The following is a 57,671-nucleotide window of genomic DNA, read 5'->3' as shown; positions in this document are numbered from 1 at the left end:
ATAGATTGTCTCTTGAACACAAGTTCCGGAGAAAAGTTTTCTTTATCGTAGAATGTGAACTTTGTATACAAAAAGTCAAAGACTTGCTCTACTTCAGGCCTGTCCGCCCGGTCCTGTATCATTGCAATACCGGAAAGCGAAAAAGGCGAGCCTTCTGGCGGAAAAATAATTTTCAAATCTGCACCTTTATTGATTTCCCCCACAGCTTGAAATGTCATTCCCATGCCAATCGCGATCTCGTTTTGAAGCAATAATTTAATAGGGCCCGAACCTGACGCTGTAAATTGCTTAATATTGGGGTAGAGCTTATCAAAATAATCAAAGGCCCGCTCCTCGCCCCACTCATTAACGATATGCTTCAGAAAAAAATAACCCGTCCCGGACGACTTGGGGTCTGGCATAGCTATCAAATCTTTATATATGGGATTGGTTAAATCTTCGTAACTCGCAGGAATCGGCATATTCATTTTATTCAGCAAATTTTCATTTACAATGATGGCGCCCGCGAATCTTTCCCATATTCTATATTTGTTATGTTCTGGATTTAATCCATCCAAATAGTGCCTTGTATCGTAAATCTTCAAATCATTCAATTCATCTTTGATTAGCTCCATGCTTTGAATATCAAAGGCCAATAAAATATCAGCGTCAGTTCTGCTTTTTTCCAATTTAATTTTGGCTGCGCCTTTATTCGTTGTTATGTACTGGATGGTTACATCAATGCCGGGCAATTGTTCCTTCAGCATTTCCCTCAGCTTTTCATTTCGGAACTCTTCCAGCGATGAGTAGATGACGACCCCGTCGTTAACTTTTCCAATACCGACTAATCCTGCTGCGCAGATCATTAACATACATACCAGTACCCATTTCCTTAATCGATTCGCCATTTTGTCCCCTTAACCGTTCTATACGTAGATCCTGCGGTACTTCATATGATCATGTACGATTTCAATACACTTTTCCGTAAAAGCCTTATTCTCAATTCGTTGTCTAGTATGCTTGTCAACTAATTTTACGGTGTAATTCTCCATGTTGACACTGCCGTCTTGCAATACCTTTTCTTCGGTCTCATAATAGAAAGCCGCTTCTTTCGTATGAATGCTCGCCTTATAAGAATCTCCCGGAAAAATAGATTCACTATACGTATACTCTCTTTCACGTTCTCCGCCAAAGCATTTTGGCAGATTCGCATCAGCATCCGTAGCATCAATCTCAATATTAGCCAACTTGCACAGTATGCTCATCAAATCCAAGCCTTGAATCAATTCATCTGACTCTCCAGCCTTTACATTGCAGCCTCTAAACATAAAAGGAACCTTGACTCTCTCTTCGCATAACATATGTTCTCCCGTTGGCACAAGATAACCCTGTCCGTGATCGGATATAAGTGCGACGGTAACCCGCTCCATATCAAAGTTTTGCTCCAAATAGCTGTACAGCATCCCCAAATAACGGTCAATTCTTTGGATTTGCTTGGTATAACGGGTAGTCTTATCGATGCTATAGTCCTGCCTAACACTGGTCTTTCCTTGTAAATGCTGCTGATTATGAGGCTTCTCCTCCATGGTTTCCTTGACTTGCACCGAAATCGTGCTTTGGTAACCGTCTGCAACATCGTGTAAATCAGGCAAACAGGTCCATACAAACTGGTTCGTTCCTTTGAAGGCTTCCAGATGTTCTATCACGTCTTGAATGGCGTCGGGTGTATCCATTCCCCTTAATGATGGCTGATAAACAATGCGATCAAATCCTCTATAATATCCGTACATCGGCGTACTGCGCCAATCACCATCTATCTTCGCAGCAGTGAACCCGGCATCTTTGAAATGCTCCGACAATATTTTATTCTCTTTAGGTAAAGTCGTATTTTTATTTGGATGGAACATGTTATGGCTAGCCGTATATCTTCCGGAATAAAAACTGGCCATGTTCACATACGTCCATTCACCTGACACGTAGACATTGCTGCATAACATGCCTTCTTTAAAGAAACGTTGCGTATTAGGCATCAGTTCGTTTAATCCGTATTGTTCCAAGACGGTTTGCGACAATCCATCCACAAAAATGGTTAGCACTAAATCTTCCTTAGTATTATCTTTTGCCAGACTAATAGGTTCCCCTAAGATTAAGTTTTCATTTTTCATTACTTCCATCATTGAGTTTAATTTAAAATGATACCATCTATTTGGATACTTCAAATCAAAGACATGTCTGTTCTCGCCATTTTTGACTCTAAATTCACCATTTATATGTTTAGTTGCAACAGGCAGCACATATTCTCCAACTTTGGGTTCTTGCTCCATTCCGATCTTGTACATTTCCACTTTATTAAATGATCGGAGCGGCAACATATTTATACCGTCTCTCTCTATTTTCATGCCGTCATACAGACCTATATAATATCCTTCCAACTCTTCTCCTATTAATAGGTCTTCTCCTTGAGAAGGGAAGTTAGCGTAAGAATTCATTGTATCATTTTCAATTTCCATGCTTATTTTTTTGTACACTTCGAGCTGACGTTTCAAATCCTCAATTTCAACACATTCCTCCTTTATTTGTTGTATCATGCTATCTAAAGCTTGTTGTACGGCATTTCTTTGAATATCACCATCTGTCAGACTATTGGCTATATTAAAATGTTGCCATGCCAACTCTCTTTTTTCTTGCGCTAGGTACACCATGGCTACATTGTAATGAAGATCAAAACTAATTGGTCTTTTCGTCAATGCGCTTTTCAAAAGTTGTTCCGCTTTTTCGTATTCTCCTAAGATAAAGTAATAGTTCGCCTTAAGCGAACACATATCGAGATCATAAGGCATCGCAGCTTCGTAAGCAGTGATCAGTTCTTCAGCCTGCTTTACATTTCCTAGTGACAATAATTTTCGTATTTCTTCTTTTCTCTTAGAATATTCCATTTTAATGCCTCTCCTTTATTTGATGAAATGCAACACCATTCTTACTTGAACGGCAATATTGCCAGAGTTATTGTCCAAGTTTTTCTACCATAGTATAATTATCGTTTAATTGCGTTGACATTATGAATGAAAATAATGTAAAAACCAAAAAAAACCCCCGGCTATAAGCCAGGGGTGTGGAGCTAATCGGAATCATATATAATTCGGCTCACGCCGGAATGATTACAATTTGATTACGTTAGCCGCTTGTGGACCGCGAGCGCCTTCCACAATATCGAATTCTACTGCTTGACCTTCCTCCAACGTTTTGAAGCCGTCTGTTTGGATTGCGGAGAAGTGAACGAATACGTCGTTTCCTTCTGCAGTTTCGATAAAGCCATAACCCTTCTCAGCGTTAAACCATTTTACTTTACCTTGCATGTCGATAACATTCCCTTCATATTCAAATGAAAGTGAGCCTTACCTTAGCCCACAGTTTGAATATAACACCGCTTGTAAACGTTGTCAATGATTTTGGGGGATACATTGAAAGGGGTTTCACTAAAACCGGAAAATCATTTTATCTCTTCCTATGAGTTATTAATGTTAACATCATTTCATCACTTTGTAATCACTTTAAACAGCCATGCATACAAAGATTAATCCTACTGCTATAGTGTAGGAATATTAATAGACATCAAAATGCCACATAATTATTTATTGATATCTATTTCGATAACAATAAATGAACTTCAGAGGAAAAATGACTACGATCTAAAACAGACTGTAAATCGTCAAGAACAGTTATATATTTTTCCGAAAAATATTTTACTGCATCAGGATTAACTCCAGAATTATGCATTTTTAATTGAAAAAATCTAAATAAGTCCATAGAATCTGTCCCAAATTGCCATTCTCCTATTATCTCCAGTCCAAACTCCTTGCAAAAATGAGATATTGACTCACGTGTATAAAGATGTGTATGTCCACCTGATAAATGGCGATTAAAACAATCCTGATTGAGCAATTCAAAAAAAACAGCATATGAGAAAAGTGGAAGCGACAAATAAAAATATTTGATGTTCTCGTTTTTTGATATAGTATTGATAATGTCTCTTGGATTAGTCAAATGTTCAAGTACACCAATCATGGAAACGACATCCGATTGACTTTCTCGTAAAATATCAAGAAGTTCGTCTATTTCAATATGAAGAATTGCATTTTCATTTAGAAAATAGTTTGCAATATCTACTTGTTTTTGGGACACTTCATAACCATTTACATTTTTTAAATCAAACTCTTTTTTCAGAGCATATGCAAAATAACCTGATCCTGCACCGATATCTGAGTATGTTAAGTTGGAATAATCTACTTTTCTATTATGTAAGCATTCTAAAAGAAATTCCGCTTTAGGTTTATAGATTTTTTCAATTCTTTTTAAATATTTTTTTTCATCTTCTTCGTTATATACTTCCGAATAATTCGTTATTTCGTCAACATATATACATTTAGCAAATTGTTCGGTATCTTCGTAAGCACCATTAAGATGAGTGCATGTTTGACATAAAAAATAATCGATTCCTTGTTTGCTTATAAACACTTTTTCTTCCAATAACGAATCACAATTTTTACAATGTGTTCTTCTTGGCTGCTGTTTATAGATGTCAGCCATTTTTAAATTGTTCTTTAAGAAAGTATCGTTTTCAGAAAAAAAACTCCTTTTAATATCTGTTATGTCTTTTAGAGATTTGCTATATTTCTTATAGCTCATTCTAATCTTCCCTTTACTTTTTATTTAGTACGTAGTAATCACTGTCAAGTAAACTATAGAATAAAGAGTCATTCCAGCTTCCTTCAGTCCAATGCGTCTCTCGATGACGCCCATCCAATGCAAAACCCAACCTTTCCAAGAAGGACTGTTTTAGATGATCATAGTCATATATTTCACACCATATACGATGTAAACCCATCTCTTTAAATCCGTAAGAAATTATTTGTCTGGCTGCATCATCAGCAAAGTGTTCATCTATATACAAACCATTTTTCCCGATATAAATGGAGAAATCTGCACTACGATTTATCCAATCAATATAACACAAACCACAAGCCCCAAGTAAACTATCTGTTGATAAATCAACTATTGCGAACATTTCCGTATTCTTGTCATTTAAGACTTTATTTTCGTACCAAGCTTTTTGATGATCAGAATTCAGTTCTCTGTATTCTCTAAAATAACGCCTTAATTCAGGGGCATTTCTCCAATTTAGCAGCATTGCTAAGTCACATTGCTCGATAGCTCGAAGGCCAACATATTTACCCTTTATCATATTTCATCTCCAAATCATTTTTAAAAAGGGCATCGCCCTTATCTTTAGAAACTAATAAAACTCCCCCAATCACAGAATTAAGTTCATACGGCATAAAAGCATTCATAGGAGCAGGACGAAGAACTTCAACATCACTAGCACTTATTCGCTCTCCTACACTCATGTTTCTTGCTAATCGAAGACATCTTCGCTGAACTATAACTGTATCTCGTTCATTATCTTCAACCCTTTTTACCCCATCTCCTAAAGCTGCTTCCATTTCCCGACTTCTATCCACCATTTCCCCCCATGTTTTGGGGTTCATTGCGAAAGAGTGATCCGGGCCTGTTCTGGCATTGTCGTCCGTAAAATGTTTCTCAATAATACGCGCTCCTAGTGCTATTGCACCTAAAACCGTGGTATGCCCAGGAGTATGATCTGAAAGACCCAGCAGCATATGAGGAAATCTTTGAGCATACCATTGCAATACTCTTAAATTAACATGTTTCATATTTTCCAGACTTCCGGTATAGTTTGTATTGCATTGAAGCAACGCAATTTGCTGATTGTGTATAAGAACTGCTGCAACTGCTCTTTCCACATCTTCCATTGAGGAAGCCCCCGTTGCCAAAACAACCGGCTTCCTTTTCTTTGCAATGGTTTCAATAAAATCAGTCCAAGTAATATCTCCTGAACCAATCTTGTATGCAGGAATGTATTTATCTAATTGTTCCACTGCATCATAATCATAAGGAGTCGTCATAAAATCAATACCGGCCTTACTTGCAGTAAGTGCCAGTTCTTCATTCCATTCTCTATTACATTCATATTGGCGATATGTTTCGAAAACACTTTTTTCCCATGCTGCCTGGTGGCTAAATTTGGCTGTTAATTGGCGAAAACCAACGTCACTTACGATAGCTTCGGCCTTGTAGTGCTGAAACTTTGCGGCATCTGCACCAGCTTCTTTGGCTAACCATATTAACTCTTTGGCACGGGAAAGATCACCATCATGATTCGCGGCGATATCAGCAATAAAGTATGTGGGTGTATCAATCGCTATTTTTCTTTCATTTATATAAATAAAATGATCATATTTCATATGTAACACTACTTTCCTCGATATTCATTAAACAAATCTTCAATAACATCTTTCAATTCAGGAAGACGATACCCTAGTATTTTCTCAGAGTTTGAAACATCCAGTCCTAGACTATCAGCCCGAGCAAAATTCGAATTCATGTGCAAACTACCGTTTTCCGCACAATCAAGGGAAAAACCAAATTTTCTAGCCATCTGTTCTATAAATGTTTTCTTGCTGCTTACTTCACGGCTTGCAACATTTAATATTCCGATAGTACCCTTCTCGATAAGATCAAACAGTACTTTAGAAAACTGGGAAACACTGATACTTGATGTATAAAAATCGTTGAATAAACAAATTTGTTTTTTCTGTTGCAGTGATTCTATTACCCATTCAACAAAGGTTGGTGAGCCTGTTTTATTACGAAAACCAACTATATTTGTCCGAAGAATTAAATGTCTGGGTGCAGTCAGAGCAAACATTTCTCCAACATATTTTGAACGGGCATACTCATTTACTAAGGTTATAGGATGGTCTTCCGTGTGTTTTTCAGCACCATTTTTTTGATAATAGTGATCTGTTGATACCTGAACGAGATAAGCATTCGTAGTTGCTGCTAATTTAGCTAGAATTGAAACAGGGCGTGCATTAATGCGGTAAGCAAGCCCAGGGTCATTTTCACATTCAGCCAAGTTAACTAGTGCTGCCGCATTAATTATTACATCAGGATATACGTCTAGTACTGCTTTCACCAGATCTTTATCATCCAAAATGTCTAAATTCAAATCCGAATCAGCTCTTGCGACGCCATATATCTCGATATTTCTCAATCTTGATTCTTTTAAAATTGACTGCCCCAGCATTCCCGTTGCGCCTAGTAATAAAACTTTCATAACGCCCCCTAGGTAAATTACTCTCCAAGTTGTTTTTGCTTGACATGACTATTGATTTCCTTTAATTCAGGATAGTCTTCCATCAATTGAATGATCTCTAACCATGAAAAGATATTGTTTGGTTTATATAATTTTTCATAAATCGATTCTATTAATTGGTAATCTTCACGTGTGTCAAGCGTCCATCGGTACGCAGAATAATCTTTTTCCAACGAATAATTGACCAACTTAAATTGATCTGAATGCAAATATATATACGGAGTCACATGCTCTCTATGGATATCATTATACGCGCCTTTATAGGCTTTTTCCAAAGAAGACATTGTAAAAACCTCAGTATCTAAACCTCTAGGAAAAGTTTCAATAATTTTATTACTTACATAATCAGCGTCTAATTCAAAGAAGTAGTTTATTATATTCTCTGTAATTTCTGGGTCAATTAAGGGGCAATCTGAAGTTACTCTAACAACAATGTCAGCATTAAATTTCTTTGCTGCTTCGTAATATCTGGAAAGTACATGTTCTGTACTCCCCCTATACACAGGTACATTATACTTATTGCATTCACATATAATGACATCATCTTCAGGATTTTGAGTGGTAGCAATAACAATCTTATTTATTGAGTTCACGGCTTTTAGCCTTAAAATGACGTGCCCTAAAACTGAGTGGTCTATTAATGGTTTCATTACTTTTCCAGGCAATCTGCTGGATCCCATTCTAGCTTGTACTATAGCAACAACTTTTGGCATGTAACATCCTGTCCTTTGCACAAGATATTTCTTTTTCTAAAGTAATATTGTGTTACTATTTTAGTTCTACACTCCAAGCATGTTCACTTGGATCCATTCTTCCGTACGACGTATACCATCTTCCAGAGAGACAAGAGGCTCCCATTGTAGTAAAGCATTAGCTTTCTCGTTGTTACAAAGTAGTTTTTGTATTTCACTTTGCGGATGGATATGAGTTACATGATTAATTCGCGAAGCATCACCAACAACAAGCAAGGCTAAGTCATTAATCGAAATATCACGGCCGAGCCCTGCATTAATGATATGTCCATTAACCCGTTCACTATATCCTGCTTCTGTTACAAAGCGTGCGCAATCTTCAACATACAATAAGTCTCTAGTTTGTGTACCTGTGCCATATATATTTAGGTCCTTACCACCGAGTTTGTTTTTAATAAAGATTGCTACAACACCGCCTTCACCACCTGTCTTTTGGAATGGGCCATATGTATTAAACGGTCTTATCACAACGACAGGTAGCCCATATGCATAGTAATAGGATAGAACCATATTCTCTGCCGAGATCTTGGAGCCTGCGTATGGAGAAGCTGGTTTTATAGGATGCTGTTCCGTTATTCCACTTTCGTCCGTGCAAGCATCATATACCATGCACGTGCTCATGAACAGCACTTTTGTTTTATATTTTCTGCATTGCTCTAGCACATAAAATGTTCCTACTGTATCGTTATAAAAGGTCGTTCTTGGATCATCAATGGAATCTTGGACGTTGATAGATGCCCCCAAATGGTAACAAATATCAAAACGATGTTGTTTAAACATCTCTCCCAATAGCTGCTCATCCATTATTGAGCCTTTTGTAAAACTCATAAAACATTCATTATTTTGAAACTCATCTAAGTTGCTCTCTCTCCCATTCGATAAGTCATCCAACACCCAAACATGGTGCCCGTCCTCAAGGAGCTTTTTGGTAACCCACCGGCCTATAAAGCCTGCCCCACCTGTTACTAAGATGTTCATGAATATTCCCCTTCCTTTTAAGTTAGTTCCAACAGGCTATCAATCAATCCAGCTTGGAGCAATAAATTCTCAAGTTGTTCATAATTAACTGGTGTAACGTCATGAGAACTGTAACTTCGAACTTTGGCTCGTCTCGCTCCTTCATATTGATGAGGTTTCATAAAAGCGTTAGGTATGATGAACATATCTTCCGTTTCCAAAGCGTGCTTTGCTTCCTCGACAGTCATTAGTTCCTCATACATCTTTTCTCCAGGGCGTAAGCCTATTTCTTCTATTTTTATGCAATCAGTAGATACGTTAATTTTAGCTGCCTCATGCTTAATTATATAATCGGCAAGATCATACAGACGGATAACCGGCATTTTGAGAACAAAGATCTCTCCACCATTCGATAACAACATCGCTTTCATAGTCAATTCTGTTGCCTGCTTAATTGTCATCATGAAGCGACTCATGTCTTTGCAGGTAAGCGTAATTTTTTGGTTGTCAAAAATCTGTTTTTTAAATAGAGGTATAACAGAGCCACGAGATCCCATTACATTTCCAAACCGTACTGCAGCAAATGTAGTTTTTTTTGTCCCTGCTTGATATTGTGCAGCTGAAATCAGTCGTTCTGCCATCAGTTTAGATGCACCATAAGTATTGGTAGGTGCAATTGCTTTGTCTGTACTTGTGAAAATAACCTTTGAAACTCCGCATTCCAAAGATGCCTGAATCACATTTTGCGTTCCAATAATGTTAGTCTGCACCGCTTCAAAGGGGTTATATTCGCATGCAGGAACATGCTTCATTGCTGCAACATGGAATACATAGTCGATGTCTTCCATGGCTCGAACGACACGTTGATAATCCCTTACATCTCCGATAAGATAACGAATATTGCTATATTCGCTATATTTCTGTTGTAAGTTGAATTGTTTATATTCATCTCTGCTAAAAATACGAATTACAGCCGGATTGCAGGACAACAGATGATTTAAAAGACCTGTGCCTATAGTTCCCGTTCCGCCGATAATCAAGATTTTTTTGCCGTTAAAAAAATTATGCATACGATTTCTCTGCTCCATTCGCAATCTTGTCTACACGTCTAATCGCTTCTTCCATACATTTTTCTGCAAACGGAATAAATTTCGAAATGTTTTGTGTAAATGATCCTAAATGCTGAACAATTAATTTTGATTTTTTATATTCATTTGTCTCATTAACAATGTCGGGCACATAACGCATATATTGCGATAAAGGTGTTTCCAAAGCAAATGAGATATATGACTTGAAGCTACCGCTGTTAGTCACTTGGCCCCATTGTTTATTTACTTTCATTAATAATTTACTGCACTTTTCTTTTTGATTGGGATTTAAATGTTCAAGCTCAGAGATGACTTTAATGATACTGCTTGTCTTTTTATTTAACATCTTGAGCGTCTGCAGTTCACTTTGCAATTTTGCTCCAACTTTGCTGATAGTTTGTTCACTATAAGCAGGAATCCCTTCAATAAGTTGTTTAAACCAATCTTTCTCTCGAGCAGGTAAAATCATTAAATCCTCTTTGCATTCTTTCATTGGTCGGAAAACAGTGTGCTTAATAGCCGCACCCTTGCTCGATGTATTAATAAACTCGATATCTGTATATATTGACATCAACAGCTCTAAATCTCTTAAAGTTACCAGCATTTTATCTGTCGTACGGTTCTTCCCGCCATGAACATTTTCTATCCATTCATGGGCGGCTTCAATCGTATTCTTCTTTGCTTCCTCTGTAATATGTTTAACGCCTTCCGAATAATACTCATCATTAGGATAAGACAGGTCTTGACCCGCCAAATAAATCTTCTTACAGCCTATGAAAGCTGCGAATTGAATGCAAGTTCCTGTGACTGATCCGGTTGAAATAAAAGAAGGCTCTCCTTCGCTGTTTGAGAATAGATATGGAGTTATTTCATCAAGGTTTAGTCTTGTAGATAATCTCCATTCATGGTTTTGCTCAACTATTCCATGATGAATCGTCGTTGCGAATAACAACGGGATCTGGGTTGTATCTACATTTTGAAATACCTTTAAGTTGGGTTCTCCTCCATCCATTGAAATGACAAGGTGAGGTTCAATATTATGATGCAGTAGAGCTTGCACACTTGATCCTGCCGCTATGATTAGAACCTTAGAGCTAATCTCCCTTAAGTATCCAATATCATCTTTTAACGAGGGACCCGATCCAACAATGATGGCAGGTATATCACTGCAAGCTTTTTCAAGTGACACTATTGATTTAGATGTTAACACTTTATCGATATTGTAGATAATATTTTGAAACCATGCTTTTTCAAAATAATATTGCGTTATATAGTTAGCACGATATTGTAATAAGATTTGTTTCGATATGGTATGAAGCTTGCTAATAGTTTCACCGTATAATTGCTTATAGATGGGAATAGTCACTTCTTCGAACTTATCTGTCACTAAACTTGAAATGGCTTCAAGAAGTAGCGTCAATACATAATCCTCTTCTCCAACTGCCAATGTTATGACGCTGGGATGGTTTAATATATCTGTCAAATCACGAAGCTTTAACGCTAAATGCAGCAGTTGGATATCCGGCTCATAAATGTAATATTTCTTCGTTGGATATTTTTTCAGCAGATGCTGCAAATGATATCCTAGTCCAAATCCAACAATCAGTACATGGCCAGATTCTTCTATTCTATTTTCAATAGACTTAAGCCAACCTTCAGCTTCCCTGTTCGGATGGTATAAACTATGTAAAGCGACAACCCTTTCATTTTTATGAATTTCAACATTTGGACTGCCGTCGCGAGCTGTAATATTACGATATATGCCACCATCTACCGTATTCGCTTCAAGTAATGCAGCTACTTGAGGAAAGTGTTTGCTTAAGACTTTTGTATTTGACAATAGATAATCCAATATCGCTCACTCCTTAAACAACGTCATTAATCCAAGCTTCCAGAATAGGAACAAGCTCGTATTGGAGAAGGTCCGATACGCCAACGTAATTGCTCCAACTTAGTTGTTCATGGAATTTCTCCACAAATGCTTCTATGTTTTTATACAAGTGCTCAAGTGAATCTCTCTCCATGCTCACCTCATTCATTCCGTCACTTATTGCATAAGCGAACTCCAAAGCGCTAACAGTCCAATGTAAGGAATCAATAAGGGGTGTTATCAATGTTTTCATATCATCGACTTCTTCGGCGTACAATCTCTCAACAATTGCCGGGATTTCATGAATAACTCGTGGTAAATAAGCTTTCAAATCATCAAGTGTAATTGTAAAACACTCGGCTTTCGTTTGTGTAACTATCTTTATTTCATTAATATTTTTATAATTCTCCAATATGATTGATTCATAACCGTTATAATATCTTTCTTCACCGATTTCAACATAATAAATTAGACGGTCGGCCTGTAAGATAGGCATCGTTCTTGACATCCAAAAATCATTGACTTCTTCTGCGGAATGAAACTCTCTTTCTTCCCAAGCGCCATCAATACAAATTTTCAAAAAAATCACACCCTTGTGTTTATAACTACTATGCTTTATATCGGTCATTCCCCTTAATAATTAAATAGGTACCCTATTAGTTCCTTAGCTCTTTTTAAATAGAAAAAAACCTCGTTTAAAATAAACGAGGTTTTTAAGCAAAAAAGAATTAGCCCAACAATTTCAGTACGCTTTGCGGCGCGGAGTTCGCTTGTGCCAACATAGCCGTACCTGCTTGAACCAAGATTTGGTTGCGCGTGAAATCTGTCATTTCTTTAGCCATATCAGCGTTGCGGATACGGGACTCGGAAGCGGACAAGTTTTCAGCTGTAACACCCAAGTTATTGATCGTATGTTCCAGGCGGTTTTGTACTGCACCAAAATCTGCGCGTTGAGCAGATACTTTGTTAAGAGCGCTGGAAATTTTAGCAAGAGCGGTAGCTGCTGCAGCTTGAGACGAAATCGACAAACCGCTAATTCCCAAAGCGCCTGCTCCCATCGCAGCCAATTTCGCAGTAAGAACGTTAGCTTTATCCACACCGATTTGGAATTTAATGCTGCCGGCTGCGCTCAGCAATTTCGTGCCGTTGAAGTTTGTCGAAGTGGCGATGTTGTTGATTTCTTTAATCAATGAATTTACTTCTTTTTGCGTATTCGCACGGTCTTTATCATCATAAGTACCCGTAGCGGATTGGTTAGCCAACGTGTTCAAACGTTGCAGCATGGAGTGTACTTCTGTCAAAGCACCCTCAGCCGTTTGAATCAGGGAGATACCATCTTGCGCGTTGCGCATTGCTTGGTTCATACCGCCGATTTGGAAACGCATTTTTTCAGAGATAGCAAGACCTGCTGCATCGTCTGCCGCACGGTTGATGCGGAAACCGGAAGACAATTTTTCCATTGTCTTACTCATTGCTGTGTTGTTCATGCCCAAGTTACGGTGAGCATTGATTGCGCCTACGTTCGTGTTAATAAACATCGACATTCTTAATCATCCTCCATGATATTATTATTGGGCCACATCCTTGCGGCCTATTATATATATCGAATAATGCTCATACATTTTTTATAGCTGGAACATAAAAATATTTATTTTTTTTCATCAAAATAATAAGCAACCTGATCCGTTCTTCCCATACCTTGATAAGCATTCATGATCGTCTTGCTTTGGCGGACGCCTTGAACTTGGGAGGTCAGTTGGCTGAATTGTCTTTCCATGCGATCGATAATGGACTGATAAAGAACCCGCAGCGTGTGACAACGGGCAGCTTCCTGTTCCCTCTCGTCCCCGCTGAGCGCTCCTGTCTCTTCAGACGGCAAGCGACTTTTTAAATCATCCCAGTTCTTCTCGAAAAGCTGATACGCTGCCTCCTGCCACTCCGCACTATCTTTCATCTCAAGCAAATACCGCTGGCACAAGTCAATCATCTCATCATAGATTAAAAGTCTGCTGCGCGAATTAAGCATAATTTTGACCTGCCGTGACTTCTTTGCCAATCGTTTCCCAGGCGTCTTTGATGGATTGAATGACTGTTTTGGCTTCGGCTAGCGGCTGTGCTGATTTCTGAATATTGGCCTGCACTAATTGCTCGATAACATATAAGTACAAATTTTTTAGGTTTTGCGCAACTTCTCCGCCCTCACGTTCGTTCAAGCAAGCAATCAACTCGTAGATGATATCCTGCACTTTCAGAATATGCTGGTGAGCCAACAAAGGATTGCCCTCCGAAAGCGCAGCTTCCGCCTGATTCGTGTACTTTAGCGCCCCGTAATACAGCATCAAGATTAATTTATGAGGGGAAGCCGTTTCATATTTATTTTTTTGGTATGCTTGATAACCGGCGGTCATATTCGTGTACATCTATTCATCCCCTTAGCCCGCTAGCTGCTGCTTTTAGATAAACTGTTGATTTGGCTGGTCATCCAAGATTGTTCGTTTTTTAATTTGCTCAGAGCCACTTCCATCGCTGTAAATTGTCTCTTTAATTGCTGCTCTTTCAACGTCAGGCGATCTTCCATTTTGCTCATTGATTCCGTTATAAAAGAGATTTCAGAATCGTAGCCATTCACGCGAGATTGCAAAATCCCGTTAGCTTTGCTTGTCCAAGTAGGAAGCTCTTCGTTAAGAATGGTTGCGATCCCTTGCTTCTTGTTTCCTGCCGCATCTGTCTCATCCATATTAAACATGGATATTACTTTATCGGGATCCCGTTCCAAGGCTTCTTTGAATTTTTTCTCGTCAAAGACGATTTGCCCCGTCATGTCGGCCCCTTTTTTATCCTTGTCAATTTCAATTCCAAGTTCTGACAACGTGCCCAAGCCTGCAATATTACTTGACATCCAACTGCCCAATTCCATATCCAACTGCCGCAATGTTGAGTCCCCTTGCAGCGTTGTTTTCCGATAAGTCGTCTTGTCATCTTTTGGTTTTTCTTCTGGCTTCGCCATGCCTTCCCGAATGAGCTTACGGACTTCATTAAATGCATCCACGAATCCTTTAACCTTCTCAATGACCTTTTCGGAATCTTGACCCACCGTTATCATTGCTGAAGAAGACTCTTTTTGCAGCTGTAATGTGACACCGTCAATGACGCCTTTAACCTCGTTAGAGGAACTTTTAACGGTCAAGCCATTGACTTTCAATTCTGCATCTTGCGCCGCCTGAACCTCTTGGAAATTGCCGCCGGACACTAGGCCTAGGTCGTTCAAGATGTTGCCACTGCCAGTGATACCGATTCCGGAGGATCCTCCGCCTGTATGGAACTTATTTTCAACGCCCGTTTTCACCGAAGTGAGGACCAAGGTTTTGTTTCCCGGAGATGTCTCTACCAAGGATGCGGAGACTGTTTTGCTGTTTTTATTGATATCGTTTTTAAGGTTCTCCAGCATTTCCCCATACGTCTTCCCTTTCAGCGTAACGTCAACCTTACTCCCATCTGGCTGAGTAAGGGAAATCGTCTCGTTTTCGAGTGCGCTGGAATCGCCCTTTTCACTGAATTCATTTGCTTTAATAACATGCGACTTCGCCAACTTATCTACCGTAACCTGATAGTTGCCGGTTACGGCATTATCGGAACCGACCGCTTTCACGGCTTGCTCATCCGAGCTTTTGGTCGATGTCAGCTTAAAGCTGGCGTTAAACGTTAGATCGGAAGCTTTATCACGCAGCGTAGACAGCTTGGTATTCAAATTCCGAAAATATGACTGAAAACCAGAGAAATCGCTTTTCTTCTGCTCCAGATTGTTATACGGGATTTTCTCCAACATCATTAATTTTTCAATCATCATGCCCGTATCCAGATTAGAAGCGAGACCACCAATACTAAATCCCATCGTTACTACCACCTTCCATTAGATTTTTTCATCCAAAAACATGCCTATGAGCTCTTTCATCTTTACAGACAATTCGATTAGAAACTCTGGAGGCAGGCTTGCTATGACTTCTTTTGTCGCCTTATCAACAACCTCGACATATAACTCTTTCGCATCATCATGATATTTAAAATGAATTTCTTTCCCCGAATTTGCGATTGATTCATTTAGTTCTTCCACTTTTTTCTGTAAATCCTGTTTCTCCTCAGGCCGCAAATGCTCGTAATCAAACTTTTCAGTCCCTTTTTGTAAGGCAACTTTTTCTTCTGGCAACTCTTTTATGAGCACATTCCTTACCGATTGTATCGTCGCACGATGTACTTGCAAGTCTAATCCGTTGGTGTCTGTACGATGAACATTTCCCATCCTAATCCACCTCGTAACATGTACATATTTACTTTTCGTTTGTTCAATCCTCTTAGTCCTTCTTTTTAAACTGCTTTAACATTTTCTCCATCTCTTTATCAGACAGGAGTGTTTGCCCAGCTGTAGCATTCTCCTCAGCAATGCTCTCATGCAGTTCTTTTCGCATAATCTGAACATTTTTTGGAGCGGAAAATCCCAGCTTTACATATTCTCCTTCCACACCGAGAACACGAACCTCAATTTCATCGCCGATCATTACAGTTTCACCGATCTTACGTTTCAGAACGAGCATGCTAATCTCCCCTTCCTTGGATAAAATAACGAACGGGAAGGTTTGAGTCTGTAAGAATATATTGGCACGCTTTCTGTGTTTTTGGCGAAATGAGCACTGGGGCCCGCAAGTTTACGCTAATCGAACCATCAATCATGTTGACAACAAGCATCGTCACGATATCTTCGGGTTGCCCGATTTCCAGAGCCTCGACTGTAACCTTGTCAATTGTAAAGCTGTAGTCCTGAACATGCTCGGCCGGCATTAATATGAAGCTTCTTTCCTCATCTAATGCGTGTAAAATATAAAACACCGAATCTTCATAAGGCATCAGCGCATAAGAAACTATCGACTGAAAGCCGACCATTCCTTTGACAAACTCATAAATTTGATGAGGTTGAGGAAGAAGCTCCCCATAACTTGGGCTATTAATCACCGTTGATGTCACATGTTCATTCGTCGATTTCAATCTCGGACAACACCTTTCGTTTGCACTTCAATTTCTGGTGGATATATCCGCACATCTATAGATACTCCTTGGGAAGGTAAAGCATAAATGCCAACTTCTTTCTGTCCCTTCTGCATGTACCGTTGAAAAGCAATCTGACCGAAGGTAACCTTCTGCTTCGCAATGTTGCCAAGGCTATCGCCTTCTTGGGCATACTGTGCGGTTGCACTCATAGCCGCTTGGCGTGCAGAATCACTTATATCCTGGGCAACCACCGATGGCCGCTGCAGCCCCAGCTCGTTCCACACCGAATCCCAATTCATGTCGATTTCGGCACTACGGTTCTGTATATGTAACTCTGCCGGTTCATAACGAAATGCATAAGACTGGATTTGACGAATAGTATCCGATATCCGCAATCTTCATCATCCTTCCACAGAACCCGCTATCGGATAAAGTCGATGAGCGAGGTCTGCATAATGCGGGCACCAGTCGACAATGCCGCTTGCAATACATTTTCCTGCGTTTTCAATTCAATAATGCCAGCCGGCATATCCGTGTCCGCCACACCTTTGCGCTGTTCTTTCAAACTCACTTTGTCATCTGCCAAACGATTTTCCATCAGTTCAAAGCGATTCATACGCGCGCCAATCTCTGACCATTGTGTATTGATGCGGTCGGCTGAGGCATCAATTCGGTCCAAACTGGAAAGCAATCCTTGAGTGTCGTTATTTTCCAACGATTTAACGATGTCATCCATCGTCTGGAACACGTTGTCATTGCTTTTATCGATCGGCTTCGTCGTATCGATCGCACTGCCGAAAATAAACTCTCCCGTGATGCTCACTGGCACGGTAACCGCAGGACTGACATTCAATTTATATATCCCTTGATCGGTTTGTTCCGTAGCCGATCCATCGTTCGTGTAAGGAGGCGTATCCGTTTTCTGGCCGTTAAACAAATATCGCCCGTTATAAGCACTGTTCCCGATCATCACCAATTGCTCTTTAAGCTGCTTGATTTCAGCGAGAATCGACTTGCGCGCATCGTCAGGAGTGGTTCCGGTCGATGCTTGCTGCGTCAATGTCCGCGCCCGCTTGAGGACATCGCTCGCCTGCTGCATCAATGAGTCCATTGTTTTCAGCATTCCTGTCCCCATCTGAGCGTTCATGGTGAACTCATCATTTCGATTCAATTCGCTGTCATAACGCATTTGGTAACCAATTCCAACCGGATCGTCACCAGGTCTGTGAATTCTTTGACCGGAAGACAGCTTGTTATTCAAGTCGGTCATGTTGCTGTTCATATACCTTAAATTGTGCAGCAGCTGTGTGTTCTGCATGGAACTCGTTACACGCATTTTATAACTCCTCCTTGCTTTTTCTTATTCATAACAATTGTCTATTCTTAACGGCCGACTACGCCCATTTGGTTAATCACTTTGTCCAACATTTCGTCCACGGTCGTCATGTTGCGGGCAGCAGCATTATATGCATGTTGGAATCGGATCATATCCGCCATTTCCTCGTCCAAGGATACACCACTTACTGATTGTCGGCGGAAGATGACTGAATCCACCATATCGTTTTGGACTTTCACATTACGTTCTGCATTGGCTGCACGGGTCCCCATGTCACCCATCATAGCGCGATAGTAGTCGTCAACCGAGCCCGTGGATAACGACGTCATGTCACTTGGATAATTGAACGTTTTATCACGCAAAGAAGCAAGAGCGTGGGCAATAACACTGTTCCCTTTGACCGTTACGTTTTGTCCGTTTACCGTATCGTATCGGCCCGAAGCCGCTATTTTGCTTACATCATTCGTTATTTCCGGATTCACTTGAATATTGGAGATGGAGAAGTTGCCACCATCAGTGGACGTAAAGAACGGAATTCCCGATTTGGCGGGATCTGATAGCGAATATCCCAATGAGTGCAGGCCGTTAAATCCGTTCACTTCAACTTGAGCGGCACTCTTCAAGCGCGCCCCTGCCGGAATGGTTCCTCCTGGCGGAATCGTCATGCCATTCTCCAGCTCGACGGTGCTCTTCGTAACCAGGTTAGATGAGGCAACATATCCCGCAGCCAATTCCACCTGCACGTTGCCTGTAACCATCGTCTGCACCATCGCATTCATCTGATCGCGAACTTTCCCTACTTCCCCCAACGATAAGGCATAACCTTGCAGTTGACCGGCGGTAGCTGCAATATCGGCGGTAATCGGTGTCGCTTCTGCGTTCTCAACCACTGTGACGCCACCTGCCAAAATCGTCATGTCGCCATGCTCGCCTTCTGTCACTTGAACGTCAACTATCGTTGAAAGCTTATCAATGAGAAGATCGCGCTGATCCCGGAAGTCGTTGGCATTATCCCCCGTGCCTTCCACACGCTTGATCATGTCAGTCAGGTTGGCTATGTTGTTGATGATGTCATTCGCTTCATTGACCTTGATGTTAATACTGGAATTGATGTCATTCTCCAGCTTTGTCAACGATTCGTCGATATGCTTCATCATGTTCGTCATGTTCGTGGCCGCGCCAACTACTTCTACACGCGCGCTGAGCAAGGAAGGGTCCCGGTTAAGAACTTCCCAGGAGTTCCAGAACTTATCCATGACGCTGCGCATTCCATTTTCGGTAGGTTCATTGAAAAAGCCTTCAATGGAGCGAATGGTATCATCGACAATGCTCCAGGAGCCTAACGTTTGATTCTCTCTGCGGAATTGGACGTCGAGGAAGCTGTCTCTGATGCGGGTAATGCTGTCATACTGAACGCCGGTCCCGAGCTGTCCCGGCGCCACGCTATTGAACATGCCAGGCATCGATAACGGGCGGGTTGCGGTAGCGTTGACGCGCTGGCGCGTATATCCGTCCGTTGATGCGTTCGCAATATTGTGCCCCAATGTCTGCATCATCGTCGATTGAACAAACAAGGAGCGCTTACTCGTTTCTAGCCCGTGAAAGGTTGATCTCATATTCACTTCGTTCCTTTCTGTATCTATCTAAGCACGTGTATCCAACATGCCAGGTCTGCTGTAGCTCGAGGCTGGTTGTTCAGGACGATGATACAGCATGTCCTGTTCTGAATAATCTATAAAAAGATTCAATTGATACTCTACAAAATGCAATGATTGTTCAATTAACGTTTGGTTATGATCATTCACTTGCTTCAAACGCTGAAGTGTAGCGGCAATCCTCTCTTGCACCGCCATCATCTGAGTACGTTCTTGAGCATCAAATACGAGCTTCATAATCTCGGTCAAGGTGAGCTTCAATTTGGATTTAATTCCTTTACTTTGTAAAAAAGCGTATACAGCTTCTTCCCTTTCTTCTTCCAGAGCGGAAAGGCCTTTCAACCATTTTGACTCTTGATTCGACAGACGAACCAGCTCTTTAATATCATTTTGAATAATGACCTGCGTCTTCGCTTCTCCAATGCTTTCAAGCTGCTGATAGACCGTTTCCATTCGACTCAATACATCTATTAATGCTGATGCACTCACGTTTGGTCCTCCGCTCATTCGACGTCTTTTTTAAACAGGGGAAGTAGTTTTTCCGCAATCTTATCCGATTCTACATGGTACGTGCCAGTAGCTACTGCGTGCTTCAACTCCGCAAGTCGCTCGCTGCGCCCTGTATCCTGTACGCGATTTTGGGCATCCAGCATTTCCTTCGCTTCCGTGGAGATGATCAACTCATCCTTGCGGGAAGGCTTCTGCGAGGCACGGTTCATTGCCTGCTGCTTCTGATAAGTATGTATCGCTCCAAGACGCTGCGTCTCATTAATTTTCATCTCGATTCACCTCATTAAAAATCAAAAAGCCGATAACCATTACTAAGATTATCGGCTTATTGTCAAGATATATTAAGTATTATTTGAAAGAAGTTATACTATCTTTCCCGCTTCGTGTCAATGACTTTATAAGCCCGATTACTGGATGAAGGCTTCTCCACAGTTGCACTCGTCTCTTGTCGCGCTTCATTCATATCTCGGATTAACCTCGTTCTGCATACTTCGCACATGTGACCTTCCCGAATCGGGTTGCCGCATAATTCGCATTCATACGTCAAATTCGGTGCTTGATATACCGAGATGCGGCCTTCCTTAATGAACTGGGTAATCTGCCGCACGCTTACTTCCGTCTCTTCGCTCAGCTCCTGCATCGCGGCTTGACGCTTCTCACGCAAATAAGCAACGCAGCGTTCATATTCCTGTTCGATCTCCTTCAAGCAAGCCGGACAGAGGTCTCTGAACGCCTTCGCAAACAGTCTTCCGCAGCGCGGACAATTGCTCAATTCCATGTCTTTCGCCCCCTTCGATGCTTGCTGCATATGATCTCATCATATCCTATTCATCGACAGTTGACGAGCAGTTTTTTAGATACGTTCACGCTCGAGCCCAAGTATAGCTCGCGAGCGCAATGGGAATGCGAAATTTCTTGTTCCAGACGGTAATCTCCCGCGCGCATGCGCGAATCGTACTGCCTGTCGTATATACGTCGTCCACTAGCAACAAGCGCACCTCGTTAAGCGTCTTCCATCGTTCCACAGGAAGATCTCGCAGGGTGGCAATCAAGTCGTTCCGGGCCTGTTCCTTCATGACAAAAGCGTGCGCGATATTACTCGCCCTCCCGCCACGCGACTGCATGCTCTGCTTCTCGGATTCCTGTACCCGTGCAAGCAGTGGTAGGACCGGAATCTTCCAGGCTCGACCTAACTCTAGCGCCAACTGCTCCGCTTGATTGAACCCGCGTGCGCGCAGACGCGCCTCACTGGTGGGAACATAGGTGATGAGGTCCGGCAGTAGACTATCCCCAGCGTCCAAAAGCAGTCGTGGTCTCCGTACTCTCGAGCGCCTAGTCCACACCGATTCGAACAGCAGACTATACGACGATATCATCATATTCGCCATAACACGCTCATAACGGATGTCCCCTCTGAACTTGTATTCGGCCAGCCACTGCCTCATCTGCTCATCATATTGCACGACGCTGCGATTGGCGGATAACCCGTCCTTCGGAAGCGGATGCCGCATGCAGTCGGTGCAGCGAATGCTGCGTCCGCATGAAGGACAGCCGAGAGCCTGAATCCACGGGATTGTCGCAATGCATTTTAAGCACAGCAATTGCATCAGCCTGCTCGCGCGCGGTTCCATTGTAGTCGTAGAAGACGACGGACCGCTTATTTTGTTGTTACAGACGAAACAAGCGCTCACTCGCGGCTGCAGCAATCTCCCATAGGCCTTCTCCATCCACTCGCCCCATTGCGGCAAGCTAACCAACCTGCTTCCTCCTCTCCTCATCAGGCAGCAAGTAGCCATTTCGCCTTGCGATCCGGTTCATTTCACGAATCTGATACACGGCTTTCCGCTGCGCCTCATTCCATTGGGCCGAACCGAATACGACGCTACCTGCGGGATCATCCTTCGATCGACCTGCCCTGCCTGCCATCTGAACAAGCGACGAGGCATCGAAGAGGCGGTCATGCGCATCCAAAATATAAACGTCGCTCTTCGGCACCGTCACTCCCCGCTCCAAAATGGTCGTCGTCACTAACACGCGAATGTTCCGTTCCCGAAATCGCATCACCTTATCACTTCTCAGTTCATCCACCGCAGAAGTGCCGCCTACAGGGATTCCAGGCAACTGGTTGCTCAATAATCGGACCATCGGTTCAACCTGACGAATCCGGGCGACGAAGATGAACACTTGGGCTCCCCGCTCGACTGAATGCATCAATCGCTTCATCAACGGAGCAGGCAGCGAACGGCGAGTGAGGCACTGTTCGACAGCAGGCATCGTAATGTGAGCTGGCACAGGCAGCGGATGACGGTGGAATCGGACCGGAACCTTGGCATGAGCCATTCTCCCGCGCCTTACGTCCCGCTGCATCGATTCCGGAGGCGTGGCAGACAAATAGACGAACACGCCTCCTGGACGGCATACCCGATTCGCAGCCCGATGGAGCATGGGATCGTTGTGATACGGAAACGCATCGAGTTCATCAATAATGACGAGCTCAAAAGCTTCTGCGAAGCGAAGCAGCTGATGCGTAGTCGCAAGTGTGAGCATGCCTTCGTTCCAACGCTCAGGACTGCCGCCATAAAGGGTGACCACCTTCTGAACGGGAAATGCTTTCTCAATGCGGGGCTTCAACTCCAACACCACATCACGCCGTGGCGTCGCTACAAGCACTCGTCCGCCGTGCAGCAGCGTATCCTCGATCAGTGGAAATATCATTTCTGTCTTCCCCGCCCCTGTCACCGCCCACAGCAAGAACGCTCCTTTCCCCTGTAGTAACTTGTCTCTCCGATTACGCCGCACCTTCTCCCGGAGTGTCTGAATGTACTGCAAGGCCTGTGTACTCGCCGCTTCTTGCGCCGGGGCCAAGCTCCATTTTTTTAGTCTCTCTTCGACAGGCTCTGCTTGCTGACGGCTGTTCGCTTCCTGCTGTAATACGCCTCTAATGAGCAGCGCGCAGGAGCGGCTGCGACCGAGATTCAAGCATTGTGTGCACGTCAGACATCGCTTGGAGCCGCACGATGCGCAGGAAGAAGCATTTAACCCATCTGTACTCCCACATCGACCGCAATAGGCTGCCGTGGATTTATCTTTGAACGGCCACAGTGATGATGTACTCAGCCACCATATCCCTTTCCTCCTCTTTCGCTCATGAGCATCACTTTCCCGACTCCATTGAATGCCGGAACGTACCTCCAACCATCCTTGCAGCCAACCAAATTGAATGAGCACATGTCTCATCGGAACGAGTCGCTCCCACCCTTTGTGACGAAGAAGCTGAACGATTTCCTCGTCCAACAGCAATCGCCCGCACATCATATCTGCAAGTTGCCGCGAATCCGCATACAAAGAAAGAGGAGCGCGCTGCGCCCCTGTTCTTTCCTCTTGTTGCTGTCTGTGCACATCGGTGATGTTGCCTATAGCACGCTCTTCTTCTCCCATATAGATGGCCGCACGTTCGGCAACCAAGTATCCTTGATCTCGATGCTCCTTAACGTACGTGTTCGAGGTAGGCTCGGAATGCGGCGGCTCGACAATTAGCACATCCAGATGTTCTTCCGCCAGCAGCAGCTGCGCACTTTCTTCCAACGTCTCGCGATGCGGTATAAGCAATTCGGCAAAATATTGAGCCCATTTCCGCTTTCCCCATTCATCCATTTCTTCTACGAACAAGAACTGTTCGAGTACCGACAAGCCAACCTGAATCGAGACAGCCTGCTGCAGTATTACAAGCTTCGTTCCATTCGCCTTGCGCCCATCCTCTGACAACCAATAGCTTGCATCCACGCGCCAATCCAGAGTCATACCTGTGTTCCACCCGCACTCCGTTCGCACGGCATAGATTCTTACCTGCATCCTCTTTCTCTCCTTCATTCGCACGGCGCTTTCCTGAAGCATACAGTGGTGATGTCGGCCTGTTCACGTTGTCTGGTCCACGAGATCAAAAAAAGCACACCCCATCCGTTAATCGGAATGGCATGTGCTTCATGCTCAGCGCCTATCGTATTTGTATAAAATTGTATACGATTCCGCCCTTTCTGGCAACCCATTATTACAAAAATCTGCAAAAAGATGTCCTCGATGTATCCGTTCACAAGAATCGTGACTCATAGATACCCTTTGAAAACTAGACAGATGATGTGCAGGTGCGAACAGGACTAGCGATGTCTAAGGCATGCGCAGCATCGCCGAATCCATCGGCGCCACCACCGTCTACATCGCATTGCCAGTCACAAAGGGAACTTTCGTCCAATCTTCTTTTCGACGCGGTTGAACGACAATCAATGTTTCCTCTGCTGCTTGCCGCTGCTGTAAATCCATAAGAACCGTTTCCAGCTCATCCTGACGAATGTATAGCCCCTGCCAGCTGACGCCGTGTCCTTGTGCCGCAAGCGCAGCAATATGGATTGTTGCATCCGTGGAACCACAATCGACAACGGTAAAGTGCAAACGACGCCCTTTCAGCCATGCATACCAACTATACGCCCGCATCAACCATTCCATATGGCGTTCATCATTTTCAGTCACGATAACGACATGCATCCATGGAGCCGGTGCGGCACCACGCAGCAGCTTCTGCCATTTATGCGCCAGATGAACGGCCGCTACCGCCAACCCGTAGCACCCAACAATCCATAATAGCATTGCGATCATGCGGCCACCTCCTTACTACCAAGTGTATGCCGCAAGGGGTGTCAGGGTGACGGACATGCGTCGCCTTTTATAGAGGTCGTTCAAAAAGTCCCCTTTTGATCACGAAGTGCATCAGGACGCAGATTCGACATCGAATCTTGCACTCACCCTCGAAATCCGGTGCTTATGTAGATTTGTCTACATTCCGCTCCTCCTTCTTCGGGTTTATGCAACCTTCTCGGTGCTGAAAAGTTAACTTTTTGAACATGCATTTTAATTTAGAATATGTTACAGCGTAACCCAGCCATTCTTAATGGAGTTAATAACCGCCTGCGTCCGGTCATCAACCTCCATCTTCTGCAAGATGCTGCTGACGTGGTTTTTCACCGTTTTCTCACTGATGAACAAATATTCGCCAATCATCTTATTGCTCTTGCCCTCCGCCATTAAACGGAGCACCTCGGCCTCCCGTCTCGTCAACGGGTTATCTTCCGCGGCAATAAATTTCACGCCCGAATCCCGGCCGGATTGGTTATTTACGATTCCACTGCCATCCAGCAACGTCATGCGTCGCAGCTGTTGAATCAGCTTGCCCGTAACCTTGGGATGTATGTAAGCATACCCGCCAACGACTGATCGTATCGCATTAATGAGCGATTCCGCCTCCATATCCTTCAGCAGGTAACCTGAAGCCCCTTTGCGCAGCGTCTCGAATACATAGCTCTCATCATCATGTATGGATAGGATGATTACCTTCACGTCGGGGAAAATATCACGAAGTCGCTCGGTAGTCACTACCCCGTTCTCCACCGGCATGTTAATATCCATTAACACGACATCCGGTATCTCCTGATTGCAAAATTCGACGACTTGAATGCCGTCACCGCATTCCCCGATAACTTCCAAATCCTCTTCCATATTTAAAATTCGTTTCAGTCCTTCACGAAACAGCTGGTGATCGTCAGCAAGGAGTACTTTAATCTGTGATCTTCCCATATTACGATTCTCCATAGGTTTACTCCTCTCTCTTCTCCACATTCGTCGGAATTTGAATCACGATTCGAGTCCCGCGGTTCTCGGCTGAATGAATGTCCATATGACCTTCGAGCAATTCCACGCGTTCTTTCATGCCTAGCACTCCGAAGTGCATATGCTCTTTTGATTTCGTCTCCAGAGCTTCCACCTTGAATCCAAATCCATTATCTCGAATGACAAGTCGAACCTCGTTCTCGTCATAGGCCAATTCGCACGTCACATGAGATGGATGCCCATGCTTCGCTGCATTCGTGAACGCCTCCTGCACTAGTCGGTAAATGGCGGCTTCCATTTCCGATTTCAGACGCCGTTCCAGTCCTCTAATTTCGAAAGACGTCTTAATTCTGTGCTTCTCTTCGTAATCATGAATGAATTTGCGCAGTGTCGGCACGAGCCCCAAATCATCCAAAGCCATCGGACGCAAGTTGAAAATAACTTTGCGTATTTCCTCCAGACCGAAACGAACCTGAGATTTCAAATCTACTATTTCGTTCTTCACCAGTTCAAAATCCTGCTTCAACAGCATTCTTTCTACAATTTCCGTCCTAAGCACTAGATGCGCCAGAGACTGGGCTGGTCCGTCGTGAATTTCTCTCGCGATGCGCTTCCGCTCTTCTTCTTGGGCCAAAATGATCTTCAAACCGAGCAGCTGCCGATTCTTGGCCGACTCTAAAATACGAGTGACCTGACTCAAATCTCCCGACAAGTATTCGAGGGCGACACTCATCTGAGATCCGATCGTTTCCGCCCGTTCAATTGAACCTTCAACGGATCGCATACGCTTTTGCAGATCATCTCTCCGTGTTTTGAGATAGCCCTCTTTCTCCCGATAAATCATAAGTTCCAACTGCAGCTGGGTCGCCTTCTCATAAGCCTGCTTAATATCGTCTTCCGTATAGCGTACGAAGTCACGGCTGACATCAGTCAAACGCAAACGAGCCAGACGATAGTTTCGTTCCAGCTCGTCCACTTTATCACATATTTCCGCCGTCTGGTCCATCACCTCTTGAAGCTCATTACACATGTTAATGGCTTCATGGCGTGACGAGTCCAAAATCTCATATATTTGATACTTGCTATCTTCCATTACTTTCACTGCATTTTTAATTACGCGGTCAATCACATCGACTTGATTCTCCACTTACATTCCGTCTCCTTGTCGTAAAGGATGAAAGGATATTCACCCTTTATCATAACACATCAACGTATGGTAATGGACTTCGTTTTTTGTTCCCATTTTACAGTTAGGCCTAATTGTTCCGATACGAGCCGCAGCGGGACTAAAGTTCGATTGTTGCGGACAACAGGTGCGACATCCGACGTAAGCCGTTTGCCATTCTGATTAAAAGTTTTCTGATTGACATTCATTTCTAGAAAGCGGTCCCCGCGCAGGATGGTGACCCTTTGGGAGGCTCCGTCCCATTTCGTTTCTCCACCGAACGCATCCAGGATGACGCGGACCGGCACGTATGTCGAGCTATTTAGGACCATAGGAGCAACGTCAAGACTCTTCGTCTCGCCGTTAATCTTCGCCGACTTGCTGTTCACCGTCAGATCCATCGCTGCATTGCTTAGTATCGAAGACGACCCAGCCGGCAGCTGCGCTCTCAAGTTGTCAATCGCGATCATCCCTTGCGGAGCGCGCTCATCCTGCCCATCGGCGAAATTCACGAGATAGAGACGCTTCAGCTTCGCCGGGTAAGCAATGTTCTCGGAAGAAAGGTTGACCTCTAGCGTCTTCCAGCCTTCCCAGTTGATTGATTCCTGCACATTGACATAATGAATTTTCTTGTTCGCATCATGGATTTCCATCCGCAGATTGTTAAAGCTCTTATCGCCGTACACGTCGAGCTTCATGCCGCTCGTACCGCTCGGCAGCTCGATTCCTGTAGAGCCGTTCAATTCCGCATAGGCAAACTTGTTGCCCGTGCCTGACGTCATGTCATACGCGAGCTTCAACGCTTTGTCATTCGCTGAGCGATCGCCGATGCTTCCTTCAACAGCAACCTTTCCAGTCGTCGTCCCACTCGGCAATCCAGAGAAAGAGACTGGATAGTTAACGGCATTAAAGTCTTCAAACAGCTTCTCTGCCCCAACCGTCAGCGGAATCATCGTGCGCAACCCATCATAGCTTGCTATGGCATACCCAATCTTCGTGCCTTCCGGCACTGAATCGACGTGAAGGCTGCCCTCTTGCACCGTACCTTTGAAGCCGCTCATTTCCCATTTCACGGACGAGGCTGGCAACGTGTAATTCCGGCCGTCCTGCAGCGTGATCTTCACAGGAAGCTTAATATTGGAGCCTTCGCTCAATGGAGCAGAAGACGTTGCGATGCGCATTTCAGCGATTTGATCGGCGCCGATTATCTCGACTTCCTCGGTCGCTTTCGCTCCGCCGGATGCTGCCACGACTTGTGTTTTTCCCGATTTATTGGCTACGAACGCATCTCCGTCCCACTTCAGCTTATCATCAGACGCGCTCCACTTTATATCCACGCCGGTAAAATCAACTACCGGGTTGTAGTATTCATCGTAGCCCTTCATGCTGAACGTAGCACGTTGCCCGATAAACAACGTTTTCTCTCCGCGCAGCGTCATGCCCTTCACTTGACCTTTAGGGGCCGTTGTATAGACGCCCAGGCCGTTCACGACGGAGCGGATGTTGTTGCCGCCTTCCTTCGTTTCGTGCGTAAGCTTCGTTTCGGTCTCTCCGAGCGGCCGGTCGGCCATCGTCGTGGAGCCGCCGCCATCCAGATTCACCGCTTTCCATGCGCCCACCTGCAAGAGTGCTTGCTGGAACTCCTTCAGTGTGAGCCCTGAGCTTACGCTATTGGATTCCGCGGTTACAATATAGGCGTAGCGTCCATCCTTGGAATAGCCTACCGCCGTTCTCGCCGTCACCGAGCTGCCGCTAATCCCGCTCGTATCCCGTGTAAAGGCCGATGCCTTCCCATTCTCCACAAGCAGCGTATGACCGCTTATCATCATCTGGAAGGATGACGGGTCGACAGCCTGTCCCGAAGACTGGGAGACAAGACGATAGTCGGACTGAACAGGTGCTCCTACCTGCATATGTTGCCGGATGAACTCAGCTGCCTTTCCATGAGCGCGTAAAATGTACCCATCCTCCGGCACGTCTATCGGAAGCGGCGCCATCTCGGATATTTGCTCTATGACTCCATCGCGGACCAATACCTCCGTAGGTGTCGATGTGGTGTCATTCGGCCGCTTTGTCCCTTTCCAAGCGCTTGTATAAATATACATCGCATTCGTATGGCTATGGACTTTGCCAGGCTCTTTGTCATACTTCATCTTGTTGATGCCAGAGAGTGGAAAGGTCTCGCCGTCGGAAGCAGTGATACTCCCCTCGAAGCGATATTGCCCGATGCTAGGCTTGCCATCCTTCGATACAGCAAACGCGTACATTCCTTGCAGCTCCGCCGGGCTTGTAATAAGGACCCCATTGGAAATGGAGCCTCCCATCGGAACGCGGTCCGAGCCCATCATCCAATAGTCCCCGTTCACCCCTGCGACAGCTCCGGTATCTTTCGTCATTTTCGTCACGGGCTGGCTTGCCGCCGTTTTCCCATTCTGGCCCGTCATAACATCCAGCTTCAAATATTGATTTTGCAAATCCGCTTCAATGACATTGATCAACGTTTTGTATGTCTTGCTGCCGCGCTTGGTCGCATATTGATATTTTACGAGTCTCGCGCCTGAAGTAATAATTTCTTCGCTCAGCTTCTGCAATTGATTGATAGATGCGTTGCTCACTGTCCCACTCGATCCATCTGCATAAACATAAGTTCCCCAACCCGCAAGCGGTTGAATCAGCAGCGCTCCCGACAGCACAACGACTGCCGCTTTCGTTCCCCAACGACCCTTAGGCATCCGTATGGCGGATGCAGGTGACTTCATCATATCCAACTCTCCCATTTCCCAGCTAATAGATGATGACTGATATGTATCGATTCCCCATTTATTCAACTCTTCTAATATATAGACTATTAAAATCGACAAAAAGTTGCGGTTTTGTTACCAATTCGTATATTTCCCGGGTCATAGAATGACAAAAAGCCCCATCCTTGTGTCAGATAGACAACGGATAGGGCTGAAATTAATAGTAAGAGAAATCTACTATATTGCTAAAAAATATTAGAACTCTAAAGTTATATAGTCAATTGTGCTTAAAAGACGTCTCAGCAGAACAGCCGCTTGCGCTCTCGTTGCCGATCCTTTTGGCTGGAACTTATCTTTCGATACACCTTGGATAAGACCAGCTTGTACGGCTTGAGCTACAGTCGGGGCGCCTAGGCTCGTAATTTGCTTGCTATCCTTGAACATGCTCAGCACGGTTGTCGAGGAGTTCGGCAGACGGTGACCGGCAGCTTGGGCAGCGCGCACCATCATGAGCGTAATCTGCTCACGAGTGATGCTATCGTCCGGCTTGAAGGTGCCATCTGGGAATCCGGTTATAATTCCGGCCTTCACAGCCGCTCCAACGTATGTTCCATCCAATGTCGAGCTGTTGATGTCCCGGAATCTCTTTGCCGACTCTTCACTCGGCTCCAATCCAAGTGCTCTTGAAATGGATACTGCAAATTCTTGACGTGTAATCGGCTTGTTTGGCTCGAACTTGGTGCTTCCTCGGCCATCCATAATCATTTTGGCGGTGAGCGCCGTCATATCGGCTTGTGCCCAATGCCCCGGAATATCAATATACACCTTGTTCCCAATCGCAAACACAGCCAGCATGCTCTGCTTCGCACGCACCTCAGCGACAGTGACTACACCGGAACGGGTTAGCTTCGTGGGTACATAGGACAATTGATTATCCTTTGCCTGATACTCCACAATGGCTGTTCTTCCCGCCGTCACAGAATCCGACGTTCTCATTTTAATAACTGCATCCATCTTCACTTCGGTCATACCGTTTAACTGGTTGCCGCCAGTATAACCGAATATCGTAAAGCGATGTCCTTGCACAAGGGCTGTCGATTGGGTACGGCCCAACGTATTTTGAATATTGGTCCCCTGCGACTGGGCAGGCTCTATTTCAATTAATAGCGATGAATTAGCAAGAGAGCCTTTAATGTTCTGCACCACTTGAATGATGCTGTCCCTGCTAATATTGATGCCGTACAAGGTATTCCCGTACTTGATTGCGAACATCACCGGATCTTTACTAATATAAGCCGAGTCGAACGCGCTCAACGGAACCGCCACGCGAGCTGCAGACTCGCTTGAAGGCACTTCGTACATCAACTGCTTATCAGTACCAGATGAGCTCGACAGGAACTGAAACGCCGTCTTCAGCTTGTTCTGGTCCAGTGTGTAGCGATTGACCACTTGACCGCTGCTCGTTCTATCCGAAGACTTCTGCGCCACGTCGTCTAATAACACGATCATGGAATCGATAAATGAAGTGTCCGTTGCCACTTTGACGAAGTTGGCGCCTGCCAACTCTTCCAGGCCGACTGAGACATTCATATTGCTGAACGTTTTAATTTCAACGCCCGATGTCGATTTTATCGGCTTAGAACTCGTATTGTAGGACACAGTCAGCGCGTCTGTCTGCGCTGGTGGATTCAAGAGCTCAATCGTAACCTTAGTGTCTTTTACCGTCACCTGTTTGACGGACAGCAGTTGATTCCCTGCTCGGACATAGAACTGACTGTAAGAGGACGCCTGCATGCTCTCCAGCTTCTTATTAAACGTTAACACGACAGAAGGTGAGCTCCATGTTGCCGACTGTACCACAGGCGTTTCACTGTCGGTGACGTTGCCAGCCTCAGCAAGGTTCACATTGGACGCCAAGTTGCCGTTCAAGTCGCGCAGCGCTGGGTATCCTCTTACATAGGACACGGTAACCGTATCACTCGTAGCCACGGCAGATTGCAATGTCAGCTCTACCCGGTTAGCTTTAATTTCCACCTTTGTTACATATCTAGGCTTATCGTTAACGAGAACTGAAAAATGGTTGTTCAGCGGAACGCTGTTCTTATCCAACGCTTTATTGTATATCAAGGTTAGCTTGTTGCTGATGACATTCGTTTCCGTCAACTCCGGCGGCTTCGTATCGTACGAGTTGCGTACGAATTCGCCTTCAAACGCTCCGATTTTGCTTCCGTTTCTATCCTCTAGCGGGTAGCTGCCCGGAGTGTAGCTTATTTTGACCACTTCACCATTTGATACCGTTCGGTTCATGGTCAGGTACAACACGTTGCCGCTGTTTGATATTTTATCGATACCGACCGAAGAGCCATCATACGTAACGGTAAATTGGCTGCCTGCATAAGAAGATACGTCTTTCAAATTATCAGTGAAGTAAATATACATTTTATCGCTATAGATCGATGCTTCACGGATTTTGGACAGGGACGAATCCACTTTATTTTCCACTACACGACTGCCGAACGAAGGCGCCGCATTGCCATACGTGTCGCGTACCATACGGAATCGTGCGGCATAACTGATTTTGACGTCCTGACCGACAGCGACCCCGCTTACGAGCGAAACGTATACGCTATTGCCCGATACTGAGGCGCTATTCACTTTCCGCTCCCCGTTGTTAACCGTAACCGTAAATTCACTAGACGATGGATTAACACTCGAATCCAGCGACTTGTTATAACGAATCTCAATCAGCGTGTTGCTATACATCTTGACACTTTCAACCGCCGGTGCAGTGCGGTCTGTGGCCGATGTTGAGAACGTCCAGTTAGACGCGCCAGCAAACTCATTGCCGGATGAATCTTTAACGGCCCCTCTGGCAATGTTGACCGTATAAACCATATTGTCCTGCAGTCTGGAAGCGGGTGTAATTCTCAGCTCTCTACCGGATGTAGAAACATTGATTTTTTCACTCGTCGTTTGATTTTGACGGCGAAGCTCCACACCCGTACCTGAATAGGCAATCGGTTTGTTGAATGTGGCAGTCAATGTCTTAGACGTAGATACCCCAGTACTGCCTACGTACGGATCATAAGATGAGATCGTCGGTGCTGATGTGTCTATAGTTTGAGCGCGGAAAGACCATGTATCTTCCTTCATTAAGTTGCCGGCCTGATCGCGGAATGCTCCCTCAGGCACGGTTACGGTATACGTGCGGTTCTGCTCAAAGGTGAGTGTGTTTACGGACTTGATTACTGCCGTGCCCCCGCCTACGATAGCTGACGTTACCGGAATACGCACATCCGGTTTGCCGTCTGACTTAACAAGAATGTCCCCTTTCCCTTGAAAGACAGGCTTATTAAATGTCATTTCTATCTTGGATTGCAACGGTGATACTGCATTTCGCTCAGGCACCCGGCTCTGAATAACAGGTGGTGTCGTATCCGCTCCGCGCTCCGTTTCGAAGTACCAACGGTCTGCCGACGTGAATCCTTCTACCGGAGTCCCTTCGGCATCTTTAAAAGATTCCGGATCAACCGTCACATAATAAGCAGTACCGGCTTCAAGAGACTCGTTCAACTGATAGCTGGCAACTAGACCTGTTGGATCAAGCGTGAAGCTCTTTGCCGGAATTGGGGCTAACACACTGTTATTACTATAACGAATAATACGAATGCTCCCCGTCCCAGCTTGTACCGGTTGCTTAAATGATATTTCCAGCTTTGGATTAACCGAAGCAACTCCCTGTTGGGGTAATACCCGTTCAATGCCAGGTTGCGGCTTTACGGTAAATGACCACTTCATGCCATTATAAAATTCGTTCGTGCCCTCACTGATGAAAAGCAGAGGATCTACCGATACTTCATAAGTGGCGCCTAGCTGCAAGGGCTGCAAGCCCTCTAATTGGTAGGTCTGCAAGTCGGTGGACACCACCTTGCCAATGCCGTTTCCTCCATCTTTATTGAATATTTGCTTGTTGCCCGTTCCTTGCTGCGTTACAGTCACATTTCCATTTACTATCTTTACATTTTGGTTAAATGTAAAACTGACAGCAGGGTTTGCCGAAACACCAGACTGTCCATTTGTCGGTGTCGTCGCGATAATTGCTAGTGCTGTATCATTTGCAGAAGTACTTGCTTCCGCAATGACTGGCCCCCATCCGAACGCTCCCAGGGTGAGAACGATTGCGAGCAGGGCGGAAAGCCATTTTTTCATGAAGAATGCTCCTTTCCTTCCGATAAGACAGTTCTACTCTATTTGTCGGCAAGAAGGGACCGTTTTTTTAGAAGAGATAGTTTAATCGGATAAAAACAAAATAGACCTCTCCTCGCATACTACGAGAAAAGGTCCATCATTACGCTTTATTTTACTCCAGCTTGCTCACGCAGCGAATCTGCTTTATCCGTACGTTCCCAAGGCAAATCAAGATCGTTGCGGCCGAAATGTCCGTATGCTGCCGTCTGCTTGTATATCGGACGACGCAGGTCGAGCATTTTAATGATTCCTGTTGGACGCAGGTCGAAGTTATTTTGAATGAGTTCCACTAATTTGTCTTGGTCCACCTTCCCTGTACCATACGTATCTACGCTGATGGATACCGGGTTTGCTACGCCAATAGCATAGGCCAATTGAATTTCGCATTTGTCGGCCAAGCCGGCAGCTACGATATTTTTCGCCACATAACGCGCTGCATAAGCTGCTGAACGGTCTACCTTCGTTGGATCCTTACCGGAGAATGCGCCGCCGCCGTGACGTGCATAACCGCCATAGGTATCCACGATGATTTTACGGCCTGTCAGACCGGCATCGCCTTGCGGTCCCCCGATAACGAAGCGTCCTGTCGGATTAATGAAATACTTCGTCTTCTCATCCAACCATTCACTTGGAACAACCGGTGTAATGACATGCTCTCTAATATCTTGTTGAATCTGTTCGAGCGAAGTATCTTCGGCATGTTGAGTAGATACTACAATTGTATCGACACGAACCGGTTTACCATCCATATATTCGATCGTCACTTGCGTCTTACCATCCGGACGGAGATAAGGCAATGTGCCGTCTTTACGCATTTCCGACAAGCGGCGCGCAATACGGTGAGACAGAGCAATTGGAAGCGGCATCAGTTCAGGTGTTTCATTTGTCGCAAAGCCGAACATTAAACCTTGGTCACCCGCACCAATGTTTTCTGTCTCTTGCTTCATATCTTCTGTGCGCGTTTCAATGGCTGCGTTAACCCCTTGCGCAATATCAGGAGACTGTTCGTTAAGCGAGGTCAACACCGCGCAGGTGTTATAGTCAAATCCATACTTCGCGCGCGTATAACCAATATCTTTAATGGTATTGCGTACGATAGACGGAATATCAACATAATCCGCTTTCGTGCTAATTTCTCCGATAACCAGAACCAAGCCTGTAGCTACGGATACTTCACACGCGACCCGAGCATACGGGTCATTGGCCAAAAAGGCGTCCAACACCGCGTCCGAAATTTGGTCGCATATTTTATCCGGGTGTCCTTCTGTAACGGACTCGGATGTGAACAAGTGGCGTCCTTTCAATGACATAGGACTCGACCTCCTAACCTTTAATATGCTCTCCCGCGAGCAGCCTAAACAAAAAAGTAACCTTTTCCACAATGGAAAAGGTTGTATACCAGCCTTCGAAAAATCATATTACTGTATTTGTCCGGTCCTGTCAATGAATCAAATGGAAGTTGGACTTCCTATTTTTTCTGCAAAGCCTGCATGACCAAGCGTTTCGTAATTTCACCGCCAACGGAACCGGCATCACGTGACGTCAGATGCCCCCAATCATCATTGTTGGTCGTCTGTTGCACTGGCATGCTGCCCAACTCCCCTGCAAATTCGGTATTCATGCCAATGTGCACACCATGCTGAGCGACCGGCAAGCCTAACTCGGCCGCAATTTCATATTTAAGACTGTATAAGGCATCTTTGCTCGCTGGAACTAACGTTTTTTTACTCACGATAAAGCTCCTCCTTCAGGTTTGCGTTCTTTAGGTATAGTGTGCCGCAGTCAGCCGGAACGACCCGAAGGAAATGTTGTGCCCCTTGCCAAAAACCCCCTCATTATAGAGGGGGTTAGTTGCACGCCGCGACGAAAATTAATCTGACGTACGAGCGTTTCTGATGTTATAGGCGCTGCCATAGCTTGCAAGCTTGACTTTCTCGCCTTGGAAAGAATCGTAGATGGAGACTTGATAACCGCCGTTTTGAATTCTCTCAAAGAGCGCATCGGAGAAGCTTGCCGTATAACTCAAGTTTTTCCCGACTTTAAATCCGCCATCTTTATCAATGTCTATTTCTTTCTCAAATCTGCGGTTGCTTGCATCCGTAATTTCCACTACAACTTTGTGACCATATTCGCCCATATCATACTGCATATCCTTCTTCAACTCATAGTTGAAGTCAATTTGCATGGCAGAATTGTTAATCGTTGCATAGAAATCGTTAATCGTTAACGTATACGGGAAGAAGTCCAAATTATCGAAGTACCGTTTGAGCGATGGTTGACCGATTTCTAAGTTCATCGCTACCGCGTTAACGTAACCGTCTGACTCTTCCTTCGGTGCCGTCAGCTTGTTCTCTTTAATGCCTTCACCCAATACGAGCTGCATATCTTTCGTATTGACAGAGCTTGGCAACTTAGCCCATGCCGTCACAACGTTCTTGCCTTCTGGACTGGTCGGCCGGTCGATCTGCGCGATAGTGGCTTTATAATAGCGCCCGTCTGATGTTCGATAGTAACCGACCATTTGCGACAACGTCGCTTGCAGCCCTTCGCGACTCTTCATTTCAAGATCCGTATAAACGATTTGATCGGAATTTCCAGCATACACCTTCGATTTCCGAGCCATAATCTCTGCCTTTCGGCCTTCCGTTTCAAGATTGAAGTAGGAACCATATTCAATTACAGGTAATTCTGGTAAACTACCAATATTAGTAAATTGAATAAGCTGTGCACTGTCGGACTCCCCAATTTTCTCAAGCAGAGCAATTTGAATCTGCGTGAAATCAAGGTTCGAAGGAAGCTTCGTAACAACGTACACATTTATCTCTTCTTTCGGACCGATGATAAGCGCACCATTAGAAGTCACGACTTGCGTTTTACCACCAGATTCTGCAGCATCAATTTTAAATACACCTTCAAGTGCAGGCAACTGGATTGATTTCGACTCTTTATTTCTAATTGTCATTTTGGCCGAAACGATATTTCCATCTGTCCAAGGCAAACGTTGGAGCGAATCAATCGTAATTCCTAAGTTTCCTTTGCTATGTTGAACGTTATACTCGCTGCCTGTTTTATTTTGCATTGACTGCAACTCAGGAACATTGTAAATACCTTCCGGATACTTAAATGCATTTGGAACAGTATCTTTCGCGTCTTTTTCTCCCGTATCCCCAGGCCGATTCATATGCAATTTTAATTGATTCGTACCGATATCTGTAGAGATTGATGCATTCAACGTAATTGGCCGCTTTTCCATTGGCTTCAACGTCAAGCTTTCCAACGACTTCGTTGGAATCGGAGTTGAAAAGCCTTTCGGGCCATGGAGCTCAAATCCATATTTTGGAACGGTTACTGGTTTGTTGGATAAGTTCTCGAACATAAATGTCAATGTAATGTCGTTCTGGAAATAGCTTTGGTTTACCCAACCCGTCGTTATTTTCGTGCTCACTTTTGCATCATTAATCGTAATGACTTTGTCTTTGTTGGCTGGTACACCTGAGTTTCCATCACTCGCTTTCGGAAGCGCAAATGTGCCGACAGCTAAATTGATTTTACCCGCCTCATTTTCTTTGGCTGGCGCTTGTTCCTGAAGCACTTGAAGTTCAAGCTTGTCAACATTTACACTTTTCGGAATGGTCGTCATAAAGTTCAATGTTTTCTTCTCTTCAGGTTGAAGCTTATAGTCTTTGCTGCTTCCATCTGGAACTAAAATATAGCTGCTGCCGTTAGTCGTCTTCACTGCATATTTGTAAGCAGGGTTCTCCAGCATTTTAACACCGGCATTTAGCACATTGACAGCTACGTTAACATAGTGATATTCATCAGAAGGAAAAACATTAACCCGATCAACGCTAGTCTTAATCGGAACATCATTCATCCGTACCGTGCGAGTTCCTCCAGAAACGGTTGAAGTTGTTATACCGGTTGGAATTTGGAACGATCCTATACGATTTTCAAAATTAGATCGGCTAAAATCCCATTTAATGATGTCATAATTCAAATCGTGAACCGTTAAATGTTTAGCCACTTTTGCATAGTATGTAACACTTAGCTGTGATTGAGCCGGAATGACCTTCTTATCTTTGTCGGCATCTGTCAAATTGCTGGAGTAAACAGTGCCGCTCTTCGTGCGTACCTTGGTCCAATAATCAATAAGGGGAATACTCCGAGCTTCATTGTTCGTGTACGTCAGCGTATATGACAATACATTGCTTTCATCCTGCCGATACATGTTTACATCGGTTAATTTCACGGAACTTTTGCCTGTAAGTTTGATTGAACTCAACTTGTCCAAAGTTTTCACGACAGGTGTCTTGGTTGTTGTCTTTGTTTGAGTCTGTTTGTCGGAGGCCTTTGGAGCTGCCTGAACTTCTGGAGCTACGACTGTGAATGTGCCTAAGGCTAAAGACAGCGAAAGTACGGCCGCTATCGTTTTTTTCTTATTCAATCTGCTTCCTCCTATATCGAAAGTTTCTTCTATGTATTATAACGCTTGGGGGAAGGCGAAAGTTTCGCTTTTCGCGCGATTTGCTGGGTTACATTGTTGTAAGCTTTGTATAAAAAAAGAAAGCCCCGAAGGGCTTTCTTTAAGCTGCTATTACTCAGCTTTAAATGTTGTTGTTGCTGTGAAACCTTGCAAAGTAAGGTCTCCAAGCTTGAAGTATTCGAGAACTTTGTTTGTCTCGTCACTCATGGAAAGAGTTACAATATCATCTTTTTCAAGAATTGCTTTGTTTTCCAACGTGAATCTAACGACCAATTTACGGATACCGTCAGTATCAATGATGGAGTTCGCTGAAACCTTTTCTGCTTTTTTCTCTTTGTTGTCGTTAACTGTTACAGTAAATGGAGCAACTGCTTCTGTTTCGTTATATTTACTGTTGAGTACAATCTCATCATTCAAGCGGATTTTCGCTTCATAAGTTGCACCAGTAGCAGTGACAGTTAGAGAACCTCTGTTAACTTCTGGTCTTACATTGGTATTATTGATAAGCTTACCAACGTTTTTGCCATCTTCCACAGTTGGTTGAATGCGTACATTCAAAATGTCGGAAGTTGTAGCACCTTCAGCAATGTGCAGTTTTGCTTGGTTCAAATTAGTTGGCAGGATATAACCGCTACCTTCGAATTTCAGTGTAAGAAGGGTACCATCATTACTTAATTCGTAGTTGCTAGCAGGATATTTCCCTTTATTATCAATCGAAACCCAGAAATCATCCAAATTCACATTGCTGATTTTGCCGAGGAATTCAACAGTAACTTCCTCGCGGGAAACAGCCTTAATTTCCCCAAGAGCAATCTTATCGGAGAATTTCTCCTTTGTTTTACCTGTATATTCCAATGTGTAAGGGTTGTTTGGCAAGTCGCCTTTTACGTAATCCCCATTGGAATCTTTAACTTGGAATACATTCAAAGTGTTGATATCATCTGCACCTTTTTTGAATCCAAGTTTTCCGTTTTTCGCAGTGATGCGAACAGTATCGCCATTTACCATAGCAATAGTATGGTCAGTGACAGCCTTGCCATTCAGGAGATATTTCTCCTTAGCCAATACGCCGCCTTCGCCATCTGTTTTCATTGTGCTCTTGAATTGAACATAGATAGATTCTTCCGAACCATTTTCTGTGAACCAAGAACGAACGATACCAGATTTGGCTGTTTGCTTCGCTGTAAATGTTTGCGAATATGGCGCCATTGTATTTTGCAAGGCAGCAGTGTCACGAACACCTGCTACTTCCAAAATATAGTCTGTTTCGTTAGACAATTTTGCGTTCAGGTTGATTGTAACTTTGTTGTCGTCAGAGCTATAAGATGGTTTTGCAAATGGATGTCCGTCTGCATCTACACCAGAGAAATCTTTCAAGACTTTACCGTCTCTGTCTTTCAATGTGTAGTTTCTCACGTTTTCTGCGGATTCTTTATCCAGTTTTTTGTTGAATTCAACAACCAATTGATGATTGTTCAATTTACCAACTTCTTTTACTTCCATCTTCACAACTTCAGGACGTGTTGTATCCAATGTAGGGTTCACTTTCACTTCGCGGTCAGCTTTGTTGCCGCTGTAGTCAGTTACGCCTTTAACATAGACAGTGTTGTCTCCGTTGTACATTTGGTTGTTGAAAGTAACTTTCACTTTGTTATCCTTGTAAGTGATCTTACCTGTGTTACCGGATACGTTGTGATATACTTTCTCGATCGATTTAACTGTTTCGTTAAATTCAATCTCAAGTTCTTTCAAATCGTTAGTCTTTGCAGATACGATTTCAGGAGCAGCTGTATCTTCTGCTACTGTAAATTCTTTGTCAACAGGAACACTCTTCAGACCAGAGAAGTCTGTGATGTTGCTTACGCTCAATTTGTGGTCGCCAACGGACAAGTCTTTCTTGACGATTACTACATTTGGATACATGTAGTCAACGCTGCCCGCTACCATGTTGCCATCAACTTTGTAGTTGCTGGATGCAACTGCGTCACCACGTTTTACCGGCTCGGAGAAGACAACTTTGAATGCTTTCGTACCCAAGCCGACAACTTCTTTAACTTCTGGTGTTTTCACGTCAACTGGCGTGAATTTTATTTTTTCGCTGAACGTTTTGGAACCATCTTCGTTGCGAACGTTCTTCACTTTTACTTCTGTTTCTTTTTGGTTTTCCATAACAGAACCGTTTTCTTCAAGCAAGATTTCAACGGAACGTTTGTCGCTAGACAATGTTACGCTATCAATCTTCATGTCTTTCACTTCGTAGTTGTTTTTGTTTTCTGCTGTCTTTTGTTCAACAGAACCGTCAAATGTAACAACTACTTCTTTCAAGTTTTCAGCTGTAACGGACTCGATTTTTTGAGCCGATGTTACAACGCGAGTAACTTTGTGAGTATACTCTTTGTTTTTGTAAGTGAATTTCACTTCAGTCTCTTTGTTAGATTCGAGATCTTTTTCCAAAGTTACTTTAACAACTTCTTTGTCGCTCATTGTGAATTCAACAGTTTTGCTGTCGATTACTTTGTAGGACTCAACTTTTGGTCCTTTCAGAGCTTCGTCAGCTGCAAAAGATGCTTCTACCAATTGAGTGCGAGTTGCGTTCGCTTTAGGGTTTGCATCCTTGGAGATCAAACCAGCGTCAACAGCTGCTTGGAAATATTCTTTTGCCCATACAGAAGCATTGTTTTGAGCGTCTTTAGGAAGTTCCAACTTCAACGCTTCAACCAATACTTTTGCTACTTCTTCAACAGTGATTTTACCGTTAAAGTCGAACAATTTCTTTTCCAGGTCTTTACCTTGCATCAGGTTTTCAGCAGTAACTGCTTCGATGTAAGGAGCTGCCCAGTTGGAAGCACCATAGTTCTTATCTTTGTAAGAGTACACGCCGTGTACTTCTTTCAGATCGAGCAATTTAACGATGACTTTAGCGAACTCGCCACGAGTCATTTCTTTGTCAAGACCAGCTGTTCCGTCTGGATAGCCGTTAAATACACCTTGTTGTTTCAATGCGTCGAATTTTTCTTGTGTCGTCTTAGCTGCGTCAGCACCGAATGCTACGTTAGCGAACATGGAGAACGCCATAGCAACGGAAAGCAGCAGGGCCAATCTTTTCTTCATAACCTTTTTTTCTCCTCCTCTAAATTGCTTCGTTTGTTGAGAATATTGCGTAGAAGTTTGATAGCTCATTTCCCTCATTCGCCGATTCACCCCCTTCCCAGAGTAAGAGCGAAATGTATTCAAAAAAGAAGTCTGTAACACAAGGACATGCCACAGAAACTAGTAATCAAAATAAGAACAGATGAGAATAAATAGAAATACTCATACCACTCTAGACATTATACAATGACAAACGCCTAGCGTAAAGCATATTTTTGTGAAATACAGGGAACAATAAAGAATTTAACCACTGTTTTCGACTTCATCATATTAAACGCACCACTTCGCAAAAAGTTGCGCTCTCGGTGAAAAAATAAAATTATTTTTTCGCAGATTCCATCATAACCACAAAAACATTGCATGTACACAAGCATTTGCTTGCTTCTGCTATACATTTTGCTATACCATCGGACATCGTTTATGTATGCATCAGCGACTACGATCCATAGTATAGCTTCCCTGCTGTATTCCGTCACGCACTAATGTTTACCAGCCCGTTACAGTAAATCCACCATTATGGATTTCATACATCCCCTCTCAGTATTGGGAATGAGCAGGCGGCATGTGAAGAAGAGCCGAGTCACAGATCGGCTCTTCTCTTCAATACCCGCACCATACAAAAGTAAAACAAGCAAATCAACGATTTTTGATTATTTTTTTAATTTGGTAAGAATACGCTCACCCATCACAGCCGCATCCGCTCTCGTCAGAGGTGATCTCGGATCGAAACGATAGGTCGGTTTCTTCTGACCTTCCTGCAGTTCATTCGGAATGCCGGCAATAATGCCTGCCTTCGATACCGCAGATACAGGACTTATACTATAGTAATCAATCGTGTTGGCATCTGTGAATGACTTCTGCATCTTCGCCTGTTCCTTCTCAGTCTCGCCAAGCTTCAAGTTCATCGCACGGGCAATCATGGCTGCAGCCTCTTGTCTTGTCAACTCACCGTTCGGCATGAACAAGCGCGGCGCCAGTCCGCGAACTATCCCTTTGCGGGCTGCAGTCTCAATATAGCGATAATCCCACAGCAAATCTGGTATTTCATAGTTCAATACGTCATCGAACGTCAGGTTGTCCGCATCGTAATCCAGCGGAATGTTCAGCATCTTCACGAGCATCGTTGCGAATTCACCACGCGTAATATTGTCATACACGCCGAATTCGTTCAAATTCTTCGCTTTCATAAAGCCGCGCGAGAGCATGAGCTCCAAGCTCGGACGAGCGTAACGGTGCGAAATGATGTCGTCATAGCTGAATCGCACACTGAATACTCCGTAATATCCGAATCCGTCAAACGGCGCGGTAATTGTCTTTTTCTTCGTATCCAGCTTGCCGCCAACATTCTCCCACAGCTTATTCGTGTTGTTCCAGCGCCAGATGCCTACATTGCGAGCTTGCTCATTTACAATGTTAGGGTCATACTTCAAAGTAATTGTTCCACGATGCGTCGGCTCGAGCCACATCCGGTCTCCACGCTCATAGAATTTTTTCGCTTCATCATAAGGATGTGTCGCGCTAGCCAGCTTAAAGTCCTGATTCAGGACGCTGTCTTCTGAGTTGAAGTATCCTGCGTCAATCCAATACAATTGGGAACCAAGTCCAAAATGAGATTTAGGCAACAGCACGCTGCGTGCAAACTCATCTGGATCGATTCGTCTCATGACACCATCCAGGAACTCATCACTTCCACCGATTATCGGCTTACGGACACCGACTTGGTTCTCGCGAGTGATCGTTCTGCCATCATCCGGATCAGAAATACCGAACAGCAAGCTTTGCTTATCGAACAATTGTATTTCCTTCGGTGTTTGTCCCGGGCGCGGGTTCATGTCGCGCAGCATCGTGCCTTTAGGCAGCTGCAGCACCAAATTGCCTCCAAATACGGACAGCTTCCCGTTCTTGCCGATGGACGTCTTGTATTGAGCGCCAGGGAGCGCCGCATTGGCATAATTCACTTCAAAGTTGCCATTAATTTTTTGTTTTCCCTGCATGACCGTAAATTTAATCGTGTTTTTACCGTTCTTCAACGTCACTTCGCCACGGAAAATATCTTCCTCGCCTTTGACCAGCTCTTGCTTCCCGATAAGCACCTTATCCGCGCCTTCCGCACGAATACTTACCTTCAGGAAGTTCTGATTCACGACGCTTTCTTCCGGAAGCTTCGGCGACAGCAATTCAAACGTATTCTGCTCGCGTGTAATCTCTAACGTCTGACGTGCAGTAGTAACGCCTTTGCGTGCCTCAATCGTCACGTTCTTCTTACCTGACTTCGGTAATTCCAATCCATGCATTAAGAACAGATAGGAGCCTGTTGTAACGTTTTGCTCTTTAAACATGATAGAAGGCTTCGTATTCGGACTGCCATTGATGAAATCCTTCTCTTCGAGCGTCGTTAAGAGCTTCCCGTCGATATAGATGTTCATGCCCGTCGCATTTTGCACTTCAAGCCATACATCAGCAGTGCGTTCTTTTGTTACATATTGGAAATCTTTTGTTAATTTGAACTTCTGTTCCGTGTCTTCCTTGTTCGGATTGGTCGGATCCGTCGCTTCTGGCACCGGATAGATCTTCACAATCGCAGGGACATCCTTCGAAAAGAAGAAAATCGTAATGGTGTAACTAATCGGAACTCCGTTAGCCACCCCATCAATCGTAATCTTGTTCGGTCCCGCAACAAGGTCGCCACCCAACGGATGGTCAAACTCCCCATTACCTGCATTGATGCCTGACAACTTCTCTTTCTTTCCATTAAAGGTAATATACGTTTGATCCATTTCAGACGTGTTTTGAAGGTTGAAGTTAACTAGACGCCCTTGAATGTTCGGGAGTCCCTTCGCATTATCGAACGTTTTGCCGTCGAACACGTTGGTCAACTTAATGTAAGGACCTGGCGCGTAGTTCACCTTGATTTCGTATACTTCGCCACCCACATCAATTTTAAAAGTCTGATCGCCAGCAGGCAAAGCATCGATGCGGATAACCGGCTCGCTGTTGATGGTCGTCAATCCAGTCACAGCCTGGAAGGTAGGGTTTTTAACTTCATTGCCGTTCTGCCAATCCGTTATCGTAATCGATTGACTGCTAAAATTGTTCAGCTGCAGCTTCAAATAGAGCGGCATTTCAAAGATTGTGCTATTTTGTGCGAACGTTGCTTCTGCTCCGAACGTCACTCCGCCTCCGCTTTCTTGCGGATTGAACAACTGCTTCACGTCCACGATTTCCGCGGCGCTGCTGTCTCTTATAATGAAGAAATTGTTGAATACATTCGTCTTGCCGTCAAACGTAACCGTCAGCTTGAGCGAATGTTTGCCCGTTGCAGAGGTGTTGACCGAGCCATCTGTTATATATTCATAAATGATATAGGACGAGCTCTCGTCAACTTTTGTAATCGTCGTACCGCTTTTTTCATCAAGCAGAGGATTAGGATCCCCCTCTTTCGTTACGAGGATTTCCATTGTCGGATCGTTCGGCGTTGTACTTTGCTGCGACTTAGGGACGATAAACTTTCCTTTAACGACACCGCCCACCGGACCCGTCACATAGTGATTCGACGTATGATCAATCGCTTTGTCCCCGATGAAGGTATCAAAGCCTGTCAAAATGCCGTTGAACGAAATTACCTGACGCGTAATCGTGTAGGTCAAGTTGCCGTTCGTCGCCACAATGATAATATCATTCAAGCCTGGTTGAAGCTTAATGCCAGATGAGACGAAGACACCTGCACCACCATTGAACATCTGGCGGCCATTTACAGATACTTCAGAGGCATTTGGCGCCTTCAAGGACAGACCTGCCGTATCGCTCTTCACAATGAGCGGCGCGCCCGATTCCAGAGCACGTCCGTCTGACAGCTTAATATCGGAAATGGCCGGCACGTTGCTGAATTCAACGAAAGCGCTGGCTTCAACTGTATTACCGTTCGGCCCCAGCCCCGTAACCGTCACAATGTTTAATCCCGTCCGCAAAGGAACCGCGCGGAATACGAATGAATTGCCTGTAATAGTCGGCTTTACATCCGTTCCATACGTTGTATGAACAACCTTTCCGTCCACTTCTAATTCAACTTTGTAACCAATCGAGCTTGAAGATACTCCATTAAACGTACCTTTCACTTCAATATTTTCCGTGTTTACCTGAGTTGGATGATCCTTTACTGTGCTCAGATTAGAAAAGTGAAAATATCTTGCTCCCTCTTGATCGTCTGCCGCCTTTACGATACCCAGCGGTATTCCCGTGGACATCAAGGCAACGACCAGCAACATGCAAAGGGGTTTTAACCACGCACGCATTGTATCGCCTCCATTATGCCTTATTCAACCCAATATAATCATATAGACATGTTATCGGCTTCGAGCTGCCCAAATTTAAGAGATACGTCAATAATGGAAACAAAAAAAAGCTTGCTCTCACATTAGGAGAACAAGCTTCATATAAAAGTTTTGTGTTACTTCGTGCGTGAATCCGCATGCGCCTTCACGCGCAGGCGATGAAGCATATTGAGCATCGGACGCTTCGTCTTGCTGACGATACCGATGACTTCAGCTCCAAGCTGCAGTGAGATGAGCAGGATGCAGATGACGACGAAGGTGACCCAATTCGCATCATGCGATGCCGCGAACGATTGGATAATGGCAAGCATCCCGAAAAATGCGGCAATGCCGTAAATGATAAGCACCGTCTTCCGGTGGCTGAATCCTAACTCGCGCAGACAATGATGCAAATGCCCCTTGTCTGGAGCGAAAATCGGCTTCTTCTGCAACCAACGGCGGATGATCGCGAAGAAGGTGTCCGATAAAGGCACGCCGATAATAAGAAGCGGCGTTATGAATGAGACGATCGCAATTTGCTTGAAGCCGAGCATGGACAATACCGCCAAGCTGAAGCCCAAAAATAGCGAGCCCGTATCACCCATAAAAATTTTAGCCGGATGAAAGTTAAAGAATAGAAATCCGACAATGCTGCCAAGCAGAATTGCACAAAGTAGAATGACAGCCGGATTTCCCATAAAGACGGCCATGACCATAATCGTCGCAATCGAGATACCGGATACCCCAGCCGCCAATCCGTCGAGTCCGTCAATCAAATTGATGGCGTTCGTCACACCGACAATCCAGAAAATCGTCAACGGAATCGCAATCCACGATTCAATTGACCAATATTTATCACCAAAAGGCACATTTACGAAGTTCACAGTTAAATCAAATCCGAACACGACCACACATGCAGCGATAATCTGACCGACCAGCTTCACCTTAGCCGATAATTCAAAGCGATCGTCCAACGCCCCCACGAGTACGATGATCGAACCCCCGGCGAGCAATGCTTTAACCAGATTGCCATCACGTGCAGAACCGAACAAGGTGTCAGGAATAAATGGCATAAGTGCAAGCAGCGTCAAAACAAAGGCCGCATAAATGCCAAGCCCGCCCATTCGCGGCATAATGCGTGTATGGACTTTACGCGCATTCGGAACGTCAACCGCTCCGACCTTAATCGCAAACTTCTTAACTAACGGCGTTAATCCGGTGGCCAACAGCAATGCTATCAATCCACCTACTACATATACGGTTATCATCGGTTGTTCTCAACCCCCATTTATGTTACCGGATTGAATTATACTCCGTTCATAATGGAAACACCAACGCTGTATCGATAAGGATTCTTACGAAAATGAAAGATTGGACGACATTTCAATGGGCTTTTGTCACCTTTTCTTTATCCCGCATCACTTTCCATGCAAATATCGGCAGGACCAGCATTCGTTTAAAACGCTTAGGCTCCGTCACCAAACGGTACAACCATTCGATGCGCAGCTTCTGCGTCCATTTAGGAGCGCGCTTTGTTCTGCCTGACAGGATATCAAAGCTTCCGCCCACGCCCATCATGAGGGGAACTCGAAGCTGATGGCGATATTTCGCAATCCAAGGCTCCTGCGTGTCCGCCCCGCGTGCGACGAACAATATATGCGGGTTCGCTTCCTGAACCTGACGGACGACATCCTCATCCTCCGCTTCACCGAAGAAACCGTCGCGAGCTCCGACAATCTCGACAGCCGGATATTGTTGATGTAACCGTTCCGCTGCGGCTTGAACCACTTCGGGCGCAGCCCCAAGCAAAAATACTTTCCAGCGACGGCCTTCTCCGAACTTCATTAATTCATGCAGCATGTCAAACCCCGTCACGCGTTCAGCCACCGGATTGCCTACGTAATTAGCGGCCCAGACTACGCCCGTTCCATCCGGCACGATCAAATCGGCTTGCTTCATAATGCTCATGAACTTATCATTCTCCAACGCAGCCATGACCATAATGGGATTCGCTGTAATGACCTGCAGCGATTGCTGTCCGCTATCTATTGAATCGGTTAACATTTGAACCGTGTCGCGCATATTTAATTTGGAAAAAGGGATGCCGTATATAGAGACGGTCGGCACATCCACCACTTTTTTCATGTCGCTACCACCTTATTTCTTATGACGCAGCCATGCTGCAACCTGTTGCGCGGGTTGTTCCGCCTCTTGCTTCAATGCGGAAATGGCCTGATGATGCGCAGTTCGCCATGCTTCCACATTTTCGAGTGAATGCAATATCGCATCGGCTGCCGCAGAAGCATCTAATCTGGCTGTGGAGCCGATTGCTGTCAGATTAAGCCGATGAAGAAATTGGTCGATCTTTGGGTCATACGATATACCCAGCATCGGAATTTCCTGTGACGCGGCATAAATGAGCGAATGCAGACGCATGCCGACAAGCACGCGGCATTGACTTACTTCACGCAGCATCGCTTGCGGGTGCTCGAGAGCCGGACATAGGCTCATTACGGATGAATCAGTTATAGCAGATGCGTAAGAATGAACTTCGTCCCCCATGTCACCTTCGACCGTATTCTCGTCGCTAGCGCCAGACATATCGCCATTCCATAGCTTTACCTCGTCCTTTAAGCTCTCCATCACGAAGCGTGAAGCTTCTTCATCCGCCTGTCCATGGAATGGCAGAAACCGCAGATGAACCGTTTGAGCGCGGCAAACCCGCTTCAACATATCCGCGATAGCTGTCATATCCGTACGGTCCTCATTCCAGAAGCGAAGCGATACGCCGACATACGGACGCCCGGCTTCATCAAATCCTTGTGCCGCACCAACAGGCAGCATAGCATGAGCGGAAGCATCACCAGATTCCGCCTCGGGAAGGCGAAGCCCCATGACCGGGTCCGGAACTACGTGCATGCGCTCCCTCTGCAGACCCATTCGAGTCAACAACTCGGCCGACTCGTTATCGCGTACCGAGATATATGCGCTGCGGTTAAACACATGGCGGATATAAGGATAGAACGATTCCCGCTGAACAGGGCCGACGCCTTGCGCATAAATAAAAGTTGGCTTGCGGAACCATTGTGCCAGCTTCAGCACCGCCAAATAATACGGAATCGTCTTCGAGCTCGTCGCATCTTGGAGCAAGCTGCCGCCACCGCTAATCAAGCCGTCACAGCTGCGAATCGCCCCCAGCAGATCGCCTGGCTTCATACGGTGAACCGCGCGCACCCCATACAACCGGGTGGTGGTGGCCGGATCGCCAGAGAGCACAATCGGCTCAAGCTTCATGCCGGCTTGCTCTCCCGCACGCTCCAACGCGGTGAGGATGGACAGGAGCACTGCCTCATCCCCGCTGTTATTGAATCCGTAATAGCCGGATAAAGCTATCCTTGTAACTTCGGACGCCATGCATCCCAACACCTTTCAATGATAGTCCATACGAAGATGCCGATAATTCCAATGACCAGTCCAAGGCCGAGACCGAGCAGCGTCCGAATAGCCGAAATGACGACAGGCGTATGGATATGAGCAAACGTATCTACCATGGACAGCTGCCCCATCGCAGCCACGATGAACGCAAATACGGCGAACCGATAACGGAAAGCGACAAATGCCGCGACGATAAATAACGGGTGCGCCATCAAAAACTCTTTGTTCCGCGGGCGAACGCCGAATGTATTTTCCAGCAGCGATCGGAACGACAATTCAAAAGATGATACGTTGCCGGCGTTGCCTGTGCGGGACAGATAGTACATCCCGACAACACCAACGACTCCCAAGGCAACAACCCATAACACGGTAATCGGCATTTTCAACCAACGGCCCGCTTCCTTGAATACGGAATCGCCACGGTATAAGAATACGTACAGTGCAGTAAGCGCTAGCGGCACGAAGTGCAGCAGACTGACTCCGCGGAATTGGTTCAGCACCAAGCTGTACGTAATATTGTTCAACAATGCAATCACTAATGGCACAGATATAAGTGATAGTACCGTCGTCCGTACAAACAGCGCGATTGATTTGTTAAATCGAGCGCCGAACGCTGTGACTGGAGGATTCAGATCAACCCGGCGAACGGCCAATATCATCGCAATCGTCGGCCCGCTAATCGATACGCCGAGCGCCAGCGCTTGCTCGAAAAATGTCGGCTTCAGGACAAATAAACCTGCACTTCCGACAAGACCGATAAGGAACACCGGAAGCATAATATACGGCACAAAGAAAGAGATCATCAGCGCAATAAGCGCAACCCCGCCCACAACAACAACCATCTTCGCATAGCGTTGCCATGAAGAGTCGACAATATCAAACGGCACCGCTTGTCCCATCGTGAAGCCGTTCGCTTCAATGGAAGCAATGGCTTTGCCTGGCTCCTTCAGCGTGTGGAGAATGTTGTCGATAGAGTGCACGATTTCCGCTTTGGTCGTTGCTTTTTTGACCGACGCGTTCAAGTAAATCATGCGGATGTTGCGGTCCTTCGTTGCAAGTGTAAACCGGTCCGCCAGCACTTCCGGTTCATTGAACGACTCCTGACCATTGATGGAATGCAAGCGCGCCACATTGTATTTGGTCAAATAAGCGAGCTTATTCATCCCTTTCTGCGGAGCTTTCAACCCTTCAATTGCAGCAAAGCCGATATCATATTTGTTCAACAGCTCGGCAAAGGCGGTCAGGCTCTTCTTCTCTGCGTCGTCATTGAATCCTTTGACGGATTCGCCGTCGAATACGATTCGTTTGACGCCAATCGCTGCATAACCACGCAGCAACTCGTCCATCTCCGCCTGATTGTATTCCGACGAGTCGGACAGGCGCGGGACGATATGGAAGCCCTTCGCTACCAGCTGTTCTACCGCGACAGGATCCTGCGGCATCATCTTTATCACCGCATTCTCAATCGGCGTCTCCAAGATTAAGCCGTTCTTCCCATCGAATTGCCATAGGCGAACCTGAATACCCAAATTCATGAACGTCTTCTCAATTATCGGTGATAACCGCTCTTCATTGGAAGTGGACGTGAATAACAGATATGTATAGTTCTCATCCCCAGTAAGGAGCTTGCCTTGCAGCATCGCGGCATCCTGGGAATTGTACAGCATCACGCGACGAGAAGATTTCAATTCCGTCAGCGTACTTTCGAACATGGCCATAGACTGCACGCCAGCCTCTTTCAACCGTTCCAATTGTTCGTCAATGAACGCTGCCGGATTCGGCTTGTAGGCGGAAATGTCCACTAAATCGCGATAGTTGAACACCATCTCGACTTGATTGGCCGTATGTTCGGTTTGCACACGCTGAACCACGACAGGCGTGGCAGCAACTAACCCAACGATGACAAGCAGCCACAGCCACTTCTTCATGCGCCGGTTCCAATTTTCCAACTGTTGAAGCAATTGTTTCCCTCCTTAAACCAATACGAATGCCATACGCAATGGCATGTTCTTCGAGCGCTTCCGAGTCTTTTCGACATCGACGGCGCATAGACCTCCCCCGTTATTCCACAAAAGAACGAATCACCTATAAGGCAATCTTCCTCTTTGCTGACGTCGTATCCTTTAGAATAACCGAACGAGGTCTTTTCTTTGCATACCTGTTCACAATGAATGGCAATCTATTTGCGATCTGATAACGCAAACATCAATTCGCCTTCGGCAACGACTTGTTCGCCAACTTTCGCAACGGCCTGTCCTTTGCCGATGCTTCCTTTAAGACGCGTAATTTCTACAGATAACGTCAACGTGTCTCCTGGCACAACTTGTCCGCGGAAACGGAAGTTGTCGATACCCGCGAAGAAGGCAAGTCTCCCTTGGTTCTGCTCCATCTTCAAAATGGCAACCGCTCCAACTTGAGCAAGGGCTTCAACGATTAGCACACCTGGCATCACCGGGTATCCCGGGAAATGGCCAGCGAAATGAGGCTCGTTCATCGTTACATTTTTGATCCCGACAGCCCGCTTGCCCTCCTCTACTTCAATAATGCGGTCGACAAGAAGAAACGGATAGCGATGTGGAATAATCTCTTGAATTTGTTCGATATTCAGCATAGTTCATTCTCCTTTCTTCTAATTTCCTCTTAATTTTTCTCTAATTTGAATAAAATAGTACCGATGCGCCAACACTAAGAGCATCCTTCATGACTGCAGGCGTGAAGGTTGAGATAAGGAGCTTCCCAAGCGGCGAGGCGCTGGACGGGAAGCTCCTTTTGCCTATTCTCTATCGTCGTTCTCGCTTTGTCTCCCTTGGCGCAATGCTCAGGCTTCCATCTTTCGGTTCAAGCGGACGAACAGGGCGACGTACATCAACGAGGTCAGGAATGAAAAAATAATGACGGCCCACAGCAGCTCGATCGCATAAGGCCACTGAAAATATACGAATAATATTGCAATATAATAGAAGACCGTCGTTAGTTTGCCCATCCAGTTTGCAGGCACCGTCTTTTTCCCTTTAAAATGAAAAAGCGCAGATCCAATAATCATCCCTGCATCGCGCACTAGCATCGCAATAGCAGCCGTCCATGGCAAATCTCCTGCCCAGAGCAGAGACAGCATGACAGTCAACATCATCAACTTGTCCGCTAACGGATCCAGCATCATGCCGACAGTCGTCACCATATTGTGCTTGCGTGCGATATATCCGTCCAAAATGTCGGTCAATCCGGCCAACAGCCAGATGCCAAACGCGGCGTACCGCTCACCGAAGAAGAACAAAGCCACATAGACGGGGATTAGAAGAAATCGAACCATCGTCAGCATATTCGGTAAATTCAACCCTAAAACCCCCAGTAACCCCCATTTTCAATGTTCCTCCAACTCATTATACATGGCCCAAATAAAAAATAAAACTGTCGCCCCGTAACCTAAACACGAAATCTAAAGACGATGCGAAGCGCCTGCAACCTCATCCTCCATGAACTATCAAACAAAAAACCCCACCGAAGTGGGGATGTTATCAGGCGAACACCAACTGGAACAGATGAGTCCACGTATTCAGATTTAATGCTTCACCAAGAGAGCCTTTCCCTAGAACCACATATCCGGTAACCATGCCTGCAACTAGCGTCAAGATGCATAACATCGGAATAATGGCCAGGCGAACGAGCCATTTGACGCGTTTGGAACGCCGCGCCGGCTTGTGCCCTTTCGCTTCTCTCTTGTTCTCTTTGTCCGTGCGTGCGGATTCCTTGCGCCGTTCCTTACGCCGCTCTTCCAGCACAGGCTTGCCAGAAGTTCCTGAAGCACGCACGCTGCCAGCGGCCGCAGCAAGAGGATCTTCGTCAGCCGATTGTTCATCGCTATGTCGTGAGCGTGACAGACGCGCCAACGATATGTCCTGTTGAAGCGGCTCAAAATCAGGCAGCTTTCTATCTTTATCACGGGTATCACTCATATTATCACCTACTTCATTTACGCGCGCAGACTATTCGCCAGTCCCCACATCGCGTCCCCTGAAGTCAACGCTCGTGCGGACAGTTGATAAGCACGCTGCGCTTGAATCAACTCATTCACCTCATCGATAAGCGACACGTTCGATTCTTCCAGCATCCCTTGTCGAACATAGATGGCAGGCTGATTCGGGTCCGAGCGATCGCCATCGGCCAGATTCAGCACTTGAACGGCCGTGTTGCGGTCCAGATTCGGAGGCAATACATAATAATTGTTGTCCGTCTGTACAAGCTGTTCGGGCTTGATTGCCTTAACAAGCTTCAAGCTGCCCAGCGCTTCAGGCGCTTCACCGTTCTTAACGGCAAACATGCGCCCCTTCTCATCGATTTGCAACTCTCTATCGGGTGCGATACGAATTTCCAAATCTTCGGCATTCAGCACCTGATCGCCATGCGCGGTTACGAGTATTTTCTCACCGCTTGCTCTGTCTATATTATATTGAAAGGCTCCTTCACGAATCCAAGCTGTTGCACCATCGCGAGTCATTATTTCAAACATCGCGTCCCCTTGGAGCGCCAAATCAGTATCCACTCCTGTCTGAGTGAGAGAACCTTGGGTGAAATCACGATTCAACGACGTGAGATGCGAGCCATTGCCTATCGTATATCCCATTGGCGTTGCCCGTCCAGGCAGACGATAGTCTGGATCGTGCTGGCGCACCGTTGTAAGCACATCGGCGAAGTTTGCTGTCTTCCGTTTATATCCTTTTGTATTGACATTAGCCACATTGTCCGCAATCACATCCAGCTTGCGTTGGATGCCATTCATCGACACGGATGCGGCAATCATCGATTGATTCATGTCGTTCCTCCTAAAGTGTCATTAGACGCGGCCAACTTCGTTTACAGTCTTGTCCAACGATTTATCGTAGAACTGAACAATTTTTTGATTCGCTTCATAAGCTCGGTACGCCATCATCATGTCGATCGTGGACTGTGCCGCATCCACATTGGAACGTTCCAGATATCCCTGTTGAACTTGCACGTCACGGCCCAACGCAACCGGTGCGCCCGGCTGTCCGCCGTTCTGCAGACGGAAGCGTCCGTTGCCTGTTCGAATCAAATCATTCGGGTTGTCAATGCGGGTAATCAGCAGATCCGCCCCTGCTATTGCAGCACCAGTACGGGTGTTATACATTTGACCTGCTGCATTCAGCGTTACATCGTCAAGGGCTTGTCCGTCCAGCACGATGGGTGCATTATTCCGGTTAAGAACCTGAGCACCGTCCGCCGTAACCAGCTCATTCTGCGCATTCACACGAAAGTGTCCGTCACGCGTATATCGAACTTCGTTGCCTTCCCGAACCGTAAAAAATGCTTCCGGCTTAAATACGACGTTGCCTTGAGCATCACGGCCTTTCCCGGACTCGTCAAATGCTACGCCTGCCACCTGCAGATCAGCAAGCAGCGCAAAATCGCCAGATTGGTTCGTCTGCATGAGATCTCCTTGGTTAAACAGCATGCGGCTCTCTTCCGCGAACACGCCGGTGTTCAGCCGTCCAATTTCCCTTCCGGAGGCCTTATCGCTGCCCTGCAACGAAAGCAGCATTTCCGGAAATGAGCGCGACATGCCCGTCACCGATTTAAAGCCTGGCGTATTCGCATTGGCAATGTTATTCGTTACCGTATCATGACGGCGCTGCTGCGTCATCATGCCGGAAGCAGCCGTATATAACCCTCTAATCATGTCCGATCCTCCCGATCCATTAATCTACACTATGTATATTATCGGACTAGATAAACTTTTTCTTTATGACCCTATCCAAATTATCAAGCATGATGCCGGTTCCCTTTACAACGCAATGCATCGGATCCTCTGCAATCAGGACCGGAACCTTCAGTTCCTCAGCAAGCAGCTCGTCCAATCCGTCAAGCAGCGCGCCGCCGCCCGTCAAGATGACACCGCGATCGATAATATCCGCCGACAATTCTGGCGGGGTCCGTTCCAACACCGATTTCGCAGCAACGACAATGGAGGATACCGGGTCCCACAGCGCTTCTCGAATCTCATTGGATGTAATCGTTACGGTATATGGCAAGCCGGATACCATGTCCCGTCCACGAATGTCCATTTCCCGCTCTCCGCCTGCCGGACGCACGGTACCGATGTTAATCTTAATGTCTTCTGAGGTGCGTTCCCCAATTAACAGTTTGTACTTCTGTTTAATATAACGCATGATGGAGCTATCGAACTTATCCCCTGCAATTTTAATAGAAGAGGCGGTGACGATATCCCCCATGGACAATACCGCCACGTCCGTCGTTCCGCCGCCGATGTCGACGACCATATTGCCGCTTGGCTGGAAAATATCCATGCCCGCGCCGATTGCCGCCGCTTTCGGTTCTTCTTCTAAATATACTTCCTTCGCTCCGCTTCGCTCAGCAGCTTCCCGAATCGCCTTCTGCTCCACTGAGGTGATGTTCGTCGGCGCGCAAATTAGAATACGCGGATGTGAGTACCATTTGCGGCCGCCGACGCGGTTAATAAAATGCTTCAACATCGCTTCCGTAATGTCAAAATCTGCAATAACCCCGTCACGCAATGGGCGGATCGGCACAATGTTGCCCGGTGTGCGCCCGACCATCTTGCGGGCATCTTCCCCAACAGCCAGAACGCGCTTCAAATCGCTCTCAATCGCCACGACCGCCGGTTCGTCCAATACGACCCCTTTCCCTTTGACATGAATCAGAACGTTCGCCGTTCCTAAGTCAATTCCGATATCCTTGCTTAACATAAGTTCGAGAGCCTCCACATTCTTTTTTCATATATTTCGATGAATTGCGACCGTTTCCTGCAAAATATTTACTCATCGTTTAACATATCATATTTAGAGCGCTAGGTTCAATGTGAATGAGGGGCAAAACCTGTCATTTCGGAATCGATTTTAGGCGTTATTTATCGAATAGGCAGCGGTTCCAACTTCAAGAAGGGTTACCTAGGACTTTCCTGCGGTCATCACCTCGCGTTTTTTCGAACTCGACTTCTTATATTTGATCTTGGTCGCTTCCCCTCCCCGAAGATGTCGTACGGACTTGTGGTATTCGAGAATGTGCTTCACCTGGTCCGCCAGATCAGGGTTAATTTCGGGCAGCCGTTCGGTTAAATCTTTGTGTACCGTGCTTTTGGACACACCGAACTCTTTGGCGATGGTGCGAACCGTATGCTTGGTCTCGACGATGCAGCGACCGATTTTGATGGTCCGTTCTTTGATGTAATCGTGCACGTTCCCGCCTCCCCTACTCGGTTTAATTGGTACATTATATGAGGGGTGCGGACACTTATGCGTTGTTACGAATCCTGACAAGCTTGGCTTAACCACTAAATTTGTCAAGGTTCTGCGGACAAATAGGAGGGAGTGATGGGAGAGGCTAAAGCTTGTCTGTCCCAAAAAAGCTCGCTGGATTAGGGAAAAATGTAGCAATAGCTTCCGAAGGGGGACAACCTTGGAGCGAATATCTGAGGCGAATAATTCAACCTGAAAAAAAAATTTAGGCAGGATGTCCAACTTCCCCCTTTCGAAGCGGAGCACACATCAAAATAAAGAAAAAGCGGCAAGCTCGCGCTCCCGCTTTTCCACTGGCGTCGTCAGATTGATTCTTCCAACGCAGGGTGTTATTAATTTTTGGCCAACAGCGTCGACGGATTGACTGGCTTGTTGTCATCATACACCTCGAAGTGTACGTGAACGCCCAGGTTCTTCTCCAGCTCGTTGCGTCCGGCTGTAGCAAGCGCATCACCTTTTTTCACGGTGTCGCCTTTCTTCACCTTCAAGTCAACCAGACTCTGGTATACGGTCTTCAAGTTGTTTCCGTGGTCGATTTCCACTACGAAGCCTGTCTTCGGGTTTTGCTCGGCGCGAGTTACTTTGCCGCTCATCGCTGCGAGAACATCAAACGCTTTCTGATCCTTACGAGCCAAATCGATACCTACGTTCGGAGTAAACGTCTGCTTGTATTCTACCATAGCAGCTGCTTGCTCCTCTTTGGAAGCTTTGTCATCATAGAAAGACATGACGACATCTACATCTTGCGCATCTGCTACTGGCCAA

At 45.4% G+C, this 57,671-nt stretch carries 49 protein-coding genes (2 of these 49 cut by a window edge); all 49 read right to left on the bottom strand.

The annotated features are described in order from the left end of the window. On the bottom strand, window positions 1-887 hold the 5' portion of the coding sequence (locus A372_RS0130450; protein ID WP_019424731.1) for an extracellular solute-binding protein. Its footprint begins 100 nt before the window's first position; only the first 887 of its 987 coding nucleotides appear in the window; the start codon lies at window positions 885-887; its stop codon lies off the left edge, out of view. A gap of 18 nt (window positions 888-905) precedes the next feature. Then, window positions 906-2,915: a sulfatase-like hydrolase/transferase gene (locus A372_RS0130445; RefSeq protein ID WP_019424730.1), complete on the bottom strand. Its 2,010-nt coding sequence runs from the start codon at window positions 2,913-2,915 to the stop codon at window positions 906-908. A gap of 222 nt (window positions 2,916-3,137) precedes the next feature. Then, on the bottom strand, window positions 3,138-3,335 hold the full coding sequence (locus A372_RS0130440; protein ID WP_019424729.1) for a cold shock domain-containing protein: 198 nt from the start codon (window positions 3,333-3,335) through the stop codon (window positions 3,138-3,140). A 286-nt stretch (window positions 3,336-3,621) separates the two neighbouring features. Further along, complete coding sequence (locus A372_RS0130435) at window positions 3,622-4,665, bottom strand: class I SAM-dependent methyltransferase (RefSeq protein WP_019424728.1); 1,044 nt, start codon at window positions 4,663-4,665, stop codon at window positions 3,622-3,624. A 13-nt stretch (window positions 4,666-4,678) separates the two neighbouring features. Beyond that, entirely contained in the window at window positions 4,679-5,221 is a 543-nt protein-coding gene (locus tag A372_RS0130430; RefSeq protein WP_019424727.1) for a GNAT family N-acetyltransferase, read from the bottom strand. Further along, window positions 5,208-6,302, bottom strand: coding sequence for an N-acetylneuraminate synthase family protein (locus tag A372_RS0130425; RefSeq protein WP_019424726.1), 1,095 nt, complete (start codon window positions 6,300-6,302; stop codon window positions 5,208-5,210). The genes A372_RS0130430 and A372_RS0130425 overlap by 14 nt, the downstream gene beginning before the upstream one ends. Window positions 6,303-6,310: 8 nt before the next feature. Beyond that, complete coding sequence (locus tag A372_RS35090; protein ID WP_019424725.1) at window positions 6,311-7,177, bottom strand: SDR family oxidoreductase; 867 nt, start codon at window positions 7,175-7,177, stop codon at window positions 6,311-6,313. A gap of 17 nt (window positions 7,178-7,194) precedes the next feature. Continuing rightward, on the bottom strand, window positions 7,195-7,929 hold the full coding sequence (locus A372_RS0130415) for a cytidylyltransferase domain-containing protein (protein WP_019424724.1): 735 nt from the start codon (window positions 7,927-7,929) through the stop codon (window positions 7,195-7,197). 66 nt (window positions 7,930-7,995) lie between these two features. Then, window positions 7,996-8,946, bottom strand: coding sequence for a dTDP-glucose 4,6-dehydratase (locus A372_RS0130410; protein WP_019424723.1), 951 nt, complete (start codon window positions 8,944-8,946; stop codon window positions 7,996-7,998). Between the two features lie 17 nt (window positions 8,947-8,963). Beyond that, complete coding sequence (locus A372_RS0130405) at window positions 8,964-9,995, bottom strand: SDR family NAD(P)-dependent oxidoreductase (RefSeq protein ID WP_019424722.1); 1,032 nt, start codon at window positions 9,993-9,995, stop codon at window positions 8,964-8,966. Beyond that, complete coding sequence (locus tag A372_RS0130400) at window positions 9,988-11,865, bottom strand: motility associated factor glycosyltransferase family protein (RefSeq protein ID WP_019424721.1); 1,878 nt, start codon at window positions 11,863-11,865, stop codon at window positions 9,988-9,990. The genes A372_RS0130405 and A372_RS0130400 overlap by 8 nt, the downstream gene beginning before the upstream one ends. 13 nt (window positions 11,866-11,878) lie before the next feature. Continuing rightward, complete coding sequence (locus tag A372_RS0130395; protein ID WP_237728707.1) at window positions 11,879-12,472, bottom strand: hypothetical protein; 594 nt, start codon at window positions 12,470-12,472, stop codon at window positions 11,879-11,881. 139 nt (window positions 12,473-12,611) lie between these two features. Continuing rightward, window positions 12,612-13,427 (bottom strand): flagellin N-terminal helical domain-containing protein, encoded by an 816-nt coding sequence (locus tag A372_RS0130390; protein ID WP_019424719.1) that lies wholly within the window; start codon window positions 13,425-13,427, stop codon window positions 12,612-12,614. A 104-nt stretch (window positions 13,428-13,531) separates the two neighbouring features. Continuing rightward, entirely contained in the window at window positions 13,532-13,909 is a 378-nt protein-coding gene (locus tag A372_RS0130385) for a hypothetical protein (protein WP_019424718.1), read from the bottom strand. After that, window positions 13,902-14,303 (bottom strand): flagellar export chaperone FliS, encoded by a 402-nt coding sequence (gene fliS / locus A372_RS0130380; protein ID WP_019424717.1) that lies wholly within the window; start codon window positions 14,301-14,303, stop codon window positions 13,902-13,904. Before fliS ends, A372_RS0130385 begins: the two co-directional genes overlap by 8 nt. A gap of 20 nt (window positions 14,304-14,323) precedes the next feature. Beyond that, entirely contained in the window at window positions 14,324-15,775 is a 1,452-nt protein-coding gene (fliD, locus tag A372_RS0130375) for a flagellar filament capping protein FliD (protein ID WP_019424716.1), read from the bottom strand. 18 nt (window positions 15,776-15,793) lie between these two features. Beyond that, complete coding sequence (locus A372_RS0130370) at window positions 15,794-16,180, bottom strand: flagellar protein FlaG (protein ID WP_019424715.1); 387 nt, start codon at window positions 16,178-16,180, stop codon at window positions 15,794-15,796. Window positions 16,181-16,232: 52 nt separating this feature from the next. Next, window positions 16,233-16,472 (bottom strand): carbon storage regulator CsrA, encoded by a 240-nt coding sequence (gene csrA / locus A372_RS0130365; protein WP_019424714.1) that lies wholly within the window; start codon window positions 16,470-16,472, stop codon window positions 16,233-16,235. A 1-nt stretch (window position 16,473) separates the two neighbouring features. Further along, entirely contained in the window at window positions 16,474-16,920 is a 447-nt protein-coding gene (fliW, locus tag A372_RS0130360; protein ID WP_019424713.1) for a flagellar assembly protein FliW, read from the bottom strand. Continuing rightward, the gene (locus A372_RS0130355) at window positions 16,917-17,318 is read right to left on the bottom strand and encodes a DUF6470 family protein (protein WP_019424712.1); all 402 of its coding nucleotides are present in this window, start codon (window positions 17,316-17,318) and stop codon (window positions 16,917-16,919) included. The genes fliW and A372_RS0130355 overlap by 4 nt, the downstream gene beginning before the upstream one ends. Window positions 17,319-17,344: 26 nt before the next feature. Beyond that, entirely contained in the window at window positions 17,345-18,259 is a 915-nt protein-coding gene (gene flgL, locus A372_RS0130350; RefSeq protein ID WP_019424711.1) for a flagellar hook-associated protein FlgL, read from the bottom strand. A gap of 47 nt (window positions 18,260-18,306) precedes the next feature. Further along, window positions 18,307-19,875 carry a flagellar hook-associated protein FlgK gene (gene flgK / locus A372_RS0130345; protein WP_019424710.1) on the bottom strand — a complete coding sequence of 523 codons (1,569 nt, stop codon included), beginning with the start codon at window positions 19,873-19,875 and terminating at the stop codon, window positions 18,307-18,309. Between the two features lie 27 nt (window positions 19,876-19,902). Next, complete coding sequence (locus tag A372_RS0130340) at window positions 19,903-20,403, bottom strand: flagellar protein FlgN (RefSeq protein ID WP_019424709.1); 501 nt, start codon at window positions 20,401-20,403, stop codon at window positions 19,903-19,905. A gap of 14 nt (window positions 20,404-20,417) precedes the next feature. Further along, window positions 20,418-20,693 (bottom strand): flagellar biosynthesis anti-sigma factor FlgM, encoded by a 276-nt coding sequence (gene flgM / locus A372_RS0130335; RefSeq protein WP_019424708.1) that lies wholly within the window; start codon window positions 20,691-20,693, stop codon window positions 20,418-20,420. A gap of 98 nt (window positions 20,694-20,791) precedes the next feature. Further along, a complete protein-coding gene (locus A372_RS0130330) occupies window positions 20,792-21,202 on the bottom strand; it encodes a TIGR03826 family flagellar region protein (protein WP_026011387.1) in 411 nt (136 codons plus the stop codon). 85 nt (window positions 21,203-21,287) lie between these two features. Continuing rightward, the gene (locus A372_RS35085) at window positions 21,288-22,181 is read right to left on the bottom strand and encodes a ComF family protein (RefSeq protein ID WP_019424706.1); all 894 of its coding nucleotides are present in this window, start codon (window positions 22,179-22,181) and stop codon (window positions 21,288-21,290) included. After that, window positions 22,174-24,276 (bottom strand): DEAD/DEAH box helicase, encoded by a 2,103-nt coding sequence (locus tag A372_RS0130320; protein WP_019424705.1) that lies wholly within the window; start codon window positions 24,274-24,276, stop codon window positions 22,174-22,176. Before A372_RS0130320 ends, A372_RS35085 begins: the two co-directional genes overlap by 8 nt. A gap of 357 nt (window positions 24,277-24,633) precedes the next feature. Next, window positions 24,634-25,074: a hypothetical protein gene (locus A372_RS0130310; RefSeq protein WP_019424703.1), complete on the bottom strand. Its 441-nt coding sequence runs from the start codon at window positions 25,072-25,074 to the stop codon at window positions 24,634-24,636. A gap of 267 nt (window positions 25,075-25,341) precedes the next feature. Beyond that, window positions 25,342-26,064 (bottom strand): response regulator, encoded by a 723-nt coding sequence (locus A372_RS0130305; RefSeq protein ID WP_019424702.1) that lies wholly within the window; start codon window positions 26,062-26,064, stop codon window positions 25,342-25,344. 4 nt (window positions 26,065-26,068) lie between these two features. Further along, window positions 26,069-27,229: a sensor histidine kinase gene (locus A372_RS0130300; RefSeq protein WP_019424701.1), complete on the bottom strand. Its 1,161-nt coding sequence runs from the start codon at window positions 27,227-27,229 to the stop codon at window positions 26,069-26,071. A gap of 59 nt (window positions 27,230-27,288) precedes the next feature. Next, window positions 27,289-30,009 carry a stalk domain-containing protein gene (locus A372_RS0130295; protein WP_019424700.1) on the bottom strand — a complete coding sequence of 907 codons (2,721 nt, stop codon included), beginning with the start codon at window positions 30,007-30,009 and terminating at the stop codon, window positions 27,289-27,291. Window positions 30,010-30,243: 234 nt separating this feature from the next. Beyond that, window positions 30,244-34,197, bottom strand: coding sequence for an Ig-like domain-containing protein (locus A372_RS0130290; RefSeq protein WP_019424699.1), 3,954 nt, complete (start codon window positions 34,195-34,197; stop codon window positions 30,244-30,246). A 146-nt stretch (window positions 34,198-34,343) separates the two neighbouring features. After that, entirely contained in the window at window positions 34,344-35,546 is a 1,203-nt protein-coding gene (gene metK / locus A372_RS0130285; RefSeq protein ID WP_019424698.1) for a methionine adenosyltransferase, read from the bottom strand. Between the two features lie 158 nt (window positions 35,547-35,704). Further along, window positions 35,705-35,968 carry an alpha/beta-type small acid-soluble spore protein gene (locus A372_RS0130280; RefSeq protein ID WP_019424697.1) on the bottom strand — a complete coding sequence of 88 codons (264 nt, stop codon included), beginning with the start codon at window positions 35,966-35,968 and terminating at the stop codon, window positions 35,705-35,707. A gap of 138 nt (window positions 35,969-36,106) precedes the next feature. Beyond that, window positions 36,107-38,680 carry a hypothetical protein gene (locus A372_RS0130275; protein ID WP_019424696.1) on the bottom strand — a complete coding sequence of 858 codons (2,574 nt, stop codon included), beginning with the start codon at window positions 38,678-38,680 and terminating at the stop codon, window positions 36,107-36,109. A gap of 150 nt (window positions 38,681-38,830) precedes the next feature. Beyond that, a complete protein-coding gene (locus tag A372_RS0130270) occupies window positions 38,831-41,908 on the bottom strand; it encodes an Ig-like domain-containing protein (RefSeq protein WP_019424695.1) in 3,078 nt (1,025 codons plus the stop codon). Window positions 41,909-42,519: 611 nt separating this feature from the next. Next, the gene (locus tag A372_RS0130265) at window positions 42,520-46,161 is read right to left on the bottom strand and encodes an S-layer homology domain-containing protein (RefSeq protein WP_026011386.1); all 3,642 of its coding nucleotides are present in this window, start codon (window positions 46,159-46,161) and stop codon (window positions 42,520-42,522) included. 155 nt (window positions 46,162-46,316) lie between these two features. Continuing rightward, entirely contained in the window at window positions 46,317-47,447 is a 1,131-nt protein-coding gene (locus tag A372_RS0130260; RefSeq protein WP_019424693.1) for a glycosyltransferase family 4 protein, read from the bottom strand. A gap of 115 nt (window positions 47,448-47,562) precedes the next feature. After that, on the bottom strand, window positions 47,563-48,324 hold the full coding sequence (locus tag A372_RS0130255; protein ID WP_019424692.1) for a WecB/TagA/CpsF family glycosyltransferase: 762 nt from the start codon (window positions 48,322-48,324) through the stop codon (window positions 47,563-47,565). Between the two features lie 12 nt (window positions 48,325-48,336). Next, a complete protein-coding gene (locus tag A372_RS0130250) occupies window positions 48,337-49,593 on the bottom strand; it encodes a polysaccharide pyruvyl transferase family protein (RefSeq protein ID WP_019424691.1) in 1,257 nt (418 codons plus the stop codon). After that, a complete protein-coding gene (locus A372_RS0130245; protein ID WP_019424690.1) occupies window positions 49,569-51,575 on the bottom strand; it encodes a DUF5693 family protein in 2,007 nt (668 codons plus the stop codon). Before A372_RS0130245 ends, A372_RS0130250 begins: the two co-directional genes overlap by 25 nt. 218 nt (window positions 51,576-51,793) lie before the next feature. Then, the gene (gene fabZ / locus A372_RS0130240) at window positions 51,794-52,225 is read right to left on the bottom strand and encodes a 3-hydroxyacyl-ACP dehydratase FabZ (protein WP_019424689.1); all 432 of its coding nucleotides are present in this window, start codon (window positions 52,223-52,225) and stop codon (window positions 51,794-51,796) included. A gap of 207 nt (window positions 52,226-52,432) precedes the next feature. Continuing rightward, the gene (locus tag A372_RS0130235) at window positions 52,433-52,948 is read right to left on the bottom strand and encodes a CDP-alcohol phosphatidyltransferase family protein (protein ID WP_019424688.1); all 516 of its coding nucleotides are present in this window, start codon (window positions 52,946-52,948) and stop codon (window positions 52,433-52,435) included. A 181-nt stretch (window positions 52,949-53,129) separates the two neighbouring features. Further along, window positions 53,130-53,567, bottom strand: a complete 438-nt coding sequence (locus A372_RS0130230; RefSeq protein ID WP_019424687.1) for a DNA-directed RNA polymerase subunit beta — start codon at window positions 53,565-53,567, stop codon at window positions 53,130-53,132. 17 nt (window positions 53,568-53,584) lie between these two features. Further along, window positions 53,585-54,424: a flagellar hook-basal body protein gene (locus A372_RS0130225; RefSeq protein ID WP_019424686.1), complete on the bottom strand. Its 840-nt coding sequence runs from the start codon at window positions 54,422-54,424 to the stop codon at window positions 53,585-53,587. A 21-nt stretch (window positions 54,425-54,445) separates the two neighbouring features. After that, complete coding sequence (locus tag A372_RS0130220) at window positions 54,446-55,309, bottom strand: flagellar hook-basal body protein (protein ID WP_019424685.1); 864 nt, start codon at window positions 55,307-55,309, stop codon at window positions 54,446-54,448. A 46-nt stretch (window positions 55,310-55,355) separates the two neighbouring features. After that, the gene (locus tag A372_RS0130215; protein WP_019424684.1) at window positions 55,356-56,357 is read right to left on the bottom strand and encodes a rod shape-determining protein; all 1,002 of its coding nucleotides are present in this window, start codon (window positions 56,355-56,357) and stop codon (window positions 55,356-55,358) included. 201 nt (window positions 56,358-56,558) lie between these two features. Further along, the gene (spoIIID, locus tag A372_RS0130210; protein WP_006674820.1) at window positions 56,559-56,846 is read right to left on the bottom strand and encodes a sporulation transcriptional regulator SpoIIID; all 288 of its coding nucleotides are present in this window, start codon (window positions 56,844-56,846) and stop codon (window positions 56,559-56,561) included. Window positions 56,847-57,238: 392 nt separating this feature from the next. Next, window positions 57,239-57,671: the 3' portion of a M23 family metallopeptidase gene (locus A372_RS0130205; protein WP_026011385.1), read on the bottom strand. Its footprint extends 347 nt past the window's final position; the window shows 433 of its 780 coding nt (coding positions 348-780); its start codon lies beyond the right edge, outside the window; its stop codon occupies window positions 57,239-57,241.

The sequence above is a fragment of the Paenibacillus sp. OSY-SE genome (assembly GCF_000283315.1).
GTDB classification, from domain to species: Bacteria; Bacillota; Bacilli; order Paenibacillales; family Paenibacillaceae; genus Paenibacillus_B; species Paenibacillus_B profundus.
This window is presented reverse-complemented; position numbering and strand designations above follow the sequence as displayed.

Bases quoted from the DNA above. Each gene is read 5' to 3' on its own strand.
- A372_RS0130445 (WP_019424730.1), bottom strand. From the start codon at position 2,915: ATGGAATATTCTAAGAGAAAAGAAGAAATACGAAAATTATTGTCACTA.
- A372_RS0130440 (WP_019424729.1), bottom strand. From the start codon at position 3,335: ATGCAAGGTAAAGTAAAATGGTTTAACGCTGAGAAGGGTTATGGCTTT.
- A372_RS0130435 (WP_019424728.1), bottom strand. From the start codon at position 4,665: ATGAGCTATAAGAAATATAGCAAATCTCTAAAAGACATAACAGATATT.
- A372_RS0130430 (WP_019424727.1), bottom strand. From the start codon at position 5,221: ATGATAAAGGGTAAATATGTTGGCCTTCGAGCTATCGAGCAATGTGAC.
- A372_RS0130425 (WP_019424726.1), bottom strand. From the start codon at position 6,302: ATGAAATATGATCATTTTATTTATATAAATGAAAGAAAAATAGCGATT.
- A372_RS35090 (WP_019424725.1), bottom strand. From the start codon at position 7,177: ATGAAAGTTTTATTACTAGGCGCAACGGGAATGCTGGGGCAGTCAATT.
- A372_RS0130415 (WP_019424724.1), bottom strand. From the start codon at position 7,929: ATGCCAAAAGTTGTTGCTATAGTACAAGCTAGAATGGGATCCAGCAGA.
- A372_RS0130410 (WP_019424723.1), bottom strand. From the start codon at position 8,946: ATGAACATCTTAGTAACAGGTGGGGCAGGCTTTATAGGCCGGTGGGTT.
- A372_RS0130405 (WP_019424722.1), bottom strand. From the start codon at position 9,995: ATGCATAATTTTTTTAACGGCAAAAAAATCTTGATTATCGGCGGAACG.
- A372_RS0130390 (WP_019424719.1), bottom strand. From the start codon at position 13,427: ATGTCGATGTTTATTAACACGAACGTAGGCGCAATCAATGCTCACCGT.
- A372_RS0130385 (WP_019424718.1), bottom strand. From the start codon at position 13,909: ATGCTTAATTCGCGCAGCAGACTTTTAATCTATGATGAGATGATTGAC.
- fliS (WP_019424717.1), bottom strand. From the start codon at position 14,303: ATGTACACGAATATGACCGCCGGTTATCAAGCATACCAAAAAAATAAA.
- fliD (WP_019424716.1), bottom strand. From the start codon at position 15,775: ATGGGATTTAGTATTGGTGGTCTCGCTTCTAATCTGGATACGGGCATG.
- A372_RS0130370 (WP_019424715.1), bottom strand. From the start codon at position 16,180: ATGGGAAATGTTCATCGTACAGACACCAACGGATTAGACTTGCAAGTA.
- csrA (WP_019424714.1), bottom strand. From the start codon at position 16,472: ATGCTCGTTCTGAAACGTAAGATCGGTGAAACTGTAATGATCGGCGAT.
- flgL (WP_019424711.1), bottom strand. From the start codon at position 18,259: ATGCGTGTAACGAGTTCCATGCAGAACACACAGCTGCTGCACAATTTA.
- flgK (WP_019424710.1), bottom strand. From the start codon at position 19,875: ATGAGATCAACCTTTCACGGGCTAGAAACGAGTAAGCGCTCCTTGTTT.
- flgM (WP_019424708.1), bottom strand. From the start codon at position 20,693: ATGAAAATTAATGAGACGCAGCGTCTTGGAGCGATACATACTTATCAG.
- A372_RS0130330 (WP_026011387.1), bottom strand. From the start codon at position 21,202: ATGGAATTGAGCAATTGTCCGCGCTGCGGAAGACTGTTTGCGAAGGCG.
- A372_RS0130320 (WP_019424705.1), bottom strand. From the start codon at position 24,276: ATGCAGGTAAGAATCTATGCCGTGCGAACGGAGTGCGGGTGGAACACA.
- A372_RS0130310 (WP_019424703.1), bottom strand. From the start codon at position 25,074: ATGATCGCAATGCTATTATGGATTGTTGGGTGCTACGGGTTGGCGGTA.
- A372_RS0130305 (WP_019424702.1), bottom strand. From the start codon at position 26,064: ATGGAGAATCGTAATATGGGAAGATCACAGATTAAAGTACTCCTTGCT.
- A372_RS0130295 (WP_019424700.1), bottom strand. From the start codon at position 30,009: ATGATGAAGTCACCTGCATCCGCCATACGGATGCCTAAGGGTCGTTGG.
- A372_RS0130290 (WP_019424699.1), bottom strand. From the start codon at position 34,197: ATGAAAAAATGGCTTTCCGCCCTGCTCGCAATCGTTCTCACCCTGGGA.
- metK (WP_019424698.1), bottom strand. From the start codon at position 35,546: ATGTCATTGAAAGGACGCCACTTGTTCACATCCGAGTCCGTTACAGAA.
- A372_RS0130270 (WP_019424695.1), bottom strand. From the start codon at position 41,908: ATGAGGGAAATGAGCTATCAAACTTCTACGCAATATTCTCAACAAACG.
- A372_RS0130265 (WP_026011386.1), bottom strand. From the start codon at position 46,161: ATGCGTGCGTGGTTAAAACCCCTTTGCATGTTGCTGGTCGTTGCCTTG.
- A372_RS0130260 (WP_019424693.1), bottom strand. From the start codon at position 47,447: ATGATAACCGTATATGTAGTAGGTGGATTGATAGCATTGCTGTTGGCC.
- A372_RS0130255 (WP_019424692.1), bottom strand. From the start codon at position 48,324: ATGAAAAAAGTGGTGGATGTGCCGACCGTCTCTATATACGGCATCCCT.
- A372_RS0130250 (WP_019424691.1), bottom strand. From the start codon at position 49,593: ATGGCGTCCGAAGTTACAAGGATAGCTTTATCCGGCTATTACGGATTC.
- fabZ (WP_019424689.1), bottom strand. From the start codon at position 52,225: ATGCTGAATATCGAACAAATTCAAGAGATTATTCCACATCGCTATCCG.
- A372_RS0130230 (WP_019424687.1), bottom strand. From the start codon at position 53,567: ATGAGTGATACCCGTGATAAAGATAGAAAGCTGCCTGATTTTGAGCCG.
- A372_RS0130225 (WP_019424686.1), bottom strand. From the start codon at position 54,424: ATGAATCAATCGATGATTGCCGCATCCGTGTCGATGAATGGCATCCAA.
- A372_RS0130220 (WP_019424685.1), bottom strand. From the start codon at position 55,309: ATGATTAGAGGGTTATATACGGCTGCTTCCGGCATGATGACGCAGCAG.
- A372_RS0130215 (WP_019424684.1), bottom strand. From the start codon at position 56,357: ATGTTAAGCAAGGATATCGGAATTGACTTAGGAACGGCGAACGTTCTG.